This window comes from Paenibacillus darwinianus, from assembly GCF_000598065.1.
Taxonomy (GTDB): domain Bacteria; phylum Bacillota; class Bacilli; order Paenibacillales; family Paenibacillaceae; genus Paenibacillus_I; species Paenibacillus_I darwinianus.
Map to the genome: position 1 here is coordinate 102,445 of NZ_KK082115.1, position 57,671 is coordinate 160,115.

The following is a 57,671-nucleotide window of genomic DNA, read 5'->3' on the forward strand; positions in this document are numbered from 1 at the left end:
CTATCGGTTTACTCGCTTTCGCCTTGGCGGCATGTGGAAATTTAGGCAACAACGGCGGAGCGAATACTCCGTCGGCAGGCGGCGATACTTCTGCGACAGCGGCCTCATCTTCCGAATCCAGATCGTACTTCATCAATCCGAAATCGATCGGTCCGGCTTACTGGGCCGCCGCCGAGAAGGGCGCCAAGCAAGCAGGCACGGATCTGGGCGTGGAAGTGATCTTCAACGCACCGACAGAAGCCGATTCCGCCAAGCAAATCAACATGATCCAGGACATGCTGACCCGTCAGGTGAGCGGCATCGGCGTATCGCCCAACGATGCGAAAGCGGTTGGTCCGGTATTTAAGAAAGCGGCAGATCAGAATGTCCAGATTGTCACCTGGGACAGCGACGCGCCGGAGACCGACCGCAAGTATTATGTAGCACCGGCTACCGACGAGGAAGTTGGACAAAAGCTTGCGCAGACGATCGGCGACGAATTAGGCGGCAAAGGCCAAGTCGCGTTTATGGTGGCCGGTCTCGGCGCCCAGAATCAAATCGCCAAAGCGGATGCGGCTAAAGCCCACTTGGCAGCTAACTACCGTGACATTGAAGTGGTAACGACGGTCGCGAGCGACGACGACCAGCAAAAAGCGTTCGCGAATGCCCAGAATCTCATTAAAACCTATCCGGAACTGAAAGGCATTATCGGCTTTGCGGGCGGAGAGTCTCCTGCCGCGGCTGAGGTAATCGAGCAAGCGGTGAAAGCCGGTACGTTGAAGCAGGGCCAAATCGCACTGACGGGAATCGCCGTGCCGAGCCTGGTGAAGAACTACGTCCACAACGGTACGATCACAACCGACATCATTTGGGATCCAGGCATCCTTGGCTACGTAACGGTGTATGTGTTGGATCAACTTGCACAAGGAAATGAGATTACCGACGGCATGGAAGTTCCGAATGTCGGACCGATCAAGGTGGACGGCCAGAACATTTTCATCGGCATGCTCGAAGTCACCAAAGACAACGTGGATACGTTCAGCTTCTAAAATCTCATTTGTGCGAGGTAACCCATGGAAAAACGCGTAATCGTCAGGGAACTGACGGCGGAGGCTTTTAAGGACTTTGGCAAAGTAATCGATCTTCCTTCCTATGCGCCCCCCAAGACGGGGGAAGGCTGGGATTGCTGGAACTACATCGCGATGATGGACGTGTCTGAGCCGATCGGGATGGGGCTGGTCATCACCAAGGACCGGGAGCTAATGGTAGATTCAATGGAACGGCATGTGAGCCGGGAGGAACTGCTGCTTCCTTTTGATAAGGAAATCATCCAACCGGTGGCGGCTTGTCTCGATATCGAGGATCCGGAAGAGTCGCCCGATCCAGAGACAGTCCGGTGTTTTCGGATCAAGCCCGGGCAGGGGATCGTGATCGGCAGAGGCGTATGGCACAGCCCCGCTTACCCCGTCGGCGGAGACTCTGCTTATCTGTTCGCCATCGAGAAAAAACTGGACAAGTTCGGTGACGAGATGGTGAATCCGTGGGTCAACTTTCAAGGCGGAAAAGTCGTCAGGATGGAGCTTTAGACTGCGTAAACGAGCGGCTAAAACCAAAAACCCTGGAGGCAGCCCAACCGGGCCGCTTCAAGGGTTTTCTTATCCCGCTAGAAGCCACCGCCTTACTTCACATATTTGATCAAAACCATCAATCCGCCCGGTTCCACATCCGCGTTGGTCGTGTGATGCAATTCGTGGCAATGGAAGACCCATTCGCCCGGATTGTCGGCGATGAAATCAATATCGTAGGTCTCACCGGGATTGACCGTTACCGTGTTCACAATCTGAGGAACGGCGAGCGGATGGCCGTCCTTCGCAATGATGCGGAAATCATGACCGTGCATATGCATCGGGTGAATGCCGTTGCTGACGTTGGCCAACCGGATGCGTACCTTTTCGCCGTATTTTACCTCTAGAGGATCGGTATCCGGAAATGATTTGCCGTTAATCGTCCAATAATTATAATCCATTCCCATGACGGAGCTCCCCGCCTCGGAGCCCGTGTTGGAAGGAGGCATTTGCATCCCGCCATTCCCGGTTGAGGAATCGGGCTTGTCCTGCATCCCGTGTTTCATCAAGCTCCGAATGTCGCCCTTTTGTTTGAGCGGGCCAGGCGTACCTTTGGACATACCGGCCATCGGATCGTTTTGTCCGGTTTGAGGCTGTCCTCCCGGTTCGTCCGGAATATTCCATCCCCCGAATATCATCGCATACTCCCGATTATGCTTAAGCGGGCCGGCGTTCTGCGGATCGATGATTAAAAGCCCGTACAGTCCTTTGTCGATTTGCTCTATGCTGTTAAAATGCGAATGGTACATGTACGTGCCGGCATGATTGGCTGTGAATTCGTAGGTGAACGTCTCGCCGGGCTTTATTGCATTTTGGGTGAAGGAAGGAACCCCGTCCATGCGGTTCGGAACATGCAGACCGTGCCAGTGGATGGCGGTTTCCTGCGGCAGGCTGTTTTTAACAATGACTCGTATCGTATCCCCTTCCTTGGCCCGTATGGTCGGACCCGGGACTGTTCCGTTAAAGGTATAAGCATTCGTTTTCACCCCGGAGACCAATTGCCAGCGGCCCTCTTTGGCCTCCAGCTTGAATTCGCGCACTTTATTCGTTGGACGTATAACGTCCGTTTCGCTAAGTGGGGCCAAATCCCGCAGTTTTTTTGTCGTTAGAATTTCCTCAGGCTTTGCAACAGAACCGCTCTCGGCTTGCGCGGTTTGCGCCGAATCCGTGGTAGGCTCCGAACCGTTGTTACCGGCCGAAGAGGCGCAACCGGCCAATAAAGTTAACGAAACGGTTAACAAAAGGGAAATCTTTCGTCTGTTCATCAGGAACCCTCCTCGGCCGTATAGGAGTATTCTGATGAAATGCTGGTCTAAATATGCAGGTATTACGCTGAACGGAAAAAAACAACTGCGATGGATCCGCAGTTGCCCCTTAATCGGTATGAGTTTACGGTAGTATTATTTTTTGACCGGGGTAGATCAGATGCGGGTTTGCCAGTTTGTTCAGGTCACGCAGGCGCTGCCATGTCGTGCCGTATTTCACCCCGATCGCCCAAAGGGTATCGCCGGGCTTCACGATGTATACCTTGGATTGAGCCTTGGCAGGCGGAACTGTCGTTGATTCGGATTTTTTCTCTTTCGATGGCTCCGGCTGCCCGGCTTTGGCCGATTCCGCTTTGACGATGCGCCCTTCCACTTTCGGAGCTATCTTCCGTTGCTGCTGTATCGTGTCAATCATCAGGTTGGAAAGAAGCTGTCCCGCATTTTTATCCAGAAGCACTTCGGCCTCTTTGAACGCCTCGTATCCATCGCCGCCTTCTGCCAGGAAATCAACGGTTGCAAGCGAATAAGAGGCCGATTTGTCCAAAGGTTTGCCGTTTACTTTTATGTTTGCGATACGGGACCCTGGCGGCTTGGACAAGTCGTATGCGTATTGCATGCCGCTTACCTGCGCAAATCGGCCCGCTCCTTTCTCCACCTCGCTCACCGCGTTTTCAACCGCCTGCAAAAGCTGTTCGCCTGTAACCTTGATTTTTACGACATAGTTGGTAAAAGGAAGGGCGTCCATGATGTCTTTCTTGGTTAGTTTGCCGACAGGGAAAACGCGCTCTGCCCGAATGCCGCCCCCGTTGATGAGGGCTGCGTCGGCGCCGGTATAGGCCTTCATCGCATCGGCGATGAAGTTTCCGATTGCCGTTTCCTGCTTGCGCTGGGTCGCTTTCATGACGTCCAATTCCGTTGCGGTGCTGCCGATTTCCACCGAAAGCTCGGTTCCCAGCTTCGTCATATAGTCATCCATGACCGTCTTAACGGCTGCATCGGGCTTGAAATCCGGCTTGTTCACTACTTCTTTCAGCGTGTAACGGCGGAAATTGAAATCCTGGATCGAGCCGTCCTTGACATAAAAATTCAGTTCGCCGAAATACTCGAACTCGTCGCCGATGAACCAAAGCAGCGTATCGTCGATTTTTTCCGGTGTATCGAACGCCTTCGCCGCGTGGTCGCCTATCATAACGTCGATGCCCTCCACTTGATCGGCTACCAGCCGGGCATCGGGACCGGCCAGATGGGAGGAAACGATAATGATCTGCGCGCCGGCCGCTTTCATGTCGGGCACGACTTTTTTCATCGCCTCTACCGGATCGATTACCTGGGCATTCGGTCCCATGGACGTAATTTGAGGGGCTTCTTCGTTAATAAGGCCGGTAATGCCGAGCTTGACTCCGTTCACTTCAATAATGACGAATCGGGCTGCTCCCTGTTCTTTGCCGAATACGTCTTTTGTCCGCTTGTCCATCACGTTGGCGCTTACCCATTGGAAAGCGCTCGCTTCCACCATTCTGGCGAGCTGGTCCGGCCCCATATCAAATTCATGGTTGCCGTATGTATTCACATCGAGCTTGCCGGCATTGAAGGCGTCGATCATATGCTGTCCGTTGAACAAGGACGATAACAAGGAGGTGGCCAAATCGTCGCCGTTGCCGATATATAAAGCATTGGGATTTTGCGCCTTAATCCGGTTGGCCAGGCCGAAATAATTGGCGATATTTTCTTCTGCGGCCGGGTCGCCGAAATTGCCGTGGAAATGGGTGTCGAACAGTAGCGTGAAGGTGTTTTCGGGAAGCGGATGCTTGTCCGCGCTAAAGTCGGCGCCGACCGGATTTAGCGGGCCTGTAACCGGTTGGCCGTGATTGCTTGCGAAGACGGCCGGAGCGGCAATTGAGAAAAGAAGCGCACAAGAAAGCAACGTTCGAATGATAACAGCGAGTTTCATATCCATCCTCCCGAATCGATTGATTTATCTCTCCCTTTATAGGTAGCATACTGTTTGTCCGGCTTCAATAGGATTAGGCCAATTTAAACGAAAACTTAATAAACGTTTGAAGAGGAACTAATGGTAAGTTCACACTTGTTCTTCAAGTTGCTGTTCTCTTTCCTGGTGAAATATGAATCCCGCCTGGTGCACGAATACTGTGCTAGGCGGGACTTCGGGTACGCTCTAATGACCAATCTTGTCAGCCCGTCGCGACCTCCCGCTTGCGGAAGAACGACTTCAGCGCTTGGTACACCTCGCCTTTCTCGTGGATGACGTAGTAGAGGAACGTGGGTATGGCGATGTTCTTGTAGGCCGACATCAGCGTGCTGGAGCGGTTGTACTGGTTGACCTCGCCGTAGCCGAACATGTTGGACCGCTTCAGCAGCTCGCCGATCAGCTTCACGCAGCGCTCATTGTCGCTCGTCAGGTTGTCGCCGTCGGAGAAGTGAAACGGGTAAATGTTGTGCGTGACCGGAGGGAAGCGGGAGTCGATAATTTCAAGCGCTTTAACGTACGCTGAGGAGCAGATCGTGCCCCCGCTTTCGCCGCGCGTGAAAAACTCCTCCTCCGTTACTTCCTTTGCCTCGGTATGGTGCGCGATGAACACAATATCGACCTTCTCATACTGATGCCGAAGAAACCGCGTCATCCAGAAGAAGAAGCTGCGCGCCACGTACTTTTCAAACGAGCCCATCGAGCCGGACGTATCCATCATTGCCAGAATGACCGCGTTCGAGTTCGGCTTGACGATTTCCTCCCACGTTTTGTAGCGTAGATCGTCAGGCGATATGCCGTGAATGCCCGGCATGCCGCCGGTCGCGTTCCGCTTCAAATTTTCGAGGATCGTCCGTTTTTTATCGATATTGGACATGATGCCTTTCTTGCGGATGTCGTTGAAGCGGATTTCCGTCGTCTCCAGCTGCTCCTTATCCTTCCGCTGCATGAACGGCAGCTCAAGCTCCTCGAACAGCATCGTCTCCAGCTCGGCCAGACTGATTTCGGCCTCGATCACCGTCTCCCCCGGCTGGTCGCCCGCCCCTTCGCCTTTTCCGCCTTTCTGCGCCGCAGGGTCCACCCCGAGCACGTCGCCGACCTGGCTTTCTCCGTCCCCCTGACCCACATGTTTGCTTTTGTTGTAATTGTAGACAAACCGGTATTCGTCCAAGCTTCGGATCGGCACCTTGATGACCTGCTTGCCGTCCGACATAATGATATTCTCCTCCGACACCAGATCGGGCAGGTTCTGCTTCACGGCCTCCCGGACCTTCTGCTGGTGCCTGGCTTGATCCTGGTAGCCTTTGCGGTGCAGCGACCAATCTTCCCGGGACACGATAAAGAGCGAATCATTGTGGTTTGCCATTGTCCTTGCACCTCCCCGCGGTTACTGTGTTGTTATTCAATATATTCAAGCTCCCACAGGTTATGTGAGTCAAAAATGTCCGATTCTACCATCGCCGTTGCCGCTTGCCGCATCTTGAAGAGTGAGATAAATTACACAGGAACGCCGGAGGGTCCTGTATCATAATTTCAAGTTATTAACTGGTGACAGGACAAAGCATTCAGTTTGGATTAATCTATATTCATAATCGCTAGGCAAGGGGGGGAGTCACACTGATCGAACTGATCAACATCAGCAAGTCCTACCGCGTCGGATCGGCGGACGTGGAAGCGTTGCGCAACGTGCTGGCGGCCAACAAGCTCATCACGCTTAAAGAAGGTGTGGGCGTCGAAGGGGTCGTGGCCGACATTACGGACAATCCGAAAAATCTAAAGATTACCGAAGTCGAAGCCGCCACGCTGCCTCGCGTTTTGGAAGAAGTCGATCTGGCCCTCATCAATACGAACTATGCGCTGGAAGCCGGCCTGGTGCCCACGGAGGACGCTTTTTTCATCGAGGGCAGCGATTCTCCTTACGTCAACATTCTGACCGCGCGGCCGGACAATCAGGATTCCCCGGGCATCCAAGCCCTGGCGAAAGCCCTGCAGTCTCCCGAGGTGAAGCAATATATTGAAGACACCTATAAAGGTGCAATTGTCCCGGCGTTCGAATAAAAGATAAGCCAATAGGAACAACGCAAAAAAGACCGTCCGACGCGCTGTCGGACGGTCTTTTGCGTCAGGAGGGCCGGCCGCGCTTGATGGGGGCCGGCCCCATTCGGTATAGTAGAAGAAGTTGATCGTCCCGAGAGATGTGTAAAGGGCGGCCTGCATGAGTATTATGGCGGAATGAGCGCAGCCGTCCTCAGAAGTGTGTGCGGGCTGTGCCCGGACAGGCTCAGGGAGCTGTCGTGCCCATGGCGAAGCCGATGACCATCAGCCCGACGAAGCCGACGAGCAGCAGCCCGTTGAGGATGAGGCCGATGATGGCCAGCGTTTTGCGCCGGTTTTTCTGAACGCAGCCAATAATGCCGAGAATGAGCCCCGCGAAGCTGAGCGCCAGCGATCCCATGCCGACGATGGCGACCGTCATAAGCGCGCCCATTCCCTGGCTTTCCATCATGCTCTCGTCAAAGGTGCCGTCCGGAGAGACGAAATCCATAACGGACGCCGTCGCAATCGCAATCGAAGCGATGAGCGCGAACATGCAGACGATGCCGATGATGAAGGATGCGATGCCGAGTCCGGATTGCTTGCGTGCCGGTGGTTCGGTAACCACGGGGTCTACCGGCGTCATGCCCGGCTCCGGTATCGGTTCGAAGCTTGGCGTGTCCGGCGAATCCGTGCGGCGCGGTTGTCCTTGTTCCTGATCCATTGAAATCCCCCTCTGTCGCTTTTTGGTAGTGGTATAACCGAATTGAAGGGTAGTGAAACAAATGTTTCCTAAACAAATCGCTTTCGGCGCCGTGTATGCTGCGCTCGCCGTGGCGCTGGGCGCTTTTGGCGCCCATGCGCTGGATGGACGGCTGACCGCGAAAATGCTGCAAACCTTTGAAACGGGCGTTCGGTACCAGATGTACCATGCGCTCGGGCTGCTTGTCGTGGGGGTGCTGGCCGAGCGGGCCGGCGGCCGCCGGTTGGTCTGGGCAGGCAGAATGCTGCACGCGGGCATCTGGCTGTTCTCGGGAAGCCTGTATATCCTGAGTCTTACGGGCGTCAAGGTACTGGGCGCAATCACCCCGCTCGGCGGCGCGGCGTTCATCGCCGGCTGGCTGCTGGTCGCGGCCGCTTGCTGGCCAAAAAAAAGAAATGCCAGCTAGCGTTTTTTTCCTATATAATAAGGTGAGGAGCGACAGCGCGGCATGCAGCACTCGTGCTGGCTCGGTTGAGCCGGGTGACATGTGGCGCTTATATAGGAAGGATGTTCGGTGTGGCGGTACAAGATGCGGCAAATACCCGGAAACGGCAGCAATCAACGGTTCCTTCCGACGACAAGGCCTGGTTCATCGCCTCGGCGATTAGCTTTATAACATTGGTTTGGGTGTACGCGGCGGATTTTATACTGCCCCGCGCCTACGCCCAATGGTCTGCCGTGGCCATAGTCGGCTTCGGGTTTATCGGTATTGTTGCCTATTCGGCTTTCCGTAAACGCAGGGGCGTGAGTTCGTTGCCATCGGCAGGGGAAGCAATGGAAATCAAGGTAGCGGAAGCGATTTTCCGGCACAGCCCGTTTGCGCTGGCCGTGCTGGATGCGGGCGGCCGTTTTCGCGAAATGAACGACGGGACGGTCCAACTGCTGGGGTACCGCAAGGACGAGCTCATCGGCGAGCTGTTTCTGCCGCTGGTGGAGTCGGAGGGCAGGCAGCAGCTGTTCGACAAGTTTGAGTCGATATTGCAGGGCAATGTCCGGGAAACGGCTCTGAAGCTGAAGCATAAATCCGGTTTTCCCCTTGAGGTGCATGCGACGCTTGCTCCTTATATGACGGAACACGGCACGAAGGGCGCGGTGCTCGTCAGTCAGGATATGAGCGACCGGAAGCGGAGCAGCGAACGGATCCGCTATATGGCCTATTACGACGATATGACGGGTCTTCCGAACCGCCGCATGTTCATGATGCATTTGACGGAGGCTGTGAATCGGCCGTTCGAAGGCGGCCGGAAGCTCGCCGTGCTTTATTTGGATGTGGACCGGTTCAAGCTCGTTAACGACTCGTTCGGCCGCGACTTCGGCGATATGCTGCTCCTCCAGATGGCCGAGCGGCTTACCCGCGGATTATCGGAGCAGGATCTGGCGGCGAGAATGGAGGGCGACGAATTCGCAATCATTTACGGAAGCGTCGCTTCGGATGAGGAGGCGCTTGATCGTGCGCGCGGGCTGCTGGCGATGCTGGAGGAACCGTTCGAGCTGCAGGGCTACCCGTTCCACTTGGGCGCAAGCATCGGGATTGCCACGCATGCGGAAGGTGCGGCCGATCCGAACGTGATCGTGAAGAAAGCGGACATCGCGCTGGGTACGGTGAAAGAGAACGGCAGGAACGACTGCATGCTTTACACGGGCGAGCTGGATAATTCCTCGCTGGAGAAGCTGACGATGCAGCATGAAATGCGTCAAGCGCTGAACCGCAACGAGTTTGTTCTCTATTACCAGCCGCAGTATCATATCGCGACAGGCAAAGTAGTCGGGCTCGAGGCACTGGTGCGTTGGCGGCATCCCGAGCGCGGCATGATCCCGCCGACGCAGTTCATTCCGATCGCGGAGGAGAGCGGCCTCATCGTGCAGCTTGGGGAATGGGTGTTGGCAGAAGCCTGCCGCCAGAATAAAGCATGGCAGGACGCGGGGCTGCCGGCCGTTCCCGTATCGGTTAACCTGTCCATGCGGCAATTTCTTCAGCAGAATCTGCCCGACAAGGTAGCTTCGATTTTGCATCAGAGCGGTCTGAGGTCCGAATATCTGGATCTTGAAATCACCGAATCGATGACGATGGACGTCCAACATGCGACTACCTGCCTGGTGGAGTTGACTAAGCTTGGCGTCTGCATCAGCATCGATGATTTCGGTACCGGCTACAGCTCCTTCCACTATCTGAAAAATTTCCCGATCAACCGGCTGAAAATCGATCGATCGTTCGTGCGAGATATCCAGCAGGACCCGAACGATGCGGCAATTGTGGCAGCCATCATCGCGATGGCCCATAATCTGAATCTGCAAGTCATCGCCGAAGGGGTGGAGACCGAAGGCCAGGTGGAGTTTCTAAGAAAGCATGCCTGCGACGAAATGCAGGGCTACCTCTGGAGCCCGCCTGTGCCAGGCGGTCAGGTGGCGGATATACTTCGGCCGCTGGCCTATCCGGGATGACCCCAGTGACGAGCAAAATCCCGACCCGCGAGCTTGCAAGAGCCTCGTCGGTCGGGATTTTTCGGTTGTCGCGTAATGGTCAGATGAAGTCATCAATTTCATTCAAGTCGAAGATATAAACCTGCTTCTCATCGACGTGATAGACCGTGACGGCCAGCTTCGACTCATCATAGCTGAGAATACGGCACGGCACGCTCAGCTTCACGCCCCGGCCTTTATTGACGTTTAAGCGGATCAGCTTGTTGGCGGCGATGTAGCTGCGGATTCGTTCCGCCGTGGCATCAGCCTCGTCCGACAGGGTGCCGGCTTTGCCCGTGGCGCCCGTCTTGTCCGCCGTTGGCGGCTTGTTTCCGGGAGCCTTCGCTGCGGTGAAATCAGGCTTGGCCTCCGCCGTTTTCGGTTCTGCCTGGGCCTCTGGCTTCGCTCCCCGCTTTGCTTCGGCGTCCGACCCGCTCTTGGCGGTTGCTTTCGGTTGCGCTTTCGCCTGAAGTTGCTGCGGGATGTTGACCGGCTTCAGCGCCGGTTCCAGCAAAGCCTCTTCGATTAAACGGCCGATCTGCAGGCCGGAGCGGATGCGGAAGTCCGGTATTGCCTCGTTATTGAGAAGGTGCAGCAACCGTTCCAACGCTATGGCGTTCGTCTCGCCCTCGATGAGCACGTCTATGTTGAATACAAAGCTTTTCTGAGCGTTGTTGTTGCCGGCTGTTTTCATAGCTTCCTCCGTTCTTACACTTCTATTACACACTATATCATTTATAGTTCCGCAGCACTAGTCCCAGCTTTGGGCCGGAACCGTCTATTTTTATAAGGACATTTGCCCTTTCCGTCCGGGTTTTCTCCGCATATACTGCTATGTCGCAGCCTTTAACTAACTAACACGTACGGAGATGGGGGTGAGACGGTGATTCGTGTAATTCCCTATACGATCCGCGGAGTCGCGGTTGTCGGCGTTGAAGTGAAACTTCCGAAGACGACGCTGCTCGCAGTATCGACGGATATCGGCTATATTATGTGCGGCGCGTTGGATGTCGGTCTGCTGAACGAACGCTTGGCGAACCGGGATATCATAGCGGGACGTGCGGTTGGCGTGCGGACGCTTGAGGAGCTGATGGAAGCGCCTCTGGAATCGGTAACTTTGCATGCCGAGACGATCGGCATCCGCATCGGCATGAAGGGCAGGGAGGCGCTGGAGCGCATGCTGGAGCATGCCGTCTCCTGAAACGAGAACCCCGTCCGTGTTTACAGTGTACACGGACGGGGTTGTTTGCCCTTCGGGGCAAATGAGTCAGTGAGGTTTGTTTACTCGGTTACTCGGTCGGCAGTGCTTCGAACAGCTTGCGCAGGTTAACGTCAAAGGGAGCGCGGATAATGCGCTTCTCGGTAATAATCGCGTCCACGTATTTATGCGGCGTCACATCGAAGGCAGGGTTGTACACTTTAACGCCCCGCGGAGCCGTACGCTTCCCGAACCCTTCGGTAATCTCCTCGGGCTGTCGCTCCTCAATCGGAATCTCGCTGCCGGTTGGCGTTTCCAGATCGATCGTGGACATCGGACAAGCGACATAGAAAGGAATGCCGTGCGCTTTGGCCAAAACAGCCACCCCGTAGGTGCCGATCTTGTTGGCGACGTCGCCGTTGGCGGCGACGCGGTCCGTGCCGACGATAACGGCGTTCACCCAGCCCTTGGACATGACCATTGCGGCCATATTGTCGCAGATCAACGTGACGTCAACGCCGGCCTGTTGCAGCTCGAATGCCGTCAGCCTCGCGCCCTGCAGCACCGGGCGGGTCTCGTCGGCGAACACCTTCAGCTCGATGCCCCGCTGCTTGGCGAGATAGAAAGGCGCCGTCGCAGTGCCGAAACGGGACGTAGCCAGTCCGCCCGCATTGCAGTGGGTCAGTACGCCCATGCCGCCGCTGAACAGCTTAAGCGCATGCTCGCCGATCATGCGGTTCGTCTCTTCGTCCTCGCTTTGAATGGCGACCGCTTCAGTCAGCAGCTCATTCTGGCACACCCCGGAGGACAAGCCGCTGTCCGCAAGCTCCTGCGCGCGGCGCTTCATCCGGTTCAGCGCCCAGAACAAATTAACTGCGGTCGGGCGTGACGTCGCCAGATAGTCCGCATGCTTTGCCACCGCCTCCAGCCATTCGCCAGTACCGGCTGCCGCCGCTTCGCGGGCGCCCAGTACGACGCCGTATGCAGCGGCGATTCCGATGGCCGGGGCGCCGCGCACCTTCAAGTGCCGGATCGCTTCCCAAATGCCCTCGGACGTCGTGAGCTGCAGGTAGACGATCTCCTCCGGCAGTTGCCTCTGGTCGAGCAGATCGACATGATCGCTGGCCCAGATGACGGGTAGCAGCTCGTTATGGTGATTAGACGCAGTAGTCATGATGATCATCATTTCCTTTCCGTTGCGTATGGATCAGCGCGGCACGATAGCGCAGCACCGCCTTATCATTTGAAAGCCGTCGCGGCGATATTGAGGACTTCACCGAACGAGGCCACCCGGCGGTTATTCTTGATCAGCGCTGTGCCGATCCGCAGGGAAGCCCGCTGTGCCGCCTCCCTCACAGCCGCGTCCCCGATCTTGTCGATATCGGCGACATGGGCGAGGCCGACAATGCGCCGCACCATTTTGGCCCCGGCATACCCGATCGTATCCTGCAGCAGTCTGCGCATGTAATCGTCTTGGTAAGCAGCCGTCGTTTTCGCCAGCCGGTCCACACAGGCTTCATTCCACAATGCTCGGAATTTCGTCTCGAAGCCCGTCCACACGTCCTGCGCAGTCTCCAGCAAATAAGCGCGATAGTCCGCGCGGGCGGCTTGATCCTTGCTCCAATAGCTTTGGCCGGCCGCGTTGAGCAGCAGGTTGGCGATCACCGCGCCGATGTCGTAGCCCATCGGACCGTAATAGGCGAATTCGGGATCGATCACCTTTGTCGACTCCGGTGTGACGAATATGCTGCCCGTATGCAGATCGCCGTGAAGCAATGCCTGTCCCTGCGTCAGAAACTTCTCGCGGAGCAGAGCCACTTCGAGGTGCAGCCCGCTGTCTGTACGAAGCGCCTCGGCCTCGTCTTCGATGGCTTCATCATAATTGTTGTTGGCGGACACCGTATAAGGATCGTCGAAAATCAGGTCTTCCGTTATTTTACACAGCTCCGGGTTAATGAAACGGCCGGCTTGGATTTTTTTCTGCTGCTGGTTCATGCCGAGATCGGACGTGTAGAAAAGCGTGTTCGCGAGAAACGTCGAGATATCGTTCGCGAAACGCGGGTAACGGCCCAGCTCCATCAGCCCCCGGCGCATGATGACATGGTCGCTGAGGTCCTCCATGACGGTAAGCGCAAGCTCGGCGTCGTAGCGGTAAACCTTCGGCACCAAGCCGGGCGCCAGGCGTTGCTGGATCACAAGGGCCTCGCTTTCGATGCGGGCCCGATCCAGCGTCAGCGGCCAGGATTCGCCTACAACCTTGGCGTAAGGCAAAGCTTGCTTCAGGATCAGGCCGCGGCCCGAATCGCCGTCGGTTATATGAAACACGAGGTTCAGATTGCCGTCTCCGATCTCGCGGCTGGAGAGCCGGGCTCCTCGCGGAAATACCTCTTCAATTTGGCTGGCGATGTCGATCGCTTCTTGCTCGGTAAGCGGATGATAAGCGGACAAAAGGGAACACCTCCGTAGATTTCGCTTTGAATAGTATAATGGATTCTTATTCGCGTTGGAATAGCCGGGTTTGTTATAATGGAAACAATCCGATGTTGCGGAAGGGAGGACAAGCTTGTGGTTGACCATGCGGACATGAAGGCGGCCTCCGGACCGGTCGCTTTGAAGGAATGGGCTTCGGTCGTGCGCGCCCTGGAGGAGGGCAAGCAGATCATCGCCCTGCGCAAGGGCGGGATTATTGAAGAAACACGTGATTTTCAGCTCGTCAGCCCGCAGTTCTACTTACTGCCGACTTACGAGCATCAGCGCAGGGAGCTGCTGAAGCCGGAATTTCAGCCGTTTGTGGACGAGACGGCCGCCGCCTGGAGCCCGGATGCGGATACGGTGCGGATAACGGTTTTCGCCGAAGCGGTCGAGGACATTGAACTGTCGGACCAGGAAGCGGTCGACCGGCTCCGGGATTTTCATATCTGGACCGATACATTCACCGAGGAACGGTTAAAATGGAAAAGGAAGCAGCCGCTGCATCTGCTGCTGCTTCGGGTTTACCGGCTGGAGCGTCCGGTCGACGTGCCGCTCCGCGAATCCTACACGGGCTGCAAGTCCTGGATTCGCCTGGAGGATGCGCTTGCCGGCACGCCGAAGCTTCCGGTGCTGCCGGACGCAAAATTTCTCGAAGAAGTTGACAAAATCAGGCGGGCTCTCGCATAAAACGCTTGCCATGCAGCTTTTCGGGCGCGGTGTTTGTTGATTTGTAACGAGACTTATACTAAAATGATTTTAATGAGTGAGAATCACTGAGAATCAATTGGAATGGACATTCCGGAAGGGGACAGATTATGGCAACTCGTTTCGTACTCGAAGGGCTGAGAGCAGCCATCGACGGCAAGGAAATTTTAAAGGGAATCGACCTTGAGATAAAAGGCGGAGAAATTCATGCCATTATGGGACCGAACGGCACGGGCAAAAGCACGCTCGCATCGGCTATCATGGGACACCCGAAATACGAGGTGACGGACGGAGCCGCCCAACTGGATGGCGAAGACGTGCTGGAAATGGCGGTGGACGAACGTGCGCGCGCCGGTCTTTTCCTCGCCATGCAATATCCGAGTGAGATCGCGGGCGTCACGAATTCCGATTTCCTCCGCAGCGCCATCAATGCCCGCCGCGGCGAGGGCAACGAGATTTCCCTGATCAAGTTCATCCGCCAGATGGAAGGCAAGATGAAGGAATTGGAGATGAACACGGAGTTCGCGCACCGTTACTTGAACGAAGGCTTCTCCGGCGGAGAGAAGAAGCGCAACGAGATTCTGCAAATGATGATGCTCGATCCGAAAATCGTCATTCTCGACGAAATCGACTCCGGTCTTGACATCGACGCGCTCAAAGTCGTGGCTGCCGGCGTCAATGCGATGCGTTCCGAGGAGCGCGGCTTCCTGATCATCACCCACTATCAGCGTTTACTGAACTATATTACGCCGGATTTCGTTCACGTCATGATGCAAGGCCGCATCGTGAAATCGGGCGGTCCGGAGCTGGCGCAACGGCTCGAGGCGGAAGGCTATGATTGGGTTAAAGAAGAACTGGGCATCGTCGACGAAACCGTCGGCCAAGCTTAATCGGGAGAGGAGCTTGCGTTCAATGAGTACACAACTAAGCATCCCGATAAGCCGCGAGGCGGTCGAGAAGCAATCGCGGGCGAACGGCGAGCCCGAATGGCTGACCGCGCTGCGCGCCGAAGCTGCGGGGCTGTCCGAAACGCTGGCGCTGCCGAAGCCGGAGAAAACGCGGATCGACCGCTGGAATCTCGGCGCGTTGGGCACATACAAGCCGTCTGAAGCGGCGGCTTCTCCGGATTCGCTTCCGGAGGACATCCGGGCGCTGGTGCCGTCCGGAACTTCTGCGAATCTGCTCGTCCAGCGCAACTCCGGTGTGGTATACAGCCATCTGGCCGACGAGCTGAAGGCGAAGGGCGTAATCTACACCGATCTGGAAACCGCTGCCCGCGAGCACGGCGATTTGGTGAAATCGCATTTATTCACGGCCATTGCCAAAGACGAGGATAAGCTGGCGGCCATTCATGCGGCTCTGTGGAACGGCGGCGTATTCATCTACGTTCCGAAGAACGTCGAGGTTGACATTCCGCTGCAGGCTCTGCTGTTCCAGGACGATGCGGAGGCGACGTTCGCGCCGCACATCCTGATCGTTGCCGATACGCACAGCAGCGTCACCTACGTGGATCACGTCATATCCGGCCAAGCCGGCCGTACCGCGCCGGCCGTGCATAGCGGAGCGGTCGAGATCATCGTCAAAGCGGGCGCGAAGGTTCGGTTTGCGTCCATTCACAACATGGCGGACAACGTCGTCGATCTGTCGACGCGCCGCGCAATCATCGGCAACGATGCAAGCGTAGAATGGATTATCGGCGACCTGCACGACGGCAATACGCTTTCGGATACGAAGTCCGTCCTGAAAGGCAACGGCTCGACATCGGACGCGAAAGTGATTTCCGTCGGCACCCATTCGCAGAATATGAGCCTCACGACGCAAGCGGTGCATTTCGGGCTTAGCTCGGACAGCAATATGGTCACCCGCGCGGTTATGCGCGACGAGGCATCGGCTATCATCAACGGCATTACGAAGATTGAGAAGGGCGCCACCAAAGCGAACGGCGTGCAGACGGAGCGCGTGCTGATGCTGAGCCCGAAGGCGCGCGGCGACGCGAATCCGATTCTGTTGATCGACGAGGATGACGTAACGGCCGGTCATGCGGCGAGCGTCGGACAGGTCAATCCGGAGCAAATCCACTATCTGATGTCGCGCGGCATCCGCAGGGCCGAAGCCGAGCGCCTGATCATTAACGGCTTCCTGGCGCCTGTCGTGTCGGAGATTCCGATCGAGGCGGTGCGGGAGCAACTGCAGCGCCTGCTCGAAGGGAAGCTCGGATCATGAATCCGTTAGAGCTGCGCAAGCAGTTTCCGATTCTGCACCAAGAGATCAACGGGCATCCGCTCGTTTATCTGGACAATGCGGCTACCTCGCAGAAGCCGCAATCGGTAATTGACGCGGTAAAGCGGTATTACGAACGGGACAACTCGAACGTGCACCGCGGCGTTCATACGCTTGGCTCGCGCGCGACCGACGCCTATGAAGGGGCGCGGGAGAAAGTCGCGAAGTTCCTGAACGCTTCGAGCGCGCAGGAAATCGTGTTCACGCGCGGGACCACGGCGGCGCTGAACCTGGTGGCCTCCTCCTATGCACGCTCGGTGTGCGGAGAGGGAGACGAAATTGTGCTCACGCCGATGGAGCACCACAGCAACCTGATTCCGTGGCAGCAGGTTGCGAAAGCAACCGGCGCCGTCCTGAAATACATTCCGATGCAGCCGAACGGCACGATATCGATGACGGACGTCGAGGCGACGATCACGAGCCGCGCCAAGATCGTTTCCGTCATGTACGTTTCGAACGTGCTCGGCGTCATCAACCCGGTGAAGGAAATCGCGGAGGCGGCGCACCGTCACGGCGCCGTCATGGTCGTCGACGGCGCGCAGTCGACGCCGCATATGAACGTCGACGTGCGCGAGCTCGATTGCGACTTCTATGCATTTTCCGGTCACAAGATGTGCGGTCCTACCGGGATTGGGGCACTCTATGGCAAGAAGGCGCTACTCGACCGGATGGAGCCGGTCGAATTCGGCGGCGAAATGATCGATTTCGTCGATCTGTACGAGTCGACCTGGAAGGAAGCGCCGTGGAAGTTCGAAGGCGGCACGCCGATCATCGCGGGAGCGGTCGGCTTGGCGGCGGCGATCGATTTTCTGACCGAGGCAGGGCTTGATGCGATCGACGAGCACGAAGGCAGGCTGGCCGGTTACGCCTATGACCGGCTGTCCGAGATCGAAGGCATCACGGTTTTTGGTCCAAAGGAAGGCCGTGTGGGACTGGTCACCTTTAATCTCGGCGATGTGCACCCGCACGATGTGGCCACTGTGCTCGATACGGAAGGCATCGCCATCCGCGCGGGCCATCACTGCTGCCAGCCGCTGATGCGCAAGCTGGAAGTGTCGGCAACGGCACGCGCAAGTTTTTATTTGTATAATACCGAGGATGACGTCGAACGGCTTGTGACGGCTCTACAAAAAACAAAGGAGTTCTTCGGCCATGCAATTGGATGATCTGTACCGGCGCGTCATCATGGACCATTACAAAAACCCGCGCAACCGCGGCACCATGGACGAAGGCTCCGTCACGGTCAACCTGAACAATCCGACCTGCGGCGACCGGATTTCCCTGCAGCTGCAGGTGGAGGACGGCATCGTGAAGCAGGCCCGTTACACGGGCGAAGGCTGCTCGATCAGCATGTCGTCGGCTTCGATGATGACGGACGCGGTCAAAGGGAGAACGATCGACGAGGCGCTGGCCATGGCGGATAAATTTTCGTCCCTGATGAAAGGCGAGCCGGTTGATTTCGAGGAATACGAGGACATCGAGGCGCTGTCGGGCGTGGGCAAGTTTCCGGCGCGCATCAAATGCGCAACCCTGGCGTGGAATGCGCTTCGCAAGGGCGTTGTGTCGGAATAACGGGCCGCATATCGGTTAAACGGGTATAAATAAACGAGGAGGTAGAGGACAATGGCGAAAAAAATGCCGGAAATGGAAGAGTACCAATACGGTTTTCGCGACGAGCACAAAGCCGTTTTCCAGTCGGGTAAAGGCCTGACGCAGGAAATCGTGCGCACGATCTCGCAGATGAAAAGCGAGCCGGAATGGATGCTCGAGTTCCGATTGAAGTCGCTTGCCCAGTTCGAGAAGATGGCGATGCCGCGCTGGGGCGGCAACATGGATGAGCTGGATTTCAATGAGATTCAGTATTACGTGAAGCCGTCGGAGAAGCAGGGCAAAACGTGGGAGGAAGTGCCTACGGAAATTAAGGAAACGTTCGACAAGCTGGGTATTCCGGAGGCCGAGCAAAAGTTCCTTGCCGGCGTTTCGGCCCAGTACGAGTCGGAGGTCGTTTACCACAGCATGCAGGAGGATCTTGAGAAGCAGGGCGTTATTTTCACCGATACCGATACCGCGCTTCGCGAGCATCCCGAGATTTTCAAGGAATATTTCGGTACGATCGTGCCGCCGGCGGACAACAAGTTCGCGGCGCTCAACAGCGCCGTATGGTCCGGGGGCAGCTTCATTTACGTGCCGAAGGGTGTGAAATGCGAAATTCCGCTGCAGGCGTATTTCCGCATCAACTCCGAGAACATGGGTCAATTCGAGCGTACGCTGATCATCGCCGACGAGGGCAGCTTCGTCCATTACGTCGAGGGCTGCACAGCGCCGGTGTACAGCACGAACTCGCTGCACAGCGCGGTCGTCGAGATTATCGCGAGGAAGGACGCGCGCGTCCGGTATACGACGATCCAGAACTGGGCGCCGAACATCTATAATCTTGTTACGAAGCGCGCGGTCGCCGAAGAGAACGCGACGATGGAATGGGTCGACGGCAACATCGGTTCCAAGCTGACGATGAAATATCCGGCTGTCATTCTGAAAGGCCGCGGCGCGAAGGGCATGGTGCTGTCCATCGCCGTTGCTGGCAAGGGACAGCATCAGGACGCTGGTGCCAAAATGATCCACATGGCCCCGGACACGACTTCCACAATCGTCTCGAAGTCGATCAGCAAGCACGGCGGTAAAGTAACGTACCGCGGTCTGGCCTCCTTCCGCCGCAACTCGGAAGGCTCCAAGGCGAACATCAAGTGCGATACGCTGATCATGGATAACGAGTCGACGTCCGATACGATTCCTTACAACGAAATCATGAACGATAACATTACGCTCGAGCATGAAGCAACGGTATCCAAGGTGTCGGAGGATCAGCTGTTCTACCTGATGAGCCGCGGCCTGACCGAGGCGGAAGCGACGCAAATGATCGTCATGGGCTTCATCGAGCCGTTCACCAAAGAGCTGCCGATGGAGTACGCGGTCGAGATGAACCGTCTGATCAAGTTCGAGATGGAAGGTTCCATCGGTTAACGTTGCACACAAAGAGTCAGCGGTGAGCCATACAAACGCAACGACAAAAAAAGCTATCCCTGGCGGAATGCTGTCCGCGGGATAGCTTATTTTTGTAGCGGGTTATACGGTCGAGGGCGTCGTCGGGTCCCAGGGGCCCAATTGATGCCCTTTCCACTCGGAGCCGTCCTCCCATATCTCCTTCTTCCAGATCGGCACGATTTGCTTAAGGCGCTCGATCGCATAGCGGCTTGCCTCATAGCAAGCGTCGCGGTGCGGCGCGGAAACGGCGATGATGACGCTCGCCTCGGCAAGATCGACGATGCCGGTTCGATGCGCAATCGCGCAGAGACTGCCCGGCCACCGTTCACCGATTTCGTCTCCGATCTGGCGCATCGTTCTCAGCGCCATCGGCGCGTATGCTTCATATTCCAGTCTGGCCGTCCGCTTGCCGTGCGTCCATTCCCGGGTCGTGCCGACAAAGACGAGCGAGGCGCCGTGCGCGGGCACGATGACCTGAGAGGCCACCTTGTCTTGCTCAAGCGGTTGATCGGTGAGCGTATACCGCTCATTCACGCCGTCGCTGTCAAGTTCCAATGCTGTCCCGGTGTCCTCGCCTCCGGATACCGGAGGCAGCATGGCCAGCTCGTCTCCCCGGCCTACCGTATCGTTATCGGACGCATATTGCTGGTTGCGGGCTAAGAAGGACACGCCGATCAGCGGCTCATGCTCGGGATATAGCGCCGCAAGCTCCGCTTTCAAAGCCTTGACCGTCATCGCTTCGGATTCGAGCTCAAGTATAATCTCATGGCTGCCGAGACGCTCGGCCAGTCCTGCAAACAAATGAATCGTCCATCGTTTCATCATGGTGGAAAACCTCACAGATTATCGGGTTTGGATTGCGTATAGCATATCATATTTTCAGGTTTAATGGTAAACTGATAGGCATCATTAGGGAATGAATCGGTCATGTCCGCAGACAGGAATACGATTGGGACGAACGGGCATATCATGAATCACGCCGACAAATTGATCACCTGAACGATAGCAAATCCAGATCCAAGCAGATAGGATCCATGCATACGGAGGAGTAAAGCATGCCGAATTCCCCAATCTCCACGTCCGCCGCCCGCGTGCTGCTTCTCCACAGCAACGACATGCACAGCCATCTGGAGCAGGCGGCCAAAATGTCAACCTATATCGCCGAACAGCGACGGTTTTACGGCACGGATCGGCTGCTGACGCTCGACATCGGCGACCACATGGACCGCATGAGGCTCGAAACCGAAGGCAGCGACGGGCTTGTCAATATCGCCCTTCTTAACGGGGCCGGCTACGACGCCGTCACGCTCGGCAACAACGAAGGCTTGACCTATACGGAGAACGTCCTGGAGCGCGCATACGCAAAGGAAGCGCGCTTTGCCGTTCTGTGCGCGAACCTGAAGCGTTCGGCCGACGGCAAGCGGCCGGAATGGTTGCTTCCGGGCACTGTCATTCGGAAAGGCGGCTTGCGCTTCGGCCTGATCGGGGTAACGGCCGCCTTTTCCGACTTTTATTCGATGCTCGGATGGGATGCCGGCGACCCGGTCAAGGCGGCGGCCGAGCAAGTGAAGGCTTTGCGGCCGCATGCCGATGTGATGGTTTTGTTATCGCATCTGGGGCTGGCCTTCGACAAACGGATTGCCGAGGAGCTTAACGGCATCGATCTGATTCTCGGCGGCCATACCCATCACCTGCTGGAGGAGCCGCTTGTCGTGCGCGGCACCACCATCTGCGCCGCAGGCAAATTCGGCGACCAGATCGGGCGTGTGGAGATCGACATCGACCCGGTCTCCTCGCGCCCGGTTTTCCTCGCGTCGTGCGTGCCTATAGCCGCCTATGCGGAGGATGCGGAAGCCGCTGCGGTCATCGGCCGCTTCCGCGAAACGGGCGCGCGCCTGCTCAGCCGGACGGTAGCCCGGCTGGGCATGGCTCTGCCCGCCTCCGCCGAGCGCGAATCGCCCCTCGGCAACCTGCTCGCCGCAGGTCTGCGACGCTGGACCGAGGCCGAGATTGGGATCGTCAACGCGGGTCAGCTGCTCGGCGGCCTGGCGGCGGGCGACGTGACGGCGGCGCAGCTGCACGCCTTGTGCCCGTCGCCGATCAATCCGTGCCGCATGCGGCTGAGCGGCGCCCATATCCGCCGCGCGCTCGAGGAATCGCTGCTGCCAGAATTCGTAGGCATGCCGATACGCGGCTTCGGCTTTCGCGGCCACCAGCTCGGGACGCTTGCCGTCGACGGACTCGTGGTGCATTATGATCCAGACGGTCCGCCTATGGGGAAACTTATGGACGTGCGGGCGGCGGACGGACCGCTCGACGACGGCCGGCTGTATACCGTCGGCACGATCGACATGTTTACGTTCGGCATCGGCTATGAATCGCTTAAGCAAGGGCTGGAAATCCGTTATTATTTGCCGGAATTCATCCGGGATGTGCTGGCGGAGGAGTTGGGGCGGGAAGAGCGGATCGGGGATGCGGCACGGTTGCGCTGGGTACAAGCAGGCCGATAGCCGGGAGCTTTGCGCCGGAACGGTGCGGCTGCGGCCGCGCCGCAGCCGTCAGGAGTTTGTCGCATATGATCGATTTTTGTTGCACCATCCGTGAAAATCCCCTAACATATACATAAAAGGATATTACGATAGCGACAGGTGGAACCTGACAGCGGGGGAATTGAGATGCGACTATTGCCGACCAAGATGTGCAAGCCGGGAATGAAGCTGGCCAAAAAAATTTACACGGAGGACGGACTTGTTCTGCTCGGTCAAGGGGTTGAACTGACGGAACGGCTTATCGGCCGGCTTATCCAGTGCTGCGTCTGGTTTGTTTATGTGGAAGACCCGAGGACGGCGGACATCGAGATTCCCGAAATGATCCGCGATGAAACGCGGATTCGCGCGGTCGCCGAGATTCGGTCCGCTTTCCGGGAGATGGTCAATGCCCCCAAACGCAAAGGAGTCACCTATCCTAATGTAGGCAAGCAGCTGCGCGGCGTGATGAACATGATTCTGGATGAGCTCGGCAACCGGCATGAAGCGATGATCATGCTGATGAATATGGGAACCGTCGACCATTACCTCTATCAGCACTCGTTGAACGTTTGTATTTATTCGACCATTCTCGGAATGGCCGAAGGCTATTCGAATGACGAGCTGATGGTGCTGGGTCTTGGGGCGCTGACCGAGCAGGAATTCGCCGAGATCAAGCGGCATACCGAATACGGCTTTCAAATACTGAAGGATGAGCCGAACATACCGCTAATCGCCGCCCACTGCGCTTTTCAGCATCATGAGCGGCTTGACGGCAGCGGCTATCCGCGCGGTATCAAGGGCAATGAAATTCATGAGTACGCCAAGTGGATCGGCATCGCCGATTCTTATGACGCAATGACATCGACACGGTCATATCGGGACCCTATGCTGCCGCATATGGCGATCGAACAGCTGTATATCGGCACGGGCACGCTCTATGAGCAGCGAATGGTCCAGGTTTTCCGCGACAAGGTCGTCCTGTATCCGATCGGCCTGACGGTTAAGCTGAGCACGGGTGAGCTAGGCGTCGTCGTCGACATTAACGGCGCTTACGCGCACCGTCCTGTCGTCCGCATTCTGAACGATGCCGACGGCTGGCCGCTGGTGGAGCCTTACGAGGTCGATCTGTCGAAGCAGCTTACGACAATGATCATCGGAATCGCGCAGGACGAGTCCGGAATCTCCGCCCTGGCAGGCCATTAAACCGACGCTAGAAACGGACAAAGGGAGCCCAGGCTCCCTTTGTCCGTTTCTCCGCATGGTGCTTCAGTTGCCAACGTTGCCCGTTAACCTTACAATAAAGTGATGCCATGACGAACTTACACATTGCCTATGGTCAATACGAACAGAATCGGGAGTTTTCCATGAAAGATACGACCCATCATGCCCATGCGGTTGCGTCTCGCGAATTGACGCCGGCTTCGGACCCGTGGGATCCGATCAAATCGCTGCAGCGATATGGCCGCCATACCCTTACAAGCGTCGAGATGACGGTGTCCAACCTGTGCAATATGCGGTGCGAGCATTGCGCCGTCGGCGACACGCTGGTGTTCGGCGAACCGGACAAAATGCCGCTGCCGCTCATGCTGAAACGGCTGGAAGAAGTGGAGAGGCTGGAGACGATCAGCATTACGGGTGGGGAACCCTCCTTCACCGAACGCACGGTAAAGGAGTACATCGTTCCCTTGCTTCAATACGCGCGCAGCCGGGGCGTCCGCTCGCAGATCAATTCCAACCTGACGCTGGATTATGGACGCTATGAGCTGCTTGCGCCCTATTTGGACGTCATGCATATTTCTTACAATTACACGTCTGCGGAAGATTTTCACCGAATCGGCTTCGGCAAATCGAATCATCCGGTCGCCCGGGAGACGGCCGCGCGCCTGTATGAACGGATGATCGACAATACGCGAAAACTCGTCGACGGCGGCTTGTTCGTCTCGGCGGAATCGATGATCAACTTTCGTACCCATCTCGACATCGTCGAGATCCACCGCCAAATCGTCGAGCTCGGATGCAGCCGGCATGAGGTGCATCCGATGTATCCGAGCGCGTTCGCCGCAGACTTGCCGATGCTGTCCAGAAGCGAGATGGCAACTGCCGTCGGCAGGCTGCTGGATGCGCGTGATGAGTCGGTCTGGATGCTGTTCGGGACGCTGCCGTTTTTCATGTGCAGCCCGGATGCGGAGGAGCGCGCCCTCGTCCGCCGATTAGCCGGCGCGCCGAATGTGACCGTGCGCAACGATCCGGACGGGCGCAACCGGTTGAATGTCAACCTGTTCACCGGCGACGTGTTCGTCACCGATTTCGCGAACGTTCCGGCATTCGGCAATATTAAGGAGGACCGGCTCGACGGCGTGTTCAAGCGCTGGCTGGACGGCCCGCTTGCCGGCAGCGTCAATTGCCATTGCCCGGCGGCCTCATGCTGCGGACCGAACCTGCTCGTCAAGGATATGTATTTCCGGGAGCAAGATTTTCGGCTGCGCAAGGCCATGACGGATTGAGATTGATCGCCCGGCAACCCGCTTGAAAAATGAAATCGGGCGAACCGGAATAAGGTATGTAGAGAGATGACATTTTCGCGAGGAAGGAAGCCCTATATGTCAATTCGAACGATCGTGATGCTTGGGCTCGGACTGGTGCTGCTTTATTTGCTGTTCACCGTCGGCGCGCCGTTCCTGATTGCGCTCGTCGTGGCGATCTCCATGGAGCCGCTTACCGCGTTCCTGATGAAGCGGGCGAGGATCAATCGGGTGGCGGCGTCCACCATTTCGAGCACCTTTTTCACCCTGCTGCTCATCGGCCTGTTGACGCTGCTCGGCGCGCGGATCATTGCTGAATTAATCGCCTTCGGGCAAAATGTGCCCCAATATGTGCAGAGCACGAACACGTATGTTCAACATCAGATGAACAATGCAAGATCGCTGTTCGAGCATTTGCCGCCGGACGCAGCCGCCCAACTGGAGGAATGGCTGAAGGGGTTGACCAGCTCGCTCAGCACGGTCGTCACCCGTCTCTCGGCGCTGCTTATCGACTTCGCCGGACAGATTCCGAACCTGTTCATCTTCTTCATTGTTTTTCTGGTCGCAGTATATATGTTCGGCTACAGTCTCAACACGATGAAGAACTCGTTCCTGACCCTGTTCGACGAGGACTCGCGCGGTAAAGTCGATGAGGTGCTGCAAAATTTGCGGAAGTCGATTTTCGGCTTCCTGCAGGCTCAGCTGATTCTGAGCGCATTGACCTATGTCATTGCGTTGACCGGCTTTCTGATCCTTGGCGTCAAATTCCCGTTGGCTATCGCGCTGCTCGTCGTGATCGTCGACATTTTGCCCATTCTGGGCACCGGGTCGGTGCTCGTTCCCTGGGCGGCGTATTTGCTCCTGACGGGCAACATGTACATGGGTGTCGGACTTCTGGTCCTTTTCATCGTCATTACCGTATTCCGGCGCGTCGTGGAACCGAAGGTGCTTGGCGATTCGGTCGGTATCGGCGCATTGTCGGCCCTGATCAGCCTCTATGTCGGCTTCAAGCTGGTGGGGGTGATCGGCGTTTTCATCGGCCCGCTGGTCGTTATTATTTATATGGCGGCGCGCAAGGCAGGATTGTTCCAGGCGAAAATAAAGCTGTAGCTTTCAGCGCTGCGTTATGCAACAAGGCGGGTGTCCCGAACGGCGGGGCGCCCGCCTTCTTTTGATTCCTTTAGCCGGCGCCCGAAATGCGCTTGATTTTGGAGCGGATTTTATCGGATAGGCACTTTTGCCGGGCGAATGTCATAGGATGGTGAGGAGCCAGTTTATTTTCCGGAGGAGGTAGTCCCGCCTTGAACAATCAGCTACGGGAATGGCATCCGTACGTAGGCCCGTTCGATCCGTGCCCGCCGATGCGGGTCAAGACGTACATCGTGCCGCCGAATCTGTTCGCCCCGTTCCAGCCCGCTAACCTGCAGCAGTATTCATTGCCGGAAGCGCTCAGACTAGGCACGCTGTGGCCGGCTTATTACAGCCCTTATGAATCGCGGATGCTTGAAGGGAGGTCTTGAAGCCGATGGACGGCAATACGACGGTTGACCAGGAATATTACCGGATGATGGAGGAGCTGCAGCAGCTGGATTTCGCCTTGGTTGAGCTGACGCTGTACCTGGATACGCATCCGGACGACATGCAGGCGCTTCAGCAATTCAATCAGCTGTCCCAGCAGCGTCAACAGGCCGCCTACCGGTTCGAGTGCCGCTACGGCCCGCTTATGCAGTTCGGCCACAGCTACTCCCGTTATCCTTGGCAGTGGATGGATACGCCTTGGCCTTGGCAGGTTTAACGGCGCGGCACGCGCAGGAGGAGGGAACGGTCCGATGTGGATTTACGAGAAAAAGCTGCAATACCCGGTTAGGGTAAGCAAGTGCGACCCGAGGGTCGCCAAATACTTAATCGAGCAGTACGGCGGCGCCGACGGCGAGCTGTCCGCCGCGCTCCGGTATTTGAACCAGCGCTATTCCATTCCCGACAAGGTAGTCGGTCTGTTGAATGACATCGGCACCGAAGAGTTTGCCCATCTGGAAATGATTGCCACGATGATTTATAAGCTGACGAAGGACGCTACCGTCGACCAGATGGAGGCGGCGGGACTCGGCGCGCATTACACGATTCACGACAAGGCGCTTTATTATACGAATGCAGAGGGCGTGCCCTGGACGGCTGCTTTCATCCAAGCTAAGGGCGATCCGATTGCGGACCTTTACGAGGACATCGCGGCGGAGGAAAAGGCGCGGGCAACCTATCAGTGGATCATCGACCAGACGGATGACGTCGACCTTCAGGATGCCTTGAAATTTCTGCGCGAGCGGGAGGTCATCCATTCGCTGCGCTTCCGCGAGGCGGTGGAAATTCTGAAGGCCGAGCGTGAGCAGAAAAAAGTATTCTGAACGTATGCGAATGGCTTGCTTGTCGTGGAATGACTGCGGCAGAACGGTTTCTCATCGCGGCCGTTTCCGTTCTCCATACCTAAACCCGTCCTTCCCCTTGCCTGCGAGATTCGGTATGATAGAGGGCAGACAAAGGACAGGAGAGTGCTGAGAAATGGAAAACAAACGGTTGCCCTATCCCGAAGCGGTCATCTTCGATATGGACGGCACGCTGTTTCAAACGGAAACGCTGCTGGAGCACGCCCACGAGAAGCTGTTTCAGCAGCTGAGGCAGGAGGGGCTCTACGACCTTGAAACGCCTCCGCTCGAGTCTGTTCTTAGCTGTCTTGGCATGCTGCTGGAGGATATTTGGAATAACGTAATGCCCGATGCCTCTCCCGAAGCGTGCAAGCGGGCCGATGAGCTGTTGTTGATGCATGAGCTGTCCTGCATCGAAGGCGGACAGGGTGTGCTGTACCCTCACGTGGCGGAGACGCTCAGCGCCCTCAAGGAGCGCGGCATCAAGCTGTTCGTGGCGAGCAACGGGCTGCAGCCGTATGTGGAGCATATCGTTCTGCATCGGAAGCTTGGCCATCTGTTCGACGGGTTGTATACGGCAGGCGGGAGGCAAACGGCCAGCAAGGTCGATCTTGTCGCCATCTTGCTGAAGGAGCGTGGAATCGGCGGCGGCTGGATGGTCGGCGACCGCTCGTCGGACGTGGAGGCGGGCAAACGCAACGGTCTGCAAGTCGTCGGATGCCGGTATGCCGCCTTCGGAGCGGCAAGCGAGCTTGAAGGCTCGGACGCGGTCATCACCGATTTCCGGCAGCTGCGCGATTTGCTTCCCGAATAAAGACGAAGCCCCCGGCTCAATCGAGTTCGGGGGCTTTCGTTATATCGCCGGTTGAGCCGGCTGCCCGATACGTTTGGGAAACCGTGCAGGTGTCTGTTACGGATCTCGTGTGCAAGGTGCCTTGTCTGGACCGGTTACGCCGCCTGTACAGCCACATCGCATATTCCAGCGGCCGTACGATCGCCTTACGGTACGTCTCCTTCTCGCCCGAACGGGCGAACACCTCGCGAGCAGGCTTCGGATTAACCTCGAGCAGCCAGATCTGACCGCTCTTGTCAATGGCCAAATCAAGCGCGAGCTCGCACAGGGCGCCATAGGAGTCGTCGAGATAGGCGGCGACGTCTTTGCCGAACTGCTCGGCTCTGCGTTTAATGCCTGCGATTCTGGTTTCGCTGCCGATCCATTGCCGAAGCAGCGCATCCATGCCCCAGGCCTGGCCGCCGCCGTGAAGATTGGACGTGACGCTGCGCGGAGCGCCGACCCGGCCGGCGCAGCCCGTAACCTCCCACTGTCCTTCCCCGTTCTTCTGTACGAGCATACGGTAATCGTGAACACGTCCGTTATCAAGTGTCAGCTGAATGCCCTGCTGGACCAAATAGCGGTTGGCTTTCAAATTCCAGGAGGCGAGTCGTCCGGGAAGCTCCGACGATCTGACCCGCTGCGGCGCGATGATCCGTCTGGACCGGTCGCGTCCCTGGATGAACAGCATTCCGCCGTTCTCCCGCTGAATGCGGAGAATGCCCCGCCCGCCGGTGCCGCCTGCGGGCTTCAAATAGATCAGCGGATATTTGCGGATCATGCTTGCCAAGTCGCCGCCCGTATCGTACAGTCGCGTCTGCGGCAGATGGGGCCTGAACCGGCTGTCTTGGATCAGCGTCCGGTACACCGTCCATTTGTTGCGGATCGGCCGGTTCAGGAACAAGTGACCCGCGTAGCGGGCGCGGAATTTCTGCAGCAACTCGAACCGTTTGCTCTTCTGCATGCGGCACCGGTCGAATATCATCGTCGGAAACGCCGTCCACCGGCGGACCCAGCGCTTCGAGCCGGTATCGTAAAAAAGCGCATGGATGCGGTCGCTCTGGAAATGGACATCCTCCGGAGTGAAGACGAACACGTCGAGCCCAAGCCGCTTCGCAGCGACGGTCATCTGTTGATACACCGGCCTTTCTTCAAGCTGTTTATTATCATTCAAATATAAGGTCAGGATGCCGAGCACGGGCTGAACGGGTCTTTTCGCCGCTTGGGTACGGTTGTCTGTCATATCAAGCTCCGCCCCGCTTTGGTTTTGGCTTCAAGAGGTAGCGGCTGTACTGAAAAAGGCGCTCCAGCGATTTTTTGCGGATATGCGGCTCGTCGAATTTCATCGGCTTCGAATTGGCTTCGAAAAACCAGATGCCTCCGAGCTTGTCGACTCCCAGATCCATTGACATTTCCCCCAATTCGCAGCCGGAGCCCCGCTCGATCTGCCGGGCGATCATCAGCGCGGCATTTCTGACCGCTACCATCAGACGGCGGGCCTGCTCCAGTCCGAATGTGCCGGTGAGCAGCTTCTCGGGATCCTCGATCATACCGCCCCGAGGGACATGCGTCGTGATGCTCGTTGTGCCCGCGACACGCGCGCCGATGCCCGTTATATCCCACTGGCCGCGGCCGTTTTTTTGGATGAGCGCGCGCAGGTCGAACTGGCGCTCCTCGGCGGTGGCCAATTCGATGCCCTGCTGGGCAATGTAAGCCTCGCCCGAGCTTTGCCTCCGGATGCGGAACCACAGCCTCGAAAAGGATTTGCATCGGTACGTCCGGCTTCTGCGCTTGATCTGCAGCTTCAACCGGTAAGGCCGCTGCTTCTCGGGGAGCAGCCGCACCGACATAATCCCCTTGCCGGCCTTGCCGCTGACCGGCTTCAGATACAGATAGGGATGCCGCTTCAGCATCCGTTTAAGGCCGATTTGAGTCATGAGCCTGCGGGTCGTCGGTACGAAGGGCTTTGTCGATTTGGAGAGGCTCAGCCATTCGAACAGCGTCCATTTATTGAAAAAGTACGGATTAAACAGCCTGATCGTCGGATGCCTCAGGCAGGCGTCGATTTTTTTGCGCACGGCGGGCTGCAGTTCGTCCTCCCGCATCGGAACCCGGTTATAGACAATGTCAGGCAGCGGGAACAGCCCCGTATGCCAGGATTGGGTGCCGCTGTTGAAAGTGAAGCCGGCAATTTGGGTTTTGTTCAGCTTCAGCTGCTTGACGGTAACCACGTAGACGACAAAGCCGAGCTCCTGGCCGGTCAACACAAGGTCGGCGAAGTTGCTGCGGTTGCCGCGAAACAGCTGGATATCGTCCTCAATCGTCAGAATGGCGAGGATCGGTTTGGCCGCCGTGATATGGCCGGTCAAGGGCTCTTCGATTAGCGGGTGCTCCATCAAGCATCCCTCCTCCTGAAGCGGCTCAGGTACAGGCAATGCTCCAGTATAAACTCCATCGAGGCGCGGCCCTGGGCCTTGAGCGAAGGGTGCTTGAAAATCGACCGGCCCGGCTTCGCGTTCGCTTCGAACATCCAGACCTCTCCGTCCTTATCGATTCCGAGATCGAGTCCCAGCTCGCCCAGCGTATGCGGATAGTTGCGCTCAATCGCTTCCGACAGCCTGATCGCAGCTTTCTTCGCCTCCTCAAGCACTTCATCCGCCTTGTCACCGAACGCCCGGCCGAGCGCGAGCTCCGGCGTCATCAGGGAACCGCCGTTTTTGATATGGGTGGTTACGCTGCCGCGGCCGGCCTTTTTGGCGCCGATGCCGACGGCGATCCATTCGTTTTTGCCGTTCTTGTGCATATGGAAGCGAAAATCGATCGGGCATCCGTCGATTTCGACCAGTCTTACGCCCTGCTGGATGACGTACCGGCTCAGAGCGGGCCCGTGCCGGCCCTGAAGCATGCGCATCAGGCTGTTGAAGCTGGTGAAGCGGAGCAGCACGTTGCTCCCGCCGCGCCGGTACCTCGCAAAATATCCGCGCTTCGGGTTGTAAGTCAGGCGGTAGATGCCTGAGCCCAGGCTGCCGGCGGTCGGTTTGTAGTAGACGAATTGATGCTTTTCCAGCAGCTCCTTGATTTTATCGGCGGACGGATTGGCTATCGATTCAGGCAGATGCCTGTTGCCTTCCAGATCTCCGTCAAGCAGCTTGTAGACGTCCGATTTATTAAAAAAGCTCCAGTTGAAGAAAGGGATGTTTTTGCGGATGAACCGCTCCCGAAGGCTGGCGATATGGGATGAGGTTTCCGCCTTCCGGCTCGGAAGCCGGTTGTAGACCACGTCGGGAAGCGGCACCGTTCTACGCGTCCAGCCACCGTTGGCGCTCCAGAAGTAGCCGTTCACTCTCTCCGTCTGCCAATTGATGTCGCGCGGGGTGAAGGCGAAGAAATAGGCCTTGTTCTCGCCGATTTTCAGCAGCTCGCGGACATATCCGGTACGTGAACCGAAGGGCGTAGTGGCCGACTGCGTGCCGTCGGTAAGAACGCCGATCAGCGGACCGATTTGAACCTCGTCCTCGTCTGTGCTCTGAATGAAGACATGGCCGGATTTAGGGACGCGCATCGCGTTGCGAAGGCCGACGGACATATAAAAATGTTTGCCTTCCCGCCTAAGCGGCCTTATGGCTGCGGTTGCGACCTCTTTTCCGAACTTAAGTTGAATCCGTTTCTTACCCGTCAGCTTAAGCTGCTTCAGGAGGGCGCCGGACACATAGACGACCCGATCCTCTTGCTGCGAGAAACGGACATTGCAAATAGTCAGACTCATGGATGAACCTCCTGCAGGATTCGCGTGTGAACCGTTGTTTCGATTGCGCCGGCCGGATCGAGGGAAAGGCTGCCGGTCCGGGCCGAACAAGCGTTTCGGTCTAGCAGAAATCGGGCGTAGGCAAGCGGTTGGAGCACCGCCAGCCGGAGCGCTTCCGCGTCGCCTGACAAGCGGAAAAGCGTGCGCCCGGGCTTGCCGTTCGCCTCGATGAACCAAAGGCGTCCGTCCGGCTCTATCCCGAAGTCGAGGCCAAGCTCCGCCAGCCGGCCGAACGATTGCTCCAACAGCCCGGCGGCCTGTAAAGCCGCCTCTTGAAGGCGGCCCATCAGCCGCCCGGCGGCGGATTCGCCATAGGCGGCAGCCAGAAACGGTGCGGTCAGCCGGGCTGCGCCGCCTCCATGCAGGTTGGACGTTGCCGTTCCGGGAGCGCCGATCCGTACGCCTGTGCCCGATATCCGCCAATAACCGGCGCCGTCCTTTTGCACGAGAACCCGCACATCGAACGGAGCGCCATCCGGTGAGTTCAGCTTCAGGAGCGGCTGCGCCACATAACGGCTGCTGCCGGTGACCTTCGTCAACCAGGCTCCCAGAGAGCCGGCGTCCGGGAATCGCCTGGTAAACGGCCGATTGCCGGATGATCGGCCTTGTACGGCAAATGGGCCGTCTTGGCCGAAAGCGGCCCTTTCCTCGCTGCTGCGCCCGGGGCTGCTTGCGAAGCGTACGGCAACAGTTCCGCGTCCTTGCATGCCGCCGGCAGGCTTCAGAAAAAGACCTTGCGGATACGTGCCGAGCAGACGCTTCAGTTCTGCCGGGCGGAACGGCACGGTTGGCGGCAGTAAAGGCGCGAAACCCGCGTCCCTGGCAAGAGCGCGGTACACGGTCCGCTTATCGGGCAATCCTCCCCCGAGCGGCATGGAGCCGCAGCGCTCCAGACTGTCGGCGGCCGTTCTCCCGGCCAGGCGTTCGTCCCGCGTCCGGCAGAAAAGCCTGTCATAATAGAGCGGCGGCACAGGCGCCTCCGTTTGCTGCCACACCCCGCGGCGCAGTCTGTATCCCATTACCGTTCGTTGCACCTCGTCGATGTCCGCAGGCGCGAATACGATCAAGTCCAGATGCTGCTCGCTGCCGAGCTCGGCCAGCGAACGGCAATAACGGTCCTCCGGCATGCGTTCGGTCGAATCGCGCACCATGCTTAGAACGCCGACTGTGAGCGTAAGCGTTTTGATCGCTGCCATGACCGTCAAAACCCGCTTAGAAATCGGGCATATTGCATCATAATCCGCACCGATGGCCGAATGCTGTTGGCGGTAAGCGGCGTATTGTCGTTTTTGGACGGCTTGGCGTTGACCTCAAGCAGCCAGACACGGCCGCCGGCATCCATAGCCAGGTCAATGCCAAGCTCCCCGAAATGAGCGGGAATTTGCGTTTCGATGCCGGCGGCTATGTCGACGGCGGCGGCATGGAGACGGGCGGAGGCCCCCTGCTTAGCCGACGCAATCATATTCGATTTCAGGATCGCTTCCTTCACGTGGATAAGCGTGCCGCCGCGGGCCAGGTTGGATACGAAGTGCTGTCCCCCTGCGATCCTGGCGACGATGGAGGTTACCGCCCATTTGCCGGTCGCGTTTTTTTGCACAAGCGCCCTGAAATCGACGGGTCTCCCGCCGATTTCGATCAGCTGCAGCCCTTGCTGGATTTGGTAGCGGACGGAACTGATTTTGCCGGAAAGGGCGGAGAACAGCTTGGGCAGACTCTCATATTGCTGCCGGCGTGTGCCGCCTGCGGTTGCGTACAGCGCCGTGTAAGCGCCGGGCAATTGCCGGGAAATCTTGATGATTCCTTTGCCGAGACTGCCGCGGACCGGCTTCAGAAAAACCGAGCTGTAACGGGAGCACATCGCCTTGAGCTGCGTGTAGCCGCGAAGCAGGTGCGATTCCGGCAGCAGCCGATGAAGGGAGGCATCCCGTTGGAGTGCTTCGAACACTTCGGATTTATCGAGAAATTTCTCGTTGAAAACCTGTGTCCCGTAGCGCGCTTTCGCCTCCCGCATAAACTGTTGCACGCTCGGCTTGTTTTCCAGCTTGCGTGTGGTCAGGCGGTTGTTGACGATATCGGGCACCGGCATTTGCTGTTGCTTCCAGCCTTCCGCGTACACCCAGGCGTCTACCGCCCCCTCTTTTGCGCCGATCTGATCGGGTGTAAAGAAATAAACGTACGCCCCTTGCAGCTCGCTTGCGTCGACGAGCTCCTTGCAGAACTGGGTAATCGCTCCGAATGGCCGGTCGGCCATTTGCGGATGATCGCGGCTGATCATCACGCCGATCAGCGGGCCGAGAGCCAGCACGGAGGAGGCGGCCCCGTATTTCAGGCGGAGATTGGTGTTCGTCAGCAGGCCCATCCGTCTGGCCAGTCCGTAAGAGATGCGCAGCCCTTCGAAGCGCTGGACCGGAATGATTTTGACGGTGGAACGGAATGAACCGAATTTAATCGTCACCGGCTGTCCTTGCGGGATCTTCCATTTTTTCACCAATGTTTCGCCCACCAAGAGCGCGTCGTCCGATAGGATGCCGGAGCTGATGATTTGTACGGGTATTTTCTTTTTTTGCATCTGAATCTCCTTCCAACTCGGACGGGATGCGCCGTCCTCTGCCCTTCGGGAGGATCGGGGCTTTTGACACGAATTACTCCATCATATGAGGACATCTATCCCTTGGAGTCTGTCCGCATGCGGTTAGATGGGCTCTCATCCCCAGATTGATATTGCAGCCCCAAAAGCGGCTGCCCGATGCGGGAGCGAACAATTGCGGAGGATACTTGGCTGGAGGGCGCTCGGATGGTATTATCGGAGTAATGAATCCGGCGGGCGCCTGGCGCCGCCGCAAGACCGGGAGGGAACGATTGTGAATGTATACGACAAGGCGTATGAGCTCGCGAAGGCCATGCGGGAAAGCCAGGAAGCGAAGGAACTGAAGAAGGCGCGCAGCCGGGTCAATGACGATCCGGACGCAAAGCGCATGCTCGATGATTTTCGCGGCCGCCAGCAGGAGCTGCAGCAGAAGATGATGGGCGGCGAGGAGCCTCAGGCCGAGGATATGGATAAGCTGAACAAGCTTTACGAGGTGTTGTCGCTTAACCCGCTTATTCATAAGCTGTTCGAAGCGGAGCGGCGATTTACCGTCATATTCGACGATGTCAACCGCATCATGTCCGAAGCGATTCAGAATGTGATTGAATAGTCACAGCTCGCGAACAGCCGGGCGGACAAGATTGTGAACATGAAGATGGAACCGAAGCCGATCATAAACAGAGCGTTCAGATAGACGGGACGCTTCGATACGCAATGGCCCCCCTTGCCGTCCGTCAGCCGATAACGGCGGTATCGATCGGAATGCGGACATAAAAGATGACGCCTTCCTCTCCGTTATGGCCGACCTCCACCTGCCCTCCGTAATGGCGGGTTCTCTCAATGACGATCGGCAGGCCAAGCCCGGAATGCTCGCCTTTTTTCGTGCTGAAGCCGGGGGAGAACATATCGCGTTGATACGATTCCGACAAAGGCTCTCCTGGATTTGAGACGGTTATGACGATCATCTCGTCGTTGTCGTTGCGAATGCGCAGCGACACCCGCCGCTGGACGGCGGGAAGCTTCATAACCTCGTCAAAGGCGTTGTCGACCAAATTGCCGACGATCCGGACGAGGTCGATGTTTTTGACGGCGGAGAACGTCTGCGGAACCTCCGATACGTCAAAGTCGAACCGTATCTTTTTATCGGATGCAATTGCGGTTTTTGCTTTGAGGAACACGCCGAACGCGGTGTGCGGCATCGTATCGGCAAGCTTGTTGATCGATTGGATTTCTTCAACCACTTCTTCCATGTAGTGGCGAAGCTGCTCGTTTTTGTTTAGCTTCAGCATCGAATACATCACCTGAACATGGTTGATGAAGTCATGCCGCTGTCCGCGGATCGTCGTAAACACTTGCATGAGGTCGTTGACAAAGGCGGTTTGAGTCGTCTGAATCGCTTCGTCCCGCGTTTTGACGATCAGTCTCAGGGTCATGAACGACACAGCGAGAATGGTCACAATCCCGATGTAGAACAACGTCTGCACCACTTCCTCGTATCGGATCCAGAATCTGGTCGCGAAAAACAACGACAGCATCAGAATCTGAATGAAGATGAGCAGAATGAAGTAGAGGATCGGCGTGTTCTGGGCCTCTTGCAGAAAACGGGCGATTCGCTGGCCGGGATGATAACGATGCTTCTCCATCAGCCAAGTGGCGCCGGCAAAGATGAGAAGCACCGGTAAGAGAAAAATAATCTTGTAGTAGATGGGGCCCTCCCGAATGCTGAGCGGATCGATGAAAAGCTGCGCAAAATTAATGGCGCTAAGCTCGCTCGTCCACGACAACAGAAAATTGATGACGACGACCATCAGCAGCGACTTCCAGTTCCTTAGGGGGGGAAAGAACTGCCGCGCGACAACGACGAAAATCAGCATCGCGATAACCGGATGCACATAAACGGGCATGGTGAAAAAGCTGATATCGACCAGCACCGAAACGGTGACAGCAAACGACAGCATGCGAAGGTTCAGAATCGGGCTTACGGGCAGACCGAGCAAAACGAAAGCGAATCTTAATAAAATAACGGCTTGCGGTATCGAATACAGGAAAAGCGTTTCGAGTATGGGAATCAGGGCATTCATTCAAAAACTCCTCAAGAGGGCGTTCATTTCTGTCGAAGGGTGTCGTTGGGCGGTCGTTGTTATCTACTACTTTACTTTTTTTTGTAAAAATGAAAATCATTTTTTGATTCGCAGGTTTACAGGAAATGTCTTGAAGAGGAATTGGAGGAGCTAGCGATGGCCCCGATCGACCCCAAGGGCGAGGCGTTGACCAAGCATGAAAAAATATTGAATTATATCCAAGCGCTTAAGGTCGGTACGCGCATTTCCGTCCGCGCGATCGCGAAAGAGCTCGGCGTCAGCGAAGGCACTGCTTACCGCGGACTGAAGGAAGCCGAGAATGCCGGGTATGTCAGTACCAAGGAGCGGATCGGGACGGTTCGGATCGAGAAAAAGCAGCGCGGACGCGTCGATCGGCTCACATTCGGCGAGGTGGCGGATATCGTGGAAGGCCATGTGCTCGGGGGAGCGCACGGATTGGGAAAGCCGCTTCACAAGTTTGTGATCGGAGCGATGGAGCTCGACGCGATGCTGTCGTATATCGACGCCGGCAGTCTGCTGATCGTCGGCAACCGCGACAGCGCCCATCGCCGCGCGCTTGAGCAGCAAGCCGGCGTACTGATCACGGGCGGCTTCGACACGGCGGAGGATATCAAGCGGTTGGCCGACGAACGAAGCCTTCCGATTATTTCATCCAAGCACGATACGTATACGGTGGCATCGATGATCAACCGCGCCATGTACGACCGGCTGATCAAGCGGAAAATTATGCTGATCGAGGATATCGTCACCTTCGGCGCTCCATCCGATGTGCTTCGCTTGGGACAGAAGGTCGGGGATTTCTCGCGCTTGCTGCAGCAGACGGGACATACTCGTTTCCCTGTCGTGGACGAATGGAACCGGGTTATCGGCATGATTACGGCGAAGGACGTAGCCGGCTCGCCGCCGGAGCTTCCGGTCGATAAACGGATGACGCGCAGTCCGATTACGGCCCAGGCGAATCTGCCGGTCGTATCCGCCGCGCACCGCATGGCCAGCGAAGGGATCGATTTGCTGCCGATTGTGGACAAGCAGCGCCGGCTGCTCGCGGTCGTTTCCAGGGCGGACATCACACGGGCCATGCGGTTCGCAGGCAAGCAGACGCAATCGGGCGAGACATTCGACGATCTGATGTGGAGCGGGTTCACCGAGGAGAAGGCTGGGGAAGATACGGTTGCGGTTTACAAGGGCAGAATTACGCCGCAAATGTCAGGACCTCTCGGAACGGTTTCCGAGGGCGCGCTGGCCACGCTGCTGTCGCAGGCGTCGCGCCGGCTGATCACCGATCTCGGCAAGCGGGATCACGTGGTTGAAAGCATGGCCGCCTATTTTGTCAGGCCGGTGCAGATCGACGCGGAGGTGACCATTCTCCCGCGCGTCATGGAGCTCAGCCGGAAATCGGCCAAAGTGGAAATGGAGCTGCACGACGATCACGGCTTGGCCGCCAAAGCGATGCTGGCGGCCCAGATGATCGACCCGCTGTAAGTCCACCCTCCCCCGCTGCTACTTACCTCCGCGACCGGAACAGGCTGTGGTTTTTCAGGCCCGCGAACAGATTGAACAGGCCGAGCAGCAGGAAAACGGCGCCGATGACGATGCGCAGCGAAGAGCCCGAAAACAATACCATTTGCATCAGGGACATGAAGACCAGCATGAAGCCCATGCAGATGTTGGTCCGCGCGGCGTAGAGGCCCCGCAGCCTGCCGTCGGCATTGCGCCGGGCTTTATAGCTGTAGAACACCGTAAGCAGCAGGGTGAGCAGGATGCCCCCTGCCAGCAGCCATTGCAAAATTGCCATGATTTGCTCGTCTCCCCTTTATATCGTGAGGTCCTGTCCCATTGTAACAGAAAGCGCCGGCGGCCTCTAGCCGTCAGGCGGGGCTGCGCGGTTTGGCGGTCACCCAGACGCGCAGCGTATTGTCGACGACGAGCACGGTTTTGATCTCGACGTAGTAGTCGCGTCCAGTCACGCCTTTGTACACTTTTCCGTCAAGCAGCAGCCGGGCGAAGCGAGCGTCGGAGTCGATCTCGTAGATGCTGCGTCCGATAAACACGTCCAGATCCTCCTTGACGGCCTTCTTCAACTGCGACTCGGACACGGCGTCCAGCGCCTGTCTTCTGGGCCCGTCGGCTGCACGGCTTTCCTCGACATGCACAAGCACGGTCTTGATGACGCTATGCTGATTTTTGTATACCGTCAGCTTCCTTACTTCCTGCTCGTATTGGCCGAGCTGATCCTCCAGCATGCCGATCTGGTTGACGAGCGCTTCGAATTTGGCCACGGAGAGGCCGTTAAAGGCGGCCGCTCCGATGACGGCGCCGAGCACGAAGACGCCCAGGGTCTGGCCAGTCAGGCGGAACCGGTCGAACGGCGGCACCCGCATCGGCTACAATGCCTCCCGGCAAATCCAGCGTACGAGCTCCGTCCCCATGTGCGCGCCGAAAAACGCGAAGACAATAAACAAAATCTGCTGCACGGCCGGCGACAGATGGCCCTCCAGGACATTGTATTCGATCACCCGGACCGGATCGATCGTGCCGCCGATGGCGGCTACGATCGCCCATATTTTCAGCCGCATCGCCGTATCCAGCATCGTGGAGGCGGCAGGCCACGATACGAGCACCGAGCCGACCGCGGCCAGCAAGGAGCCGCCGATTACGACGCCGAAAGCAATGAAAAAATCGAGCGCCGCCTTGGATAAAAACAGATTCAAATTCCGCACCCCGTTCCCCCGTCCTTCCGAACTCGGAATGAGCCGGCGCCTGTCCGGCGTTCTTCTATTATTCTATGGGCGAAGGCGGGCGGATTATGATAAGATAAAGGGGAACAAAATGCGAACATGAAATGAAAGGAACGGATGGCGATGATCGGCGGAGACGAATTCGTACATTTGCACGTACACAGCGAATACAGTTTGCTTGACGGCGCCGCCCGTATCCGTGATCTCACGGCCAAAGCGGCCGGGCTCGGGATGAAGGCTCTGGCGCTGACCGACCACGGGGTCATGTACGGCGCCGTTCCCTTTTATATGGCCTGCAAGGCGGCGGGCATCAAACCGGTTATCGGCTGCGAGATGTATTTGACGACCGGCTCCCGATTCGATAAGGGCGCCCGCAAGGACAGTCCGATCTATCATCTTGTTTTGCTCGCCAAAAACACGGAGGGCTACCGCAATCTCATGCGCTTGTGCTCGATCGGACATTTGGAGGGGTTCCACTATAAGCCCCGGATCGATCTGGAGACGCTTTCCGCCCATGCGGACGGTCTTGTCTGCCTGAGCTCGTGTCTGAAGGGCGAAGTGTCGCAGCATTTGCTGCACGACCGGTATGACGATGCGCGGGCGTCGGCGCTGCGCTACCGGACGATATTCGGCGGCGATTTCTATCTGGAGCTTCAGGACCACGGCATGCTGGATCAGAAAAAGGTGCTGGCCGGCATGCTCCGCCTCGCCGACGAGACCGGCATCCCGCTCGTCGCGACGAACGACGTCCATTACCTGCAGCCGGAGGACGCGGCCGTGCAGGACGTGCTGATTTGCATCGGCACCGGCAAAACGGTCGAGGACGAAGCGCGGATGCGGATGATGACCGATCAGCTTTATTTAAAGTCGGCGCAGGAGATGGAGAAGCTGTTCCGGCATGCGCCGGAAGCGCTTGCCAATACGGTCCGGATCGCCGAGAAATGCAAGCTGAAGCTCGAATTCGGCCGCGCGGCGCTGCCGGCATTCGGCCCGCTGCCCGAAGGAGTCGATTCGGCTTCTTATCTGAGGTCTTTGTGCCGTGACGGCTTGGACGCCCGGTACGGCGGTACGCCGGAGTGGGAGAGCGGCGCGGCGTTCCGGTCGGAAGCGGAGCGCCGGCTGGACTATGAATTGTCCGTTATCGAAAGCATGGGCTTCAGCGATTATTTTCTGATCGTCTGGGACTTCATCCGGTTCGCCCACGAGCGGGGCATCCGGACCGGACCGGGCCGTGGCTCCTCGGCGGGCAGCCTTGTCGCCTACACGCTGCGCATCACGGACGTCGATCCGCTTAAATACAAGCTGCTGTTCGAACGGTTTCTCAATCCCGAGCGAATTACGATGCCGGATATCGATATCGATTTCAACGACGAGCGCCGCGACGAGGTAATCGCCTATGTATCGGCCAAATATGGCGAGGAGCATGTGGCGCAGATCATCACATTCGGCACGATGGCCGCCCGCGCCGCCGTCCGCGACGTCGGGCGCGCGCTTGCCGTTCCGTACGCGGAGGTGGACCGCGCGGCGAAGCTGATTCCGAACCAGCCGGGCATGACGCTGGAGGCAGCCTTGAACGTCAGCCAGGAGCTGCGGGAAGCTTGCGCGCGCAGCCCGAAGACGGACGAGCTGATCCGAACGGCGCTCAAGGTGGAGGGCATGCCGCGTCACGCCTCTACGCACGCGGCAGGCGTCGTCATCTCCAAGGAGCCGCTGACGCATCATGTGCCGCTGCAGAGCGGCGGCGAATCGGCCTCGCTGACCCAATATTCAATGGAATATCTGGAGGCTGTTGGTCTTCTTAAGATGGATTTTCTCGGACTCCGCACCCTGTCGATTCTGGAACGGACGCTCCGCTGGGTGAAGGAGCAGTACGGCCGCGACATTGATTTCTGCACGGTTCCCGACGACGATCCGGCAACCTATGCGATGCTCGGCCGCGGAGAGACGACGGGCATTTTCCAGCTGGAATCCGCAGGGATGCGGCGTGTGCTGCGGGATATGAAGCCATCGTCATTCGAGGATATCGTATCGGTGCTGGCGCTGTATCGACCCGGCCCGATGGAGTTTATTCCCAATTATATCGCAGCCAAGCACGGCCGGGAGATGGTGACCTATCCTCATCCGGCATTGGAGCCGATTCTTGCCGACACGTACGGCATCATCGTCTATCAGGAGCAGATCATGCAGATTGCCTCGGCGATGGCCGGTTTTTCGCTGGGCGAAGCGGATTTGCTGCGCAGGGCGGTGTCGAAGAAGAAACGCGAGGTACTGGACGAGGAGCGGGCGCATTTTGTAGGCGGCAGCCTGATTCAGGGGTACACGGAGGAGGATGCCAACCGCGTGTACGACATGATCGTCCGGTTCGCCGACTATGGCTTTCCCCGGGCGCATGCGGCGGCTTACGGGGTATTGGCTTTTCAAACCGCCTGGCTGAAAGCCCATTACCCGATCCCGTTCATGGCCTCGATGCTGGCCTCGGTGACGGGCAACCAGCGCAAGACGGCGGAATATGTGGACGAGTGCCGCAGAATGGGAATCGCGGTGCTCCCGCCGGACGTCAACGAGAGCGGCGTGTCGTTCACGCCGGTTGAAGGCGCCGTCCGCTTCGGGCTCGCCGCAGTGAAGAACGTCGGCACGCAGGCGATTGAGGCGCTGCAGACGGCGCGGGCCGAGCGGAAGTTCGACAGCCTGCTCGACCTTTGCCGACGCGTCGACCTGCGCGTGGCAAACAAGCGGGTGCTCGAATCGCTGATACAAGCGGGGGCATGTGATTTGCTGGAGGGGCACCGCGCCCAGATTCTGGCGGTGCTTGACGAGACGATTGAGGCTGCGGCCAAGTGGCGCAAAGAGCGCGAGGAGCTGCAGATCGAGTTGTTCGGCTTCGACGAGGTGCAGAACTGGGACGTCGAGCTTCCGGATGTGCCGCCTTTTACGCAGGGGCAGAAGCTTGAATTCGAGCGGGAGCTGCTCGGTTTGTATTTGTCGGGGCACCCGCTCGACGAACGGGAGGCGGAGCTGGAGGCGCTCGGAATCGACAGACTGTTCAGCCTTGCCGACGCGCCGGACGAATCGAACGCGGTGACGGCGGCGATGATCGTATCGGTCAAGCCGTTTGTGAACCGGAAGGGCCAGGCGATGGGGTTCCTTGAGCTGGAGGACCGCATTGTGCGGGTGGAGGCCGTCGTCTTCCAAAGCGTCTGGAAAAAAGCGCAGGAAATGCTGGCCAAAGGCAATCTGATTGTTGCCCAGGCCGTGGTGCAGCAGCAGGATGACGATTTCAAGCTGATCGTGGAGGATATCGTCCCGCTGGAGCCGCCGAATCTGGACGACCNGGACGACCACGTCCGGCGGCTCCAGCGGCAAGCCCGCGGGCGAGCAGAGAGACAAGCGGCCGGACTGCCAGGCGTGTCGAGGCAGACCAGCGGAGGCGCGGATGGAACCGCCTACGGCAGGGCGGCAGTCGCGCGGCCCGGCAGCGGAGCGGAACGCTGGGCCGGCACGTCGGCGCCCGCCAAATCCGAGAGCCGTGCGCCGCAGCGCGCTTCCGCCGGCCGAACCCAACGGCTGTTCATCAAGATCGCGGCAGAACGCGAGCAGCCGGCCCTGCTGGCCAAGCTGAAGCAGCTGCTTTCCGCCCATGCGGGCCCGCTGGACACGGTCCTTTTCTACGAACGGGAGCAGAAGACGATCGCGCTGTCGGACAAGGGGCGGGTCAAGCCGTCGCCGGCGTTGATCGGCGACATCGAGAAGCTGCTCGGCAAAGGCTCCGCAGTCGTGAAATAAGCGCAAAGTCCGGATACCCGCATCGCCGTCGCCGGCGGACATGTGCGCTGGTTATGAAGCGCGGGATCTCGGCAACTGATCTATTTTTCATGCACATCCGGCAGCTGTCCTGCATATAGCTAGGAGACACAAGGCTAACCAGATAGCTGTGCGCGCCGGATGCGGACGCGGGAACGGAGGGATGCGGTTGAACGACGCTATGGAGAAATGGCTCGAACGCCGGGGTGTGACCGTCGGGGAGGTGGCGGATATTGTTCATACGCTGCAGCGACCTTACAACGACAAGCTGACGCTGGCGGAGTGCGAGGAGAACGTCAGAGCCGTACTGGGCAAAAGAGAGGTTCAATATGTACTCTACACGGGTATCGCGCTTGACGAGCTGGCGGAACGCGGGCTGCTTCCCAAGCCTTTGCAGGAAATCATGGAGGCGGACGAATCGCTTTACGGCGTAGATGAAACGGTAGCGCTCGGCATCGTTCACGTATACGGAATGATCGGGCTGACAAGCTTCGGATATCTGGACAAGGTGAAGCCCGGCGTCATCGGGCGGCTTAACGGAAAAGGACCAAACATCCATGTGTTTCTGGACGATCTGGTCGCCGGGCTGGCAGCCGCCGCTTCGGCGCGCATCGCTCACAAGGATCCCCAAGCCATAAATTATGAATTGCCTGCGCAGCCCTGAACGCGCCGAAATAAAGCGCCGAACAACGTCTTGCCGAAGCCCGGAAGGCTTGCCGTTCAAGGCTTCCGAGCTTCCCCCCGCCGCGCCGCTGTCGCCGTATACGTTGCGGTTTGAAGAAGACTTGTGCTATCATTATGTCAATATAACGGGCTCATTCCGACTGTTTTAGGGGGTACCATTCATGTGGACGGTCATCTATATCGCGCCTACGGCCAGGATTTCCGAGACGATTCGGAAACGTCTTGCCGAGGAAGGCTTTCTCGTGCAGGTCCGTCCGATCAGCCTATCGAAACAGCAATACGAGATATTGGTGCCGTCCGGTGAATTGGAAGAAGTCCAGGAAGTGCTGAATTCCATTCTTCATTCCTGACGGTCTGCCCTTGGTTGTGACGTGATCGGCAATTGGAACGGAAGCAAGCTGCGCTTTTCGGAAGGCGCACCGGCCGATCGGCGTCACAATACTTTTGCGCCTTGAGAGGTGTCCCGATGTTCAAGGATTTATTTCATAAAAAGAAATACGCGACGGTCCCTTCCGAGCGGCCGAAGCGCGATATTCCCGAAGGGCTCATGAATAAGTGCGCAAAATGCGGCAATATTCAATACAGTAAGGAACTGGAGAAAAACCTGAAAGTGTGCTCCTCCTGCGGGCATCATTTTCGGCTCGGCGCCTGGGAACGAATCGGCATGACGCTGGATGACGGGCGGATCGACGAGTTTGATGCGGACATGCTGTCCGAGGACCCGCTCGGTTTTCCGGGCTACGCCGCAAAGCTTGAGCAGCAGAAGAAAAATTCAGGCTTGCCGGACGCCGTCGTTACCGGAAAGGGAACGATCGGCGGGTTTCCCGTTGTCGTCGCCGTCATGGATTTCGCGTTTTTCAGCGGGAGCATGGGCTCGGTCGTCGGCGAGAAAATCACGCGTGCCATCGAGCAGGCTCATGAACGCAAGCTGCCTTTCGTCACTTTCTCGACATCCGGCGGCGCGAGAATGCAGGAAAGCATTCTGAGCCTGATGCAGATGGCCAAAACAAGCGCCGCCCTGGCCAAGTTTCAGGGAGCGGGCGGCTTGTTTATCTCCGTGTTGACCGATCCGACGATGGGCGGCGTCACGGCAAGCTTCGCAAGTCTCGGCGACTACAATCTGGCCGAGCCCGGGGCGCTCGTCGGCTTTGCCGGAAGAATCGTCATCGAACAGACGATTCGCCAGAAGCTGCCCGACAACTTCCAAACGGCCGAATTCAACCTCCAGCACGGACAGCTTGATAAGGTCGTCCACCGGAAGGACATGAAGGCGACATTGACCAAGCTGCTGGATATGCACGATACAACGGGGGTGAAGGTCTAATGGCGGGCGGACTGGAATTCGAGAAGCCGCTTTTGGAGCTTCGCAAAAAGATTGACGAGCTCAAGCAGTTCGGCCAGGAGAAGGGGATCGACTTTTCCGATGAAGTGCTGAGGCTGGAGGAGCGCTATAAGCAGCTTGAAGAAGAGCTGTACAGCGAGCTGACGCCAGCGCAGAAGATGCATCTCGCCCGTCACCACCAGCGGCCCACGTCGCTTGACTTCATCGGCGAGGTATTCACCGATTTCATCGAGCTGCACGGCGACCGGCTGTTTGCGGACGATCTTGCAATCGTCGGCGGCCTCGCAAAGTTGAACGGAGTGCCGGTTACGGTGATCGGCCATCAGAGAGGCAAGGATACGAAGGACAATATTGCCCGTTTCTTCGGAAGTCCCCATCCGGAAGGATTTCGCAAGGCGCTGCGGCTGATGCAGCAGGCGAACAAGTTCAAGCGGCCGATCATCACCTTTATCGATACCAAGGGCGCTTACCCCGGCAACACGGCGGAGGAGCGCGGGCAATCGGAGGCGATCGCACGCAATTTGCGCGAGATGGCGACATTCGGCGTTCCCGTCGTCTGCGTCGTCATCGGCGAGGGCGGAAGCGGCGGCGCCCTGGCGCTCGGCGTTGGCAATCGCATTCTGATGCTCGAGAATGCCATTTATTCGGTTATTTCGCCGAACGGCGCGGCCTCCATCCTATGGAAGGATGCCTCGAAGGCCGATCAGGCCGCCGAAGCGATGAAAATAACCGCGAAGGATTTGAAGGCGTTCGGCATTGTGGAAGAGATCATTCCCGAGCCGCAGGGAGGCGCGCACCGCGATCTCGTGCAGCAGGCGGAAGCGATCCGGGACGCGCTGTCGCGTCATGTCGGGGAGTTATCCGCGCTGTCGTCGGAGATGCTGATCGAGGACCGCTATCGCAAATTCCGCCAAATCGGCGTGTTCGCCACGGCTCAAGCCGAGGCGGAAACGGTCGAGGAACCGATCGAGTCCGCTCCGCTTTGAGGCTGCGGTGCGAACGGGTTTCAAAAAACGATCAAATGCGACAAATCGCACTGTACAGGACACGGCGTTTCGTGTACCTTTATTTAAGGTGTTAATGTATGTGTATTAGATAAACGGAGGAAACCAACCAATGCGTAAAACGAAGATCGTATGTACCATCGGCCCGTCCAGCGAATCGCTCGAAAATACGAAAAAGCTGATTATGGCCGGCATGAATGTTGCGCGCCTGAACTTCTCCCACGGCGATTTCGAGGAGCATGGCAACCGAATCAAAAATATTCGCCAGGCCTGCAAGGAGCTCGGCAAGACCGTTGCGATCCTGCTGGACACGAAAGGTCCGGAAATTCGCCTCGGCAAGCTTGCCGAAGAGCCGATCGAGCTCGTCCAGGACGACTATATCGTTCTGACGACCGAAGAAATTCTGGGAGACCGGAACCGGATTCCCGTCACATACGCCAATCTGCCGCAGGATGTCAAGGTCGGCTCAACGATTCTGATCGACGACGGCCTGATCGGCTTGACGGTCGTCGACGTGCAGGGCACGGAAATCAAGTGCCGGATCGTCAACAGCGGCCCGATCAAGAGCAAGAAAGGCGTCAATGTGCCGGGCGTACATATTTCGCTGCCGGGCATTACCGAGAAGGATGCGAACGACATCGTTTTCGGCATTGAACAGGGCATCGACTTTATCGCCGCCTCCTTTGTCCGCAAAGCGAGCGACGTGCTGGAAATCCGTGAATTGCTGGAGCGTCATAACGCATCCCATATCCAGATCATTTCCAAGATCGAGAACCAGCAGGGCGTAGACAACCTCGACGACATTCTCGAGCTGTCCGACGGCTTAATGGTGGCGCGGGGCGACCTCGGCGTAGAGATTCCCGCCGAAGAGGTGCCGCTCGTTCAGAAGACGATGATCGAGAAATGCAACCGCGCGGGCAAGCCGGTCATCACGGCGACCCAGATGCTGGACTCGATGCAGCGCAACCCGCGTCCGACGCGCGCGGAAGCGAGCGACGTCGCAAATGCGATTTTCGACGGCACCGACGCCATTATGCTTTCCGGCGAAACGGCTGCGGGCAAATATCCGGTTGAATCCGTGCTGACGATGTCCCGCATCGCCGAGCGTGCGGAATCCGCCCTGCACTATCGCGAGATTTTCACGAAGCAGGCCAATGCTCAGCAGACATCCGTTACGGAAGCGATCAGCCAGGCGGTAGCAAATTCCGCGCTGGACCTGAACGCGAGCGCAATCATTACCTCGACCGAAAGCGGCTATACGGCCCGCATGATTTCGAAGTATCGTCCGAAGTCGCCGATCATCGCGGTCACGCCGATCGAGCAAGTGATGCGCAAGCTGCAGCTCGTTTGGGGCGTCATCCCTGCGCACGGAACAGCGGCTTCGACGACCGACGAGATGTTCGATATCGCCGTGAACGGCGCGTTCGGCACCGGGCTTGTCCGTTTGGGCGACACGGTTGTCATTACGGCAGGCGTACCGGTCGGACGCTCCGGAACGACAAACCTGATCAAAATTCATACGGTCGGGGATCTCGTAGCCAAGGGCCAAGGCATCGGCAGCCAGGCGGCGACCGGCAAGGTTGTCGTTGCGCGCACGCCGGAGGAAGCGATCGCCAAATCGATGAAAGGCTCGATTCTCGTCACGCCTTCAACCGATCGGGAATATATGCCGGCCATCGAGAAAGCGGCTGCAATCATTACCGAGCAGGGCGGTATTACGAGCCATGCGGCTGTCGTTGGCCTGAATGTGGGCATCCCGGTCATTCTCGGCGTCCAGAACGCAACGGAATTGTTGAAGGACGGCATGGAAGTGACGCTCTACGCAGAGCACGGGTTCATTTACACCGGACAAGCCAGCGTTCTGTAGACCGTTTTACACGAAACAACGAATCGGAGCGATGGTGCTTTCACCGTCGCTCTTTTGCTTACTATCACGCAGAAAGACGGCGGTCGTCTACCATATCAATTACATGAACTGGTTCGAGACCGGACGCACCGAATTTATCCGTCATGCGGGGCCCCTTATAGTAAGATCGAAGCCAGCGGCCTGCTGCTGCCCGTTACCGATCTTCAAGTCTCGTTCGAGAGACCGGTCTTTTATGACGATAACGTGGTCGTATGCACGCGCATCGATGAATTTTCCGCTGTCCGCCTGTCGTTCGAGTCACAAATTCGACGGGTGGAGGAGCCCGGAGAACGGCCGGGTACCGTGGCCGACGAAAGAGGCCTGCCCGGACAGCTGCTTGTGCACAGCGACACGAAGCACGTATGGTTGAATCGCGAATGGCGTCCTGTCCGGCTGGATCTGGCTTCGCCGAAACTTTTCGCCTTGCTGAAGAAGCTTTACTCGGATCATGTCTAAGGGGGGTTGAGCGCAATGGCAACTTACAGGCTCCGCGGAGGAAAAGGCTGGTGGATTGCCGCCGCATTTATCGTTGTGCCGGCACTCGAAATCTGGAGCATCATTACGATGGGTGGCTGGATCGGAGGCGTCGCGACGTTCCTGCTGATGGTGGCGAGCGGTATTGTTGGAGGTTACCTTATGCGTCAGGAAGGACGGAAGGCCTGGACTGAAGCGCAGCGCCAGATGGAGGCGGGCCAAATGCCGGGCAGAGCGCTGCTGGACGGCCTGTGCATTGTGGCGGGCGGCATCCTGCTGATATCGCCGGGCTTTGTCACCGATCTGATCGGCATTACGCTGCTGTTGCCCCTGACTCGCCGGTTCTACCGCTCCGTCATGCTCGCATGGCTTGAGAAAAAAATGCGCGGCGGATCGTTCATGATGCGCGGCGGACGCGGGCTATAACACGCACGACGACGCTTTGTCGCAGTCGTTACCTTGTTTTGCCGTGAATCGTATTGCCGCACAATAGGGACAGATGCAGAAGGAGGTTCGTCGATGTGAGAGAGTTGTCGCAGTACCTCAATCGCGATTTAAGCTGGATCGAATTTAACCGGCGCGTACTGGCGGAGGCGCAGGACCCGGATACTCCGCTCCTGGAACGCGCCAAATTTCTGGCGATCGTTTCGTCGAATCTGGACGAGTTCATGAGCGTGCGCGTTGCAGGCATCCAGGATCAGATTAAAGCCGGCTTCAAAAAGGTCGATTTCACCGGCTATACGCCGGCGGGTCTGTGGAAGCGGATTATGAAGCGGACGTCGGAGATGGTGGCCGAGCAGTATAAGACATACCGGGACGTCATGCGGGGACTGTCCAAGGAGGGCATCGTGCTTCGATCGATCGAGGAATTGAGCGCAGCCCAGGAGAAGGCGCTGCAGGAGTATAATGCGGAAATCGTATTTCCGGTGCTGACGCCGATGGCGTTCGATCAAAGCCGTCCATTCCCGCTTGTACATACGAGGGAGCTGTATATGGCCGTGCTGCTGCGGCGGGAGGGAGATCCGGCCATGGAGGAGCCGTATTTCGCTATTGTGCAGGTGCCTTCCATTCTGCCGCGTTTCGTGGAGGTGCCGGGCCGTAAAAACAGCAAAAAATTGGAGATCATTCTGCTGGAGGAGCTGATTGAAAAGCATATCGACATGCTTTTCAACGGCTATGAAGCGATTTCGGTCAGTCCATTCCGCCTGACGCGCAACGCGGATTTGACGCTTAATGAGGAAGGCGCGGAGGACTTGCTGGAGGAGATCGAGAAGGAGCTGCGCAAGCGGCGGCGGGGACTTCCCGTACGGCTGGAAATCGCCAAAGGGATGGACCCCTATGCGCTGGCGGTCCTTCAAGAGGAGCTGGAAATCGGAGAAAACATCATCCAGATCGACGGTCCGCTTGATTTAAGCAGCCTGATGAAATTCGCCAGCTCGCTGCCGGGAAGAGAGAACCTCGGCTATTCGCCGATCGTTCCCGTTTATCCGTTTGAATTCGAAGAGACGGAGGACATGTTCGAGGTGCTGCGCGGCCGGGATGTGCTTGTCCATCATCCGTACGAGTCGTTCGATGCGGTCAATGATTTTCTGCTGCAGGCCGCCGAGGATCCCGATGTGCTTGCCATCAAAATGACGTTATACCGGGTGAGCGGCGAATCGACGCTCGTGCAGGCGCTCGCCAACGCTGCGGAGGCGGGAAAGCAGGTGACCGTCGTCGTCGAGCTGAAGGCGCGGTTCGACGAGGAGCGGAACATCGCGTGGGCCAGGCAGCTGGAGAAAGGCGGCTGTCATGTCGTGTACGGACTGGTCGGGCTCAAGACGCATGCCAAAATTTTGCTCGTCGTCCGGCGCGAGACGAACCGGCTGCGCCGGTACGTCCATGTCGGCACGGGCAATTATAACGGCAATACGGCCAAGGTGTACACAGACGTCGGATTGTTTACGTCCCATCCCGTTATCGGAGCCGACGCTTCCGCGTTGTTCAACGAGGTGACCGGCTATTCCTCCCCGTATGAATGGAAGGCCATCGCCGTTGCGCCGAGCGGTCTGCGCGACCGCCTGTTCGAGCTTATCGACCGGGAAAAAGAGCATGCGTTGGCCGGCCGGCCCGCGCATATCATCGCGAAGATGAACTCGCTCTCCCATCAGGATATGATCGACAAGCTTTACGAAGCGTCCCAGGCCGGCGTAAAAATCGAGCTGATCGTGCGCGGCGTATGCAGTCTGCGTCCCGGGGTCCCCGGACGCAGCGACAATATTCGCGTCATCAGCGTCGTCGACCGTTACCTGGAGCACTCCCGGCTGCTGTATGTAAGGAACGGCGGGGACGAGGAGGCGTTTATATCCAGCGCGGACTGGATGACGCGCAATCTGACCCGCCGCATAGAACTGATGTGTCCGGTGTTTGACCCGAATTTGAAGCGCAGCGTGATCAACATTCTGCGTTCCAATCTGCGGGATAACGTGAAGGCGCGCGAGCTTCAGCCGAACGGCTCTTATGCCCGGGTCAGGAATGAGCAGCCTCCCTTCCGCAGCCAATTCGAATCGCAGGACATCACGACCTGGAAGGAGCCCGTCTAGCTCGTACTTTCGAGCACCGGCGTCAGGCCCCACACCTTTTTGAAATCGTCGGCCAGCGCCTCGACCTCGGAACGCTCCATCGTTAACGGACCGTTCTGCCCGATCGGCCGCAGCACGAGCTTGTTCGACCGGATGTCGGCCGCAAGCCCCGTGAACGGCTGCGATTCGCTGCGGTCAAGCGCAACGGCCAGCTGCAGCAGCGTGCCGAGGCGGTAGACGGTTTCCAGATCGTCATCGGCCATGATCGGCTTGTACGTTTGGTGGAGCTGGCGCGCTCCGCTCCTGTTTTTATAGGAAGCGACGGCCGCCGAGATGAGAATGCCGCGGTGAGAGATGCCGTTCAGATGCGAGTTGACCATTAAATAAAAGGTGTGCTTCGCATATTGGTAATAGTCGATGCCGGCTCCGATCCGGAAAAGTCTCGAGGCGACGCGCAGACAGGCCGCCGCTTGGCCGCCGATCGGATAATGCGGAGCAAGCGCTTCGTACAAGGCGGATGCCACCCGGTTCACCTGTTCGATGTGCGGCTGCGGCGCATCGGGATACAGGGCGCCGATGTTTGCGATGCTGTAGCCGAGCGGATCGTCCAGGCGGCCTCCCGAAGGCAGTACCGAGTCGAAGAACAGACCGTCTCGCAGGCCTGCGCCGCATATTAAGTAGCGGTCCGCACGGCATGCCCGGAAGAAAGTTCGGAGAATGGCGATGCCCGGCACGATCAAATCCGCCCGGTCCTTGGAGAGGCCGGGTGTTTTTTTGCGTTTTTCCAGAGACAGTTCCTGCAGGGATGCGAATAAGGCCTCGGTATCCTCCGGTCGCATGCCGTAGTTATGAGTTTGGCGCAGCGGGTATTTGATCTGCGCCTGGTGCATTTTGGCGAGCGTCCGGACCGTGCCCCCGATCCCGACGAGCGGCAGCCCGGCCGCTTCGCGAATCCAGGGCTCGGCTTCGATCGCCTTGCGCAGCACCGACTCAAACTCCGCTAAAGACTTGTCGTCCAGGGTCCCCTTGTCCGCATAGCGCTTGCTTGTGTTCACGGCGCCGAACGGGAAGGAGACGCTGCGTATCAGCTCGCGGCTGCGAAAAAGGGACAGCTCGGTGCTGCCGCCGCCGATATCAATCAGGAATCCGTCCTGCACATCCATCGTATTGAGCATGCCGAGAAAGCCGTACGCGGCCTCCTCTTTGCCGGATAGCAGCTCCACCGTCATGCCGGTTTCTTTGGCCAGACGGTCTAACACGTCCCCGCAGTTGGCCGCATTGCGGATCGCGGCCGTCGCCACTGCGCGGATGCGCTCCGTCCTGTGGTGAAAGCAGAGTAGTCGGAAGCGGTGCAGCGTGCCGACGAGGCGATCCACGGCGGCTTCATTGAGCTTGCCTTCCCCGTCGATTTGTTCGCTGAGGCGGCCCGCCTGCTTGCTGCCGTCGATGACGCGGTAAGCGCCTTCGGGCGTCCGCTCATAAATCGCGAGACGGATTGAGTTGGAGCCAATATCGATAATACCCATGCGTTGTTGTTCCATAATCGCGTACGCCTCCATTCCCGGGCTGTTGCTCGCACCGATGATTATTGTCATTTTACCACTTCAGCCGTCCGGGTTGAAATTTTGACAGGATGCGCTAAAATTTTTTTGATGATGGCGATAAAGCATTTTTATTCCTCATTTTGTTCACATCATGGTCAAAATCCTTTATGATTATGGAGTATGTTATCCGATCAAGCTGCACTGAAATGACTTAATAACGAATTGCGTTGGGATATCTTGATGTCAAAGTATGCGTTTTCGCATTACGCTGAAGGCTGACGGCGGGAACGCCCAAAGGAGAGAGTGAAATGACAGCAACCAAAGGCCTTGAAGGCATCGTCGCTACGACTTCATCCATCAGTTCCATCATCGACGGCGTGCTGACTTACCGCGGCATCAACATTGACGAGCTTGCGGAGCATGCAACCTTCGAAGAGACAGCCTACCTGCTCTGGTATGGCAAGCTGCCGACCTCGTCCGAATTAAAGGGCCTGATCGACCAATTGAGCGCAAACGCCGCCGTTCCGGCGGAAGTCATCCAGCAAATGAAGCTGTATCCTTCGGATACGAATTCGATGGCCGCGCTTCGCACTGCCGTTTCCAGCCTTGCTCTGTACGACAAAGCGGCAAACGACATGGCGCCGGAAGCGAATGTGCTGAAAGCGATTAAGCTGCAAGCGCAGATTCCGACGATCATCGCCGCTTTTGCTCGCATCCGGGAGGGCAAGGAGCCGATAGCTCCGCAGGCCGGTGCTACGATCGCCCATAATTTCCTTTATATGCTTACGGGCCAGGCGCCTGAGGAGGTGGCGGTGAAAGCGCTCGATCAAGCGCTTGTGCTGCATGCGGATCACGAACTGAACGCTTCGACGTTCGCCGCGCGCGTCACGGTTGCCACCCTCTCCGATATTTACTCGGGCGTCACGTCCGCGATCGGCGCGCTCAAGGGGCCCCTGCACGGCGGAGCCAACGAAGCTGTTATGGTGATGCTCGATGAGATCGGCTCGTTCGCCAAGGTTGAGCCGTACATCAATCAAAAGCTGGCCAATAAAGAAAAAATCATGGGCTTCGGCCATCGGGTATACAAGAACGGCGACCCGCGCGCCAAGCATCTTCAGCACATGTCCCGCGAGTTGGGCAAGCTGACGGGCAATATGGAGCTGTACGAAATGTCGGTGAGAATCGAAGAACTCGTAACCGGCCAGAAAGGCCTGAAACCAAACGTCGATTTCTACTCCGCTTCGGTGTATACTACGCTTGGTATCGCACGCGACCTATTCACGCCGATCTTTGCGATCAGCCGCACCTCGGGATGGACGGCCCATATTCTCGAGCAGTTCGAGAACAACCGCCTCATTCGTCCGCGCGCCGAGTATACCGGTCCGGTGGACAACCGGTTCGTACCGATCGAGAAACGCTGATCCGCCAATCGAAACCGCAATTTGACGGGTTGCCGCATGCACGCGCCTCTTTCTGGGCACGGTTCATCCGGCCCCGTCGCGCTATGTTTACCCCATTCAAAGGAGGAATTCTTACCATGCAACTCGAGAAATTCGTATTGCCTGCCGAAGGCGACAAAATTACGATTGACAACGGTGTGCTACAAGTGCCAGACAACCCGATCGTGCCTTTCATCGAAGGCGACGGAACGGGCCGCGACATCTGGCGCGCATCCAAGCGCGTGCTGGATGCGGCCGTAGAGAAAGCTTACAACGGCCAGAAGAAAATCGCCTGGTACGAAGTGTTCGCCGGTGAGAAAGCGTTCAATACATACGGCGAATGGCTCCCGAACGACACGCTGACCGCGATCCGCGAATATATCGTCGCGATCAAAGGCCCGCTCACGACGCCGATCGGCGGCGGCATCCGCTCGCTGAACGTGGCGCTGCGCCAGGAGCTCGACCTGTACACCTGCCTGCGGCCGGTTCGTTATTTCGACGGCGTGCCTTCGCCGGTGAAGCGTCCGGAACTGGTCGACATGGTTATTTTCCGCGAGAACACGGAAGACATCTACGCGGGTATCGAGTACGCGGAAGGCTCCGCGGAAGTGAAGAAAGTGATCCAGTTCCTGCAGCAGGAAATGGGCGCCAACAAGATCCGTTTCCCGGAAACGTCCGGCATCGGCATCAAACCGGTATCCTCCGAGGGCTCCAAGCGTCTCGTACGCGCCGCAATCGAGTATGCGATCAAGCACGGCCGCAAATCGGTTACGCTCGTTCACAAGGGCAACATCATGAAATTCACCGAAGGCGCGTTCAAGAACTGGGGCTACGAGGTGGCTGAGACTGAGTTCGCCGACCAGACCTTCACTTGGGGAGAATACGACCGCATCAAGGAAGAGAAAGGCGCCGACGCCGCGAACCAAGCGCAGAAGGATGCCGAAGCGGCAGGCAAAATCATCGTAAAAGACGCGATTGCCGACATCGCCCTGCAGCAAGTTTTGACTCGTCCGACGGACTTCGACGTCATCGCGACGCTGAACCTGAACGGCGACTACCTGTCCGACGCGCTGGCTGCGCAGGTCGGCGGCATCGGCATCGCGCCGGGCGCTAACATCAACTACCTGACCGGCCACGCGATTTTCGAAGCGACGCACGGCACGGCTCCGAAATACGCGGACAAGGACGTCGTGAACCCGGGCTCCGTTATTTTGTCCGGCGTCATGATGCTTGAGCATCTCGGCTGGCAGGAAGCGGCCGACCTGATCTACAAAGGCATGGAAACGTCGATCAACAACAAGACGGTTACGTATGACTTTGCACGTCTGATGGAAGGCGCGACGGAAGTGAAATGCTCCGAGTTCGCCGATCAAGTGATTAAAAATATGTAACTGGAAACAGGCGGCCGAGGGGGCCGGGAAATTTCACTTCATATTTGGAGGGGAATAATAATGGCGATCAAGCGTAATAAGATTACCGTTGTAGGAGCGGGCTTCACGGGCGCGACGACCGCGCTCATGCTGGCGCAAAAGGAACTGGGCGACGTCGTTCTCGTCGACATTCCGCAGCTGGAGAATCCGACGAAGGGTAAGGCGCTGGACATGCTGGAGTCGACGCCGGTGCAAGGCGTGGACGCCAACATTATCGGTACCTCGAACTACGAGGATACGGCGAACTCGGACGTGGTCATCATTACGGCAGGCATCGCGCGCAAGCCGGGCATGAGCCGCGACGATCTCGTAAACACGAACGCAGGCATCGTAAAGTCGGTTTGCGAGAACATTAAAGCGACCAGCCCGAATGCTTACGTCATCATTCTCAGCAACCCGGTAGACGCGATGACTTACGTCGCGAACGAAACGCTAGACTTCCCGAAAAACCGCGTCATCGGCCAATCCGGCGTGCTTGACACGGCTCGTTACTGCACGTTCATCGCGCAGGAGCTCAACGTATCGGTTGAGGACGTGCGCGGCTTCGTACTCGGCGGCCACGGCGACGACATGGTCCCGCTCGTCCGCTATTCGAACGTGGGCGGCATCCCGATCGAGAAGCTGATCCCGGCGGAGCGCATCGAAGCGATCGTTCAGCGCACGCGCACGGGCGGCGGCGAGATCGTCAATCTGCTCGGCAACGGCAGCGCCTACTACGCGCCGGCTGCATCGCTTGTCCAAATGACGGAAGCGATCATCAAGGACAAGAAGCGGATTATCCCGGTCATCGCGCTGCTGCAGGGCGAATACGGCTATGACAACCTGTTCATGGGCGTGCCGGCCATCCTCGGCGGCGACGGCATCGAGAAGGTATTCGAGCTTGACCTGACGGCGGAAGAGAAAGCTGCGCTGGACAAGTCGGCCCAATCGGTTCGCAACGTGATCAAAGTCATAACCGGCTAGCAGTACAGGCGGAAGCACTGCATGTAAGACCCTGACATTTCATATGCCAGGGTCTTGCGTTTTTTGTGGGAACGGAACGGACAAGAAGAGGAAGAGAAATACCGGAAGAAAGCGGACTCAGAGGGAAGATTGAGAAGCAGGGGAGGGGAACGGGGGTGGAACGTTTGAACGAAGCGAAAACGCTGATGAAGCGGATCTACGGCTTTGACAGCTTCCGCAAAGGACAGGCGGATATTATCGGCGGATTGCTCGAAGGCCGCGACACGCTCGCCATTCTGCCGACCGGCGGCGGCAAATCGGTATGCTACCAGATCCCGGCGATGCTGCTGGAGGGCACGACGGTCGTCGTATCGCCGCTCATCTCGCTCATGAAGGATCAGGTTGATGCGCTGAACCGGCTTGGCGTGCCGGCGGCTTTCCTGAACAGCTCGCTTGGCGCTTCGGAGTATCGGGATGTGATGCGGCGTGCGGCTAGCGGCGAATACAAGCTGCTCTATATTGCGCCGGAGCGATTGGATGCACCCGCTTTCTCGGGCCTGCTGGCGCAAATGCGGGTGCCGCTAATCGCGATCGATGAAGCGCACTGCGTATCGCAGTGGGGACATGATTTTCGTCCGAGCTACCGCCAGCTGGCCAGCTGGATCGGCCGCCTCGCCGACCGGCCTCTGGTCGCCGCCTTTACGGCGACGGCCACGCCCGATGTGGCGGAAGATATAACGGCGATGCTGTCGTTGCGGCGGCCGAATGTGTTCGTTACCGGCTTCGCCCGGTCGAACCTGTCGCTGTCCGTCGTAACGGGGACGGACAAGCGCGCCTATCTGCGCCAGTATTTGCAGGAGCGGGAGGAGCAATCCGGCATCGTATACGCGGCTACCCGCAAGGAGGTGGAGCAGCTGCATGAGGAGCTGCGCCGCTGGGGCGTGGAGGCGGGTAAATATCATGGCGGCATGAGCGATGCGGACCGGTCGGACTGCCAGGAGCGGTTCCGTTTCGACGAGCTGCGCGTCATGGTGGCGACCAATGCCTTCGGTATGGGGATCGACAAGCCGAACGTCCGGTTCGTTGTGCATTATCAGATGCCGGGCGATATCGAATCCTACTATCAGGAAGCCGGGCGCGCCGGGCGGGACGGAGAGGAAAGCGAATGCATCCTGCTGTTCGAGCCGCAGGATATGCAAATCC

The 57,671-nt window shown here is 57.8% G+C and carries 51 protein-coding genes and 1 pseudogene (2 of these 52 only partly in view); 34 read left to right on the forward strand and 18 right to left on the reverse strand.

Annotated features, from left to right (window positions below; all coding sequences use genetic code 11):
- Together BG52_RS00455 and BG52_RS00460 are read left to right on the forward strand one after the other, a co-directional pair.
- Positions 1–1,028, forward strand: partial view of an autoinducer 2 ABC transporter substrate-binding protein gene (locus BG52_RS00455; protein WP_036585612.1) — the 3' portion only. Its footprint begins 25 nt before the window's first position; only the last 1,028 of its 1,053 coding nucleotides appear in the window; the start codon falls outside the window, past its left edge; its stop codon occupies positions 1,026–1,028.
- Between the two features lie 24 nt (positions 1,029–1,052).
- Positions 1,053–1,565 (forward strand): ureidoglycolate lyase, encoded by a 513-nt coding sequence (locus BG52_RS00460; protein WP_036585614.1) that lies wholly within the window; start codon positions 1,053–1,055, stop codon positions 1,563–1,565.
- Between the two features lie 92 nt (positions 1,566–1,657).
- Here BG52_RS00460 and BG52_RS00465 read toward each other — a convergent pair whose 3' ends face one another.
- The 3 genes from BG52_RS00465 to yhbH all read right to left on the reverse strand — a co-directional run bounded on the left by BG52_RS00465 (position 1,658) and on the right by yhbH (position 6,222).
- Complete coding sequence (locus tag BG52_RS00465; RefSeq protein WP_081793433.1) at positions 1,658–2,869, reverse strand: multicopper oxidase family protein; 1,212 nt, start codon at positions 2,867–2,869, stop codon at positions 1,658–1,660.
- A 124-nt stretch (positions 2,870–2,993) separates the two neighbouring features.
- Positions 2,994–4,820 (reverse strand): 5'-nucleotidase C-terminal domain-containing protein, encoded by a 1,827-nt coding sequence (locus tag BG52_RS00470; protein WP_051587705.1) that lies wholly within the window; start codon positions 4,818–4,820, stop codon positions 2,994–2,996.
- A gap of 241 nt (positions 4,821–5,061) precedes the next feature.
- On the reverse strand, positions 5,062–6,222 hold the full coding sequence (yhbH, locus tag BG52_RS00475; RefSeq protein ID WP_036585616.1) for a sporulation protein YhbH: 1,161 nt from the start codon (positions 6,220–6,222) through the stop codon (positions 5,062–5,064).
- 320 nt (positions 6,223–6,542) lie between these two features.
- Here yhbH and BG52_RS00480 point away from each other — a divergent pair.
- A pseudogene (locus tag BG52_RS00480) lies at positions 6,543–6,914 on the forward strand (MetQ/NlpA family ABC transporter substrate-binding protein); the annotation flags it as partial.
- A gap of 223 nt (positions 6,915–7,137) precedes the next feature.
- Here the strand turns inward: BG52_RS00480 and BG52_RS00485 are convergent.
- Complete coding sequence (locus tag BG52_RS00485) at positions 7,138–7,614, reverse strand: hypothetical protein (protein ID WP_051587706.1); 477 nt, start codon at positions 7,612–7,614, stop codon at positions 7,138–7,140.
- A 61-nt stretch (positions 7,615–7,675) separates the two neighbouring features.
- On the opposite strand from BG52_RS00485, the gene BG52_RS00490 reads away from it, so the two are divergent.
- Together BG52_RS00490 and BG52_RS00495 are read left to right on the forward strand one after the other, a co-directional pair.
- Positions 7,676–8,059 carry a DUF423 domain-containing protein gene (locus BG52_RS00490; protein ID WP_036585619.1) on the forward strand — a complete coding sequence of 128 codons (384 nt, stop codon included), beginning with the start codon at positions 7,676–7,678 and terminating at the stop codon, positions 8,057–8,059.
- Between the two features lie 110 nt (positions 8,060–8,169).
- On the forward strand, positions 8,170–10,095 hold the full coding sequence (locus BG52_RS00495) for a putative bifunctional diguanylate cyclase/phosphodiesterase (protein ID WP_223298880.1): 1,926 nt from the start codon (positions 8,170–8,172) through the stop codon (positions 10,093–10,095).
- A gap of 79 nt (positions 10,096–10,174) precedes the next feature.
- Here the strand turns inward: BG52_RS00495 and BG52_RS00500 are convergent, their stop codons facing one another.
- The gene (locus tag BG52_RS00500; protein ID WP_036585621.1) at positions 10,175–10,807 is read right to left on the reverse strand and encodes a hypothetical protein; all 633 of its coding nucleotides are present in this window, start codon (positions 10,805–10,807) and stop codon (positions 10,175–10,177) included.
- A gap of 189 nt (positions 10,808–10,996) precedes the next feature.
- Between BG52_RS00500 and BG52_RS00505 the strand changes: the two genes are divergently transcribed.
- Entirely contained in the window at positions 10,997–11,314 is a 318-nt protein-coding gene (locus tag BG52_RS00505; protein ID WP_036585624.1) for a YunC family protein, read from the forward strand.
- 88 nt (positions 11,315–11,402) lie between these two features.
- Here BG52_RS00505 and mtnA read toward each other — a convergent pair whose 3' ends face one another.
- The gene (gene mtnA, locus BG52_RS00510; RefSeq protein ID WP_036666581.1) at positions 11,403–12,485 is read right to left on the reverse strand and encodes an S-methyl-5-thioribose-1-phosphate isomerase; all 1,083 of its coding nucleotides are present in this window, start codon (positions 12,483–12,485) and stop codon (positions 11,403–11,405) included.
- Between the two features lie 65 nt (positions 12,486–12,550).
- The gene (gene mtnK, locus BG52_RS00515) at positions 12,551–13,759 is read right to left on the reverse strand and encodes an S-methyl-5-thioribose kinase (RefSeq protein WP_036585629.1); all 1,209 of its coding nucleotides are present in this window, start codon (positions 13,757–13,759) and stop codon (positions 12,551–12,553) included.
- Between the two features lie 117 nt (positions 13,760–13,876).
- Here mtnK and BG52_RS00520 point away from each other — a divergent pair, with 117 nt between their 5' ends.
- The 6 genes from BG52_RS00520 to sufB all read left to right on the forward strand — a co-directional run bounded on the left by BG52_RS00520 (position 13,877) and on the right by sufB (position 19,789).
- Positions 13,877–14,470 (forward strand): DUF1802 family protein, encoded by a 594-nt coding sequence (locus BG52_RS00520; RefSeq protein ID WP_317628069.1) that lies wholly within the window; start codon positions 13,877–13,879, stop codon positions 14,468–14,470.
- Between the two features lie 128 nt (positions 14,471–14,598).
- Positions 14,599–15,378 (forward strand): Fe-S cluster assembly ATPase SufC, encoded by a 780-nt coding sequence (sufC, locus tag BG52_RS00525; RefSeq protein WP_036585631.1) that lies wholly within the window; start codon positions 14,599–14,601, stop codon positions 15,376–15,378.
- Positions 15,379–15,400: 22 nt separating this feature from the next.
- Positions 15,401–16,711, forward strand: coding sequence for a Fe-S cluster assembly protein SufD (gene sufD / locus BG52_RS00530; protein ID WP_036585633.1), 1,311 nt, complete (start codon positions 15,401–15,403; stop codon positions 16,709–16,711).
- Entirely contained in the window at positions 16,708–17,934 is a 1,227-nt protein-coding gene (locus BG52_RS00535; RefSeq protein WP_036585636.1) for a cysteine desulfurase, read from the forward strand. Before sufD ends, BG52_RS00535 begins: the two co-directional genes overlap by 4 nt.
- Entirely contained in the window at positions 17,921–18,340 is a 420-nt protein-coding gene (sufU, locus tag BG52_RS00540; protein ID WP_036585639.1) for a Fe-S cluster assembly sulfur transfer protein SufU, read from the forward strand. Before BG52_RS00535 ends, sufU begins: the two co-directional genes overlap by 14 nt.
- A gap of 51 nt (positions 18,341–18,391) precedes the next feature.
- Complete coding sequence (gene sufB / locus BG52_RS00545) at positions 18,392–19,789, forward strand: Fe-S cluster assembly protein SufB (RefSeq protein ID WP_036585642.1); 1,398 nt, start codon at positions 18,392–18,394, stop codon at positions 19,787–19,789.
- A gap of 102 nt (positions 19,790–19,891) precedes the next feature.
- Here sufB and BG52_RS00550 read toward each other — a convergent pair whose 3' ends face one another.
- Positions 19,892–20,635: a molybdenum cofactor biosynthesis protein gene (locus BG52_RS00550; protein WP_036585644.1), complete on the reverse strand. Its 744-nt coding sequence runs from the start codon at positions 20,633–20,635 to the stop codon at positions 19,892–19,894.
- A gap of 230 nt (positions 20,636–20,865) precedes the next feature.
- Here BG52_RS00550 and BG52_RS00555 point away from each other — a divergent pair, with 230 nt between their 5' ends.
- The 8 genes from BG52_RS00555 (at position 20,866) to BG52_RS00590 (ending at position 28,091) form a co-directional block, all read left to right on the forward strand.
- On the forward strand, positions 20,866–22,320 hold the full coding sequence (locus tag BG52_RS00555; RefSeq protein ID WP_190287425.1) for a bifunctional metallophosphatase/5'-nucleotidase: 1,455 nt from the start codon (positions 20,866–20,868) through the stop codon (positions 22,318–22,320).
- A 165-nt stretch (positions 22,321–22,485) separates the two neighbouring features.
- The gene (locus BG52_RS00560) at positions 22,486–23,541 is read left to right on the forward strand and encodes an HD-GYP domain-containing protein (protein ID WP_036666558.1); all 1,056 of its coding nucleotides are present in this window, start codon (positions 22,486–22,488) and stop codon (positions 23,539–23,541) included.
- A gap of 161 nt (positions 23,542–23,702) precedes the next feature.
- Positions 23,703–24,842, forward strand: coding sequence for a radical SAM/CxCxxxxC motif protein YfkAB (gene yfkAB / locus BG52_RS00565; RefSeq protein WP_036585648.1), 1,140 nt, complete (start codon positions 23,703–23,705; stop codon positions 24,840–24,842).
- A 96-nt stretch (positions 24,843–24,938) separates the two neighbouring features.
- Entirely contained in the window at positions 24,939–25,970 is a 1,032-nt protein-coding gene (ytvI, locus tag BG52_RS00570) for a sporulation integral membrane protein YtvI (protein ID WP_036585650.1), read from the forward strand.
- Positions 25,971–26,221: 251 nt separating this feature from the next.
- Positions 26,222–26,380 (forward strand): spore coat associated protein CotJA, encoded by a 159-nt coding sequence (locus BG52_RS00575; protein ID WP_397309634.1) that lies wholly within the window; start codon positions 26,222–26,224, stop codon positions 26,378–26,380.
- 5 nt (positions 26,381–26,385) lie between these two features.
- The gene (locus BG52_RS00580) at positions 26,386–26,655 is read left to right on the forward strand and encodes a spore coat protein CotJB (protein ID WP_036585654.1); all 270 of its coding nucleotides are present in this window, start codon (positions 26,386–26,388) and stop codon (positions 26,653–26,655) included.
- A 34-nt stretch (positions 26,656–26,689) separates the two neighbouring features.
- Entirely contained in the window at positions 26,690–27,259 is a 570-nt protein-coding gene (locus tag BG52_RS00585; protein ID WP_036585656.1) for a manganese catalase family protein, read from the forward strand.
- Between the two features lie 154 nt (positions 27,260–27,413).
- Positions 27,414–28,091, forward strand: coding sequence for an HAD hydrolase-like protein (locus BG52_RS00590; protein WP_036585658.1), 678 nt, complete (start codon positions 27,414–27,416; stop codon positions 28,089–28,091).
- A gap of 16 nt (positions 28,092–28,107) precedes the next feature.
- Here BG52_RS00590 and BG52_RS00595 read toward each other — a convergent pair whose 3' ends face one another.
- The 5 genes from BG52_RS00595 to BG52_RS00615 are packed head-to-tail and all read right to left on the reverse strand — an operon-like array spanning position 28,108 to position 34,483.
- Positions 28,108–29,352, reverse strand: coding sequence for a YheC/YheD family endospore coat-associated protein (locus tag BG52_RS00595; RefSeq protein ID WP_081793441.1), 1,245 nt, complete (start codon positions 29,350–29,352; stop codon positions 28,108–28,110).
- Between the two features lies 1 nt (position 29,353).
- On the reverse strand, positions 29,354–30,505 hold the full coding sequence (locus tag BG52_RS00600; protein ID WP_036585660.1) for a YheC/YheD family endospore coat-associated protein: 1,152 nt from the start codon (positions 30,503–30,505) through the stop codon (positions 29,354–29,356).
- A complete protein-coding gene (locus BG52_RS00605; protein ID WP_036585662.1) occupies positions 30,505–31,875 on the reverse strand; it encodes a YheC/YheD family endospore coat-associated protein in 1,371 nt (456 codons plus the stop codon). The genes BG52_RS00600 and BG52_RS00605 overlap by 1 nt, the downstream gene beginning before the upstream one ends.
- On the reverse strand, positions 31,872–33,110 hold the full coding sequence (locus tag BG52_RS14680) for a YheC/YheD family endospore coat-associated protein (RefSeq protein ID WP_051587707.1): 1,239 nt from the start codon (positions 33,108–33,110) through the stop codon (positions 31,872–31,874). Before BG52_RS14680 ends, BG52_RS00605 begins: the two co-directional genes overlap by 4 nt.
- Positions 33,111–33,115: 5 nt before the next feature.
- Positions 33,116–34,483 carry a YheC/YheD family endospore coat-associated protein gene (locus BG52_RS00615; protein WP_036585664.1) on the reverse strand — a complete coding sequence of 456 codons (1,368 nt, stop codon included), beginning with the start codon at positions 34,481–34,483 and terminating at the stop codon, positions 33,116–33,118.
- 193 nt (positions 34,484–34,676) lie between these two features.
- Between BG52_RS00615 and BG52_RS00620 the strand changes: the two genes are divergently transcribed.
- Positions 34,677–35,111 carry a YlbF/YmcA family competence regulator gene (locus BG52_RS00620; RefSeq protein WP_317628390.1) on the forward strand — a complete coding sequence of 145 codons (435 nt, stop codon included), beginning with the start codon at positions 34,677–34,679 and terminating at the stop codon, positions 35,109–35,111.
- Positions 35,112–35,235: 124 nt separating this feature from the next.
- Here the strand turns inward: BG52_RS00620 and BG52_RS00625 are convergent, their stop codons facing one another.
- Positions 35,236–36,582 (reverse strand): sensor histidine kinase, encoded by a 1,347-nt coding sequence (locus BG52_RS00625; RefSeq protein WP_036585668.1) that lies wholly within the window; start codon positions 36,580–36,582, stop codon positions 35,236–35,238.
- A 156-nt stretch (positions 36,583–36,738) separates the two neighbouring features.
- Between BG52_RS00625 and BG52_RS00630 the strand changes: the two genes are divergently transcribed.
- A complete protein-coding gene (locus tag BG52_RS00630; RefSeq protein WP_036585670.1) occupies positions 36,739–38,085 on the forward strand; it encodes a DRTGG domain-containing protein in 1,347 nt (448 codons plus the stop codon).
- Positions 38,086–38,107: 22 nt separating this feature from the next.
- Here BG52_RS00630 and BG52_RS00635 read toward each other — a convergent pair whose 3' ends face one another.
- From BG52_RS00635 to BG52_RS00645, 3 genes are all read right to left on the reverse strand, one after another.
- On the reverse strand, positions 38,108–38,398 hold the full coding sequence (locus BG52_RS00635) for a YtpI family protein (protein WP_036585671.1): 291 nt from the start codon (positions 38,396–38,398) through the stop codon (positions 38,108–38,110).
- Between the two features lie 73 nt (positions 38,399–38,471).
- A complete protein-coding gene (locus tag BG52_RS00640) occupies positions 38,472–38,984 on the reverse strand; it encodes a sporulation membrane protein YtrI (RefSeq protein WP_036585673.1) in 513 nt (170 codons plus the stop codon).
- A gap of 3 nt (positions 38,985–38,987) precedes the next feature.
- The gene (locus BG52_RS00645) at positions 38,988–39,314 is read right to left on the reverse strand and encodes a YtrH family sporulation protein (protein ID WP_036585795.1); all 327 of its coding nucleotides are present in this window, start codon (positions 39,312–39,314) and stop codon (positions 38,988–38,990) included.
- A gap of 150 nt (positions 39,315–39,464) precedes the next feature.
- On the opposite strand from BG52_RS00645, the gene BG52_RS00650 reads away from it, so the two are divergent.
- The 8 genes from BG52_RS00650 to ppk1 all read left to right on the forward strand — a co-directional run bounded on the left by BG52_RS00650 (position 39,465) and on the right by ppk1 (position 51,134).
- The gene (locus BG52_RS00650; RefSeq protein ID WP_036666562.1) at positions 39,465–43,124 is read left to right on the forward strand and encodes a DNA polymerase III subunit alpha; all 3,660 of its coding nucleotides are present in this window, start codon (positions 39,465–39,467) and stop codon (positions 43,122–43,124) included.
- 181 nt (positions 43,125–43,305) lie between these two features.
- Positions 43,306–43,806: a phosphatidylglycerophosphatase A family protein gene (locus BG52_RS00655; protein WP_036585675.1), complete on the forward strand. Its 501-nt coding sequence runs from the start codon at positions 43,306–43,308 to the stop codon at positions 43,804–43,806.
- A gap of 181 nt (positions 43,807–43,987) precedes the next feature.
- Positions 43,988–44,176, forward strand: a complete 189-nt coding sequence (locus BG52_RS00660; protein ID WP_036585677.1) for a hypothetical protein — start codon at positions 43,988–43,990, stop codon at positions 44,174–44,176.
- Positions 44,177–44,292: 116 nt separating this feature from the next.
- The gene (accD, locus tag BG52_RS00665; RefSeq protein WP_036585679.1) at positions 44,293–45,150 is read left to right on the forward strand and encodes an acetyl-CoA carboxylase, carboxyltransferase subunit beta; all 858 of its coding nucleotides are present in this window, start codon (positions 44,293–44,295) and stop codon (positions 45,148–45,150) included.
- Positions 45,150–46,154, forward strand: coding sequence for an acetyl-CoA carboxylase carboxyltransferase subunit alpha (locus tag BG52_RS00670; protein WP_036585681.1), 1,005 nt, complete (start codon positions 45,150–45,152; stop codon positions 46,152–46,154). Before accD ends, BG52_RS00670 begins: the two co-directional genes overlap by 1 nt.
- Before the next feature lie 130 nt (positions 46,155–46,284).
- On the forward strand, positions 46,285–48,039 hold the full coding sequence (gene pyk, locus BG52_RS00675; RefSeq protein WP_036585683.1) for a pyruvate kinase: 1,755 nt from the start codon (positions 46,285–46,287) through the stop codon (positions 48,037–48,039).
- 510 nt (positions 48,040–48,549) lie between these two features.
- Positions 48,550–48,978 (forward strand): FxsA family protein, encoded by a 429-nt coding sequence (locus BG52_RS00685; RefSeq protein ID WP_051587594.1) that lies wholly within the window; start codon positions 48,550–48,552, stop codon positions 48,976–48,978.
- A gap of 95 nt (positions 48,979–49,073) precedes the next feature.
- Positions 49,074–51,134, forward strand: coding sequence for a polyphosphate kinase 1 (gene ppk1, locus BG52_RS00690; RefSeq protein WP_036585685.1), 2,061 nt, complete (start codon positions 49,074–49,076; stop codon positions 51,132–51,134).
- Here ppk1 and BG52_RS00695 read toward each other — a convergent pair.
- Positions 51,131–52,654, reverse strand: coding sequence for a Ppx/GppA phosphatase family protein (locus BG52_RS00695; protein WP_036585686.1), 1,524 nt, complete (start codon positions 52,652–52,654; stop codon positions 51,131–51,133). The genes ppk1 and BG52_RS00695 overlap by 4 nt on opposite strands.
- 311 nt (positions 52,655–52,965) lie before the next feature.
- Between BG52_RS00695 and citZ the strand changes: the two genes are divergently transcribed.
- The 4 genes from citZ to recQ form a co-directional block, all read left to right on the forward strand.
- Positions 52,966–54,078, forward strand: coding sequence for a citrate synthase (gene citZ, locus BG52_RS00700; protein WP_036585688.1), 1,113 nt, complete (start codon positions 52,966–52,968; stop codon positions 54,076–54,078).
- A 116-nt stretch (positions 54,079–54,194) separates the two neighbouring features.
- Positions 54,195–55,487 (forward strand): NADP-dependent isocitrate dehydrogenase, encoded by a 1,293-nt coding sequence (icd, locus tag BG52_RS00705; protein ID WP_036666567.1) that lies wholly within the window; start codon positions 54,195–54,197, stop codon positions 55,485–55,487.
- 60 nt (positions 55,488–55,547) lie between these two features.
- Positions 55,548–56,489, forward strand: a complete 942-nt coding sequence (mdh, locus tag BG52_RS00710; protein WP_036585693.1) for a malate dehydrogenase — start codon at positions 55,548–55,550, stop codon at positions 56,487–56,489.
- A gap of 155 nt (positions 56,490–56,644) precedes the next feature.
- Positions 56,645–57,671 carry the 5' portion of a DNA helicase RecQ gene (gene recQ / locus BG52_RS00715; protein ID WP_223298882.1) on the forward strand. It continues 1,223 nt past the right edge of the window, so the window shows 1,027 of its 2,250 coding nt (coding positions 1–1,027); it begins with the start codon at positions 56,645–56,647; its stop codon lies off the right edge, out of view.

Excerpts from the sequence above, each read along its gene's own strand:
- BG52_RS00535 (WP_036585636.1), top strand. The coding sequence starts at position 16,708 with ATGAATCCGTTAGAGCTGCGCAAGCAGTTTCCGATTCTGCACCAAGAG.
- BG52_RS00555 (WP_190287425.1), top strand. The coding sequence starts at position 20,866 with ATGCCGAATTCCCCAATCTCCACGTCCGCCGCCCGCGTGCTGCTTCTC.
- BG52_RS00640 (WP_036585673.1), bottom strand. The coding sequence starts at position 38,984 with ATGCGGGTGCCGCCGTTCGACCGGTTCCGCCTGACTGGCCAGACCCTG.
- sufC (WP_036585631.1), top strand. The coding sequence starts at position 14,599 with ATGGCAACTCGTTTCGTACTCGAAGGGCTGAGAGCAGCCATCGACGGC.
- BG52_RS00560 (WP_036666558.1), top strand. The coding sequence starts at position 22,486 with ATGCGACTATTGCCGACCAAGATGTGCAAGCCGGGAATGAAGCTGGCC.
- accD (WP_036585679.1), top strand. The coding sequence starts at position 44,293 with ATGTTCAAGGATTTATTTCATAAAAAGAAATACGCGACGGTCCCTTCC.
- mdh (WP_036585693.1), top strand. The coding sequence starts at position 55,548 with ATGGCGATCAAGCGTAATAAGATTACCGTTGTAGGAGCGGGCTTCACG.
- BG52_RS00615 (WP_036585664.1), bottom strand. The coding sequence starts at position 34,483 with ATGCAAAAAAAGAAAATACCCGTACAAATCATCAGCTCCGGCATCCTA.
- BG52_RS00490 (WP_036585619.1), top strand. The coding sequence starts at position 7,676 with ATGTTTCCTAAACAAATCGCTTTCGGCGCCGTGTATGCTGCGCTCGCC.
- BG52_RS00550 (WP_036585644.1), bottom strand. The coding sequence starts at position 20,635 with ATGATGAAACGATGGACGATTCATTTGTTTGCAGGACTGGCCGAGCGT.
- ytvI (WP_036585650.1), top strand. The coding sequence starts at position 24,939 with ATGTCAATTCGAACGATCGTGATGCTTGGGCTCGGACTGGTGCTGCTT.
- BG52_RS00660 (WP_036585677.1), top strand. The coding sequence starts at position 43,988 with ATGTGGACGGTCATCTATATCGCGCCTACGGCCAGGATTTCCGAGACG.
- BG52_RS14680 (WP_051587707.1), bottom strand. The coding sequence starts at position 33,110 with ATGGCAGCGATCAAAACGCTTACGCTCACAGTCGGCGTTCTAAGCATG.
- BG52_RS00635 (WP_036585671.1), bottom strand. The coding sequence starts at position 38,398 with ATGGCAATTTTGCAATGGCTGCTGGCAGGGGGCATCCTGCTCACCCTG.
- yhbH (WP_036585616.1), bottom strand. The coding sequence starts at position 6,222 with ATGGCAAACCACAATGATTCGCTCTTTATCGTGTCCCGGGAAGATTGG.
- BG52_RS00460 (WP_036585614.1), top strand. The coding sequence starts at position 1,053 with ATGGAAAAACGCGTAATCGTCAGGGAACTGACGGCGGAGGCTTTTAAG.
- BG52_RS00630 (WP_036585670.1), top strand. The coding sequence starts at position 36,739 with ATGGCCCCGATCGACCCCAAGGGCGAGGCGTTGACCAAGCATGAAAAA.
- mtnA (WP_036666581.1), bottom strand. The coding sequence starts at position 12,485 with ATGACTACTGCGTCTAATCACCATAACGAGCTGCTACCCGTCATCTGG.
- BG52_RS00600 (WP_036585660.1), bottom strand. The coding sequence starts at position 30,505 with ATGGAGCACCCGCTAATCGAAGAGCCCTTGACCGGCCATATCACGGCG.
- BG52_RS00500 (WP_036585621.1), bottom strand. The coding sequence starts at position 10,807 with ATGAAAACAGCCGGCAACAACAACGCTCAGAAAAGCTTTGTATTCAAC.
- BG52_RS00585 (WP_036585656.1), top strand. The coding sequence starts at position 26,690 with ATGTGGATTTACGAGAAAAAGCTGCAATACCCGGTTAGGGTAAGCAAG.
- BG52_RS00485 (WP_051587706.1), bottom strand. The coding sequence starts at position 7,614 with ATGGATCAGGAACAAGGACAACCGCGCCGCACGGATTCGCCGGACACG.
- BG52_RS00625 (WP_036585668.1), bottom strand. The coding sequence starts at position 36,582 with ATGAATGCCCTGATTCCCATACTCGAAACGCTTTTCCTGTATTCGATA.
- citZ (WP_036585688.1), top strand. The coding sequence starts at position 52,966 with ATGACAGCAACCAAAGGCCTTGAAGGCATCGTCGCTACGACTTCATCC.
- icd (WP_036666567.1), top strand. The coding sequence starts at position 54,195 with ATGCAACTCGAGAAATTCGTATTGCCTGCCGAAGGCGACAAAATTACG.
- sufU (WP_036585639.1), top strand. The coding sequence starts at position 17,921 with ATGCAATTGGATGATCTGTACCGGCGCGTCATCATGGACCATTACAAA.
- sufB (WP_036585642.1), top strand. The coding sequence starts at position 18,392 with ATGGCGAAAAAAATGCCGGAAATGGAAGAGTACCAATACGGTTTTCGC.
- BG52_RS00655 (WP_036585675.1), top strand. The coding sequence starts at position 43,306 with ATGCGGTTGAACGACGCTATGGAGAAATGGCTCGAACGCCGGGGTGTG.
- BG52_RS00465 (WP_081793433.1), bottom strand. The coding sequence starts at position 2,869 with ATGAACAGACGAAAGATTTCCCTTTTGTTAACCGTTTCGTTAACTTTA.
- BG52_RS00595 (WP_081793441.1), bottom strand. The coding sequence starts at position 29,352 with ATGACAGACAACCGTACCCAAGCGGCGAAAAGACCCGTTCAGCCCGTG.
- BG52_RS00605 (WP_036585662.1), bottom strand. The coding sequence starts at position 31,875 with ATGAGTCTGACTATTTGCAATGTCCGTTTCTCGCAGCAAGAGGATCGG.
- BG52_RS00685 (WP_051587594.1), top strand. The coding sequence starts at position 48,550 with ATGGCAACTTACAGGCTCCGCGGAGGAAAAGGCTGGTGGATTGCCGCC.
- BG52_RS00590 (WP_036585658.1), top strand. The coding sequence starts at position 27,414 with ATGGAAAACAAACGGTTGCCCTATCCCGAAGCGGTCATCTTCGATATG.
- BG52_RS00670 (WP_036585681.1), top strand. The coding sequence starts at position 45,150 with ATGGCGGGCGGACTGGAATTCGAGAAGCCGCTTTTGGAGCTTCGCAAA.
- BG52_RS00580 (WP_036585654.1), top strand. The coding sequence starts at position 26,386 with ATGGACGGCAATACGACGGTTGACCAGGAATATTACCGGATGATGGAG.
- BG52_RS00470 (WP_051587705.1), bottom strand. The coding sequence starts at position 4,820 with ATGAAACTCGCTGTTATCATTCGAACGTTGCTTTCTTGTGCGCTTCTT.
- sufD (WP_036585633.1), top strand. The coding sequence starts at position 15,401 with ATGAGTACACAACTAAGCATCCCGATAAGCCGCGAGGCGGTCGAGAAG.
- BG52_RS00695 (WP_036585686.1), bottom strand. The coding sequence starts at position 52,654 with ATGGAACAACAACGCATGGGTATTATCGATATTGGCTCCAACTCAATC.
- BG52_RS00575 (WP_397309634.1), top strand. The coding sequence starts at position 26,222 with ATGCGGGTCAAGACGTACATCGTGCCGCCGAATCTGTTCGCCCCGTTC.
- pyk (WP_036585683.1), top strand. The coding sequence starts at position 46,285 with ATGCGTAAAACGAAGATCGTATGTACCATCGGCCCGTCCAGCGAATCG.
- yfkAB (WP_036585648.1), top strand. The coding sequence starts at position 23,703 with ATGAAAGATACGACCCATCATGCCCATGCGGTTGCGTCTCGCGAATTG.